Raw genomic sequence first — 49,198 nt, forward strand, 5'->3', positions numbered from 1 at the left:
AGGCGCAGCGCGACGACGCCGCCGACAAGGGCCAACTCGGCCGGCAGAAGATCTTCGACGGACTGCTCACCCGACTCGACCAGTCTGCCTCCTGACACGAAACCTTGACAGGATCACCCGCATAATGCTCACCGGTGTGGGAAGCGAAGTACTCCTCCAGGGCGTGCCGGTGCTCGTCTGCTTCGGCGGTGTCGGCTTCGACGAGTTCGCGGTCGACGAGCTGCTGGGCTTCGACGTGGACGCCGAGATGGCGGAACGACCAGTCCCGGGCCATGACCGCGACCGGACGACGCTCGGTTTCGTAGCTGTCGAGAAGATCGTTGCCGCCGTATCCCTGGATGACTGCGGCGAGCTTCCATCCGAGGTTGACGGCATCGGCGATGCCGGTGTTCAGTCCGTATCCGCCGGTCGGGATGACCTCGTGGGCGGCGTCGCCTGCGACGAACAGCCGACCGAGGCGGTACCGGTCGGCGACGAGTACGTTCGCGTGCCACACACTGCTCTGCAGGACCTCGTCGACGTCGAGGTGCCGGCCGCAGACCGCGTCCAGCAGTTCCTGCTTGTCGATGTCTTCGGTCCGCACACCGTCGGTGATGGCGCTGGTCTGCAGCGTCCACGTGTCGCGTTCGTCCTGGGCGATGATCGCGCCGACGCCGCCGCCGACGAAGAAGGTGTGCCAGAACTGGCCGTGCGCGTGCAGGGTCTCGAGATCCCGGGACTTGAAATGCACCTGGCAGAACGTGATGACGCCGCGCTCGCCCTCCATGGTCAGATCCATGGCGCGGCGCACGACCGAGGCGGCGCCGTCACATCCGACGACGTAGTCCGCCGCGAGTGTGTGGACGGTGCCGTCGACCGGGGAGGTGATCTCGACCCGGGCACCGCTGTCGTCCTGGGTGACGGCGGTGACGCGCCAGGGTCGGAGAACCTCGATGTTCTCGTCTGCGAGACAGCGACGCATGAGCAGCTTTTCGACCTCGATCTGGGTGACCCGCTGCCAGGCGTGCGCCGGTGTGGTGCCGTCGTTCCTGGACGCGATCCACTCGGACATCTCGTCGACGCTGGGGTACTTCCAGCGGCCTACCTGCCGGCCTGCCATCGAGGTGCAGAAGACGACATCGTGCGAGTGCTCCGGGGCGACGCCGACCGACCGGATGTCGTCGACGAGACCGAGCCGGTCGAGAAGCTCCATGCTGCGCGCATTCGTCAGGTCCATCTTCGGAAAGCGGGTCGTCTGCGGAGCCTGTTCGACGAGGGTGCTGCGGATCCCGTGCAGGCTGAGTTCGAGCGCGAGAATCATCCCTACCGGGCCCGCGCCGGAAATCACCACCGGTCGCCGCGACGACACATCGATCGCCGTGGCGGCGTTCGTCGACGACGGCCCGGGGCCGACCGAGTCCTGTTCCGGCTCCCGACTGGTGGGATGGTTCATGGTGGTTCCTTTCGAGGTGTTCCACCCCGTACGCGATCGTGGAGTACGACTGGGCGTGGGGGATGCGCAGGGTGGGGCGATGTGGCGTCACCGAGTCGGGTGGCTGCCACCGGTAGGTCTGCGGCAGCAGCCGCCTCTCGGTGTCAGCGCGCGGCGACGACCGGGCTGGGATCCATGAAGATCAGATACTCGGTCACTTTCCCGTCCTCGATGCGGGTGCGGGTGACCGCGGGAAGGGTGAACGTGGTGCCGTCGTTCATCGTGTACGTGACGTTCACATGCAAGGCGGTGACGTTCCCGTCGAACCATTCTTCGAGGATGACGTGCCGCATTCCGGCGACCGATCCCAGGTAGGACGCCACCCACTCCTGGATCGCCTCGCTTCCTTCGACCGGGTCGTTGTTCCCCATGCGGAAGATGCAGTCCGTGGAGAAGTACCCGAAGAATCGGGCGATATCGGTGTCCGCAGCATGAAGAAGGTTGCGGGTGATCTCGAGGGCGGTGAGATCGTGGGAGGTCGTATCCGATGTCATGGCGTTCACTTCCGTTGCGGTGAAGGTGCTCGTACGTCGCGCACCTGGAGGCGTGTGGGTGGACCGATTCGGGGTGTGTCAGAGCAGCGGGTCGGCGACGGGGAGGTCGAGGGTGAAGCGACCCATCGTTTCCGATGCGGTGTCGATGTCGAGGAAGGCGTGTACCGCCAGGACATTGAGGTCGCGATGGAAGCGCTGGATCGGCGAGGCGGTGCGGAATCCGTCGCCGCCGATGCCGCGCACCATGTCGTTGAGTGCATTGCGGCACAGGTCGGTCATGTACGCCGCCTTCAGTTTCATTTCGGCCCGGTCCTGCGGATCCGACTGCTCGGGACGCTGTGCGGTGAGGCGTTCGAAGAAGGCGTGCAGGAGAGTCTCTGCGGCGTCCGCCGCGGCAAGGGCACGGCCGAGCCGCATCTGGGCGGCCTGCTTGCCGGCGGCCTTCTCCTGGCTCAAGGTTCCCTGCCGTTGACGGGTGCGGTCGACGAAGGCGTTCGTCGCCCCCCGCATGGCGCCGACGACGACGGGGGTCACCTCCGCCATCGCGAAGGGCAGGAACGGCAGGTGGTACATCGGGTTCTCGTGGATCAGCATGCCGGGGGCCGTGCCGGCGAGGGCGAGGTCGAACGGGCCGGTCCGGTAGTCGGGGACGAACACGTCCTCGACGGAGACGTCGTTGCTGGCGGTCCCGGCCATGCCGGAGATGTACCAGGTGTCGTGGATCTTGACCTCACTGCGAGGAACGAGGAACCACAAAGGCGCCGGCGGGCGCCCCTCCTCGATGGAAACTCCTGCGAAGGTGAACCATTCGGCGTGGGCGGAACCGGAGTTCCAGGCGGTCTGGCCGGTGATCCGGTAGCCGCCCTCGACCTTCTGCACTCCGCGCAGCGGGGCGGCAGTGCCGGCGGTGAGGGTGTAGGGCTTGTCCGCGAACATCTCCCGCTGTGCCTGCTCGGGGAAGATGTTCACGCGCCATGCCGCGCCGATGTAGAAGGAGGTGACCCACCCCGTCGACGGGCACACAGCGCTGATGGCACGAACGATGTCCGCTGCGACATCGAGACCGAGTTCGAGCCCGCCGTACGCTTTCGGTGTCAGCGTCGCCAGGATCCCCGAGTCGATCAGGTCGGTGATCGTCTCGTCGAGCGGCGCTCGGTTCTCCTCGGTTTTCTGGGCGCGTTCGGCCAAGACCGGCACCAGGTCGTTGACGCGGCTCATCAGTTGATCGGCGGTGATGTCCATGGTTTCCTCGCTTCGGGATGGGGGGGTCGAACTGATCGCAGAGAGCTGACCCACGCCGGCACCGCACACCTCGGGTGCGCGACATCGGCTGGATCGGAAGAGATTCGGAAAAGGGTGGCGGTCAGCGGGAGCGTTCGTGATGCTCGTCGGGTGCTACGAGGGTGAGGTCGTAGCTGTCGGCCAGTGCCTCGGCGTCGTGGGGGCCGGCGGTGTTCACCGGGTCGCTGATGCCGTCGAGTTCGGCGAAGACCGCACCGGAGTATTCCGGCCGTGCCAGATCGGTCAGCGCGAGCGCGCAGGCGGCGACTGTCTGTCGTTCGCACAGGACTCGCGGATCGACCCGCACGGGGACGAGGTGCCCGGGCCTGCTGAGGTCGTCGACGCTCGAGCGGGGATCCGCGAGCACCCGGGCGGTGAGAGCCCGATCTGCCCCGGAGATACCGGTGGTGACTCCGGCCGAAGCGTCGACGGCAACACATTGGCCGTATGCGCATACCGACGGTGCGCGCGAACTCGGAGTGGCTTCGGGCAGACCGAGCCGGTCGCAGTCCCGCTCGTGGAGGGCCACTTGGACGAATCCCGTGCTGTGTCGAATGACGAAGGCCATCTGCTCGGTGGTCACGGTGCCTGCACATCCGACGAGCACGAGACGAGCACCGTGCCGCAGGATGATCAGTTCGCCTCGTGCCAGGGCGCGCATGCCCTCGGCTGCAGTCGACCACGGTGTCCGCGGGAGAGCGGCATATGCAACGGAGGTGGTCATGACTTTCCTCTCTTCGAGGGTGTTCGGCGCTGGGGAACAGGGGCAGAAGCGACAGACGCTGCCGACCGGCACTGTCCGGTTACACCATTTCCAGCGCGCAGTGGGTGCCGAAGGTGCGGCGGTGATAGGTGAGGGGGTCACTGTCGCGCTGCTCGGCGGCGACGACAGTGCCCAGCACGATCATGTGGTCGCCGCCTTCGAGGATCCGTTCGACGGTGCACGCTACCCATCCGGCCGCACCGGTGATCCGGGGCAGGTCGTGGTCGATGTCCCAGCGGACCCCGTGGAACTTGCCGAGGCCGTTCTTGGTGGCGAATTTCAGGGCGGCGCTGTGTTGGTCACTGGACAGGATGTTCAGGCCGAACTTGCGCGACTCGGTGACGAGTTCGAGGGTTTCGGACCCCCGGTCGAGGGAGACGAGGACCATCGGAGGGTTCATCGACAGCGAGAGGAAGGCGCTGACGGTGGTGCCGACAGGCAGCCCGCCGTCCATGGAGGTTGCGACGGCGACGGGGGTGGCTACGTGCGCCATCACGTTCTTGAATGTTTCCTGGAGCGAGGTCAACGGACGTGTCCTTCGATCGACCGCGGGACATGCCGCGGGTCTGGAGGATGGGGCGCCGGGACCCGCTTCGACTGCTCTCACCGCGGTGGCCGGCTGTGTTCTAGGACACAAGTAGACCGCACGGGTTGCGCCTTGCGCATTGGTGCGCAGCCTAAGGTTGCGCACCAACCTTGGTTTCCAGACCAACCTGCGGACGCAGGATGCCGGTACCGCCGAGCGCTATTCTCGGGCGAGCGGATCTCCTCGAAGCCACTCGTGAATGCGGAGCGCGGCACGCAGGTCGGTGGTCGTCTCCCCCGAATGACCACACAGATTCAACGCCTTGTGCACGCGATAGGTCACCGTGTTCTTCGAGATATGCTCTGCCGCAGCCACCTTGGACAGACTGTGATCCATGTCGAGATAGCGGCGCAGCGTCGACCGAAGCTCTGCCATGCGAGGTTCGCGCTGCGCGAGTGGGCCCAGCAGCCGCGATGCGAACTGTTCTGCCGCGTCCGGATCCGACAGGAGCAACACCTCGAGTGCGACGTGTTCGTGGGCCACGGTGCAGGGACCCTGACCCGGGCGAAGGCGGATCAGCCGTTCGACCGCCTTGGCTTCGGCATGGCTTCGACGGAAGCCCTCCACCCCGACGCCCGTCTCCCCTACCACGACGAACGCGTCGTCGAACGTGGGTAGCGCATACCGGTGCGGCGAACTCCCGGAGGTCATGGTTCCCCATGCCCATACCGTCTGGAGCCCGACCGGTAGTACCAACGAGGCCGACGGGACGCCTCGCTGCCGCAGGACGGTGTCGACGACGGCACGCAGATCCCGGGTGGAGTGCGGTCCGCTCCACGCGACGAGTGCAATGTGGGGGCCGGCGAGCGCATAGCCGAGAACCTTCTCGGCGTGGACCCGATCGACGTCCTCGGCGCCCAGGATCTGGTTCACCAGATCGAATCGGGCTGCAGACACCCCCGCGGCCCAGACACTCTGCTCCTCGATGAAAGCCGAGGCAGCCACGGCCGTGAAGTCGTCGTGCACTTCGAAGAGCAACACCGAGATCCGCCGAAGTTCGGCACTGCTCTCCGTGGGCGGGAGCACAAGGCGCGCCGCGTCGAGCAGGGCCGCGGCCAGCACGGCGTACCCCACGCGAATGGCACGCAGCAGATCGTCGAGGGCCATACCTCGACGAGCGAAGTCCCGGGCGATCTCGCCCACCTCGGCACTGGCCAGCGTGGTGTCGGGCTCGCCGAGACCGGCCACCAACATCAGTGCGCGCAGCGTGGTGGAGGTGGTGGCACGACGCACTGCCTCCCTGGCAGCCGCCTCGTCCGCCAGGGCCGGTATCTTCTGGGCAATCCTGGCGGCGATGTCCTGACCGACCTCGACCGCCCAGGTCACCGCCCCGCCCCCGAGAGCCTCCCTGACGCGCTCGGCATCCGGGCTCAGCCACTCGTCCTCGGCCTGGGGTGCACGTGCTCCCGAGAGCTCATATGTCCAATGCGGCACTGCGGTGTCCTTCCGATTCGCCCCCGGGCACGGTGAGTAGACGACTCTATTGGGCTCCAGACCAACTCTGTCCGGATTTCTTGGCTTCCAGCCCGTAGCCGCACAAGGCGACATCGGATGGAATTGTGCAACAGATCACGTGACAGAGACCACATCAAGAATCCGTCCCGGCAGCGCCGTCGCTTCCACAGACAGCAGCGTTCCCGTCCTGAGCACGCTGTTGCCCGAGCGGCCCACGTGGAGGTCCGCCCGGATTCGCTCGAGGTCTCGCACCGACGACCACGTTCAGCTCCGAAGGAGACACCGATGACCTCCACCCCCAAGTTCGCTCACGTTGTGCTGCAGACCAGTCGTTTCGACGAGATGCGGGACTGGTACTGCACCGTCCTCGACGCTCACGTGGTCTACGAGGGCCACGGCCTGTGCTTCATCACCTTCGACGAGGAGCATCACCGCGTTGCTCTGCTCGGCGCCCCCGTCGAACTGGCGCCGCGCAACCCCGGAGCCGCCGGCATGCACCACACCGCCTACACCTTCGACACCCTGCAGGATCTGCTCGACCGGTACGACATGCTCAAGGCCAAGGGCATCGAACCGAAGGTGCCGATCCAGCACGGGGTGACCACGTCGCTGTACTACCAGGACCCGGACGGGAACTTCGTCGAACTGCAGATCGACAACTTCGCCACCCCGGAGGAGGCGACCGAGTACATGCACGGGCCGGAATACGGCAACAACCCCGTCGGTGTGTCGTTCGTCCCCGAGTTGATGCGCGAGGCGCTCACGATGGGCACCCCGGTCTCGGAGATCACCACCCATGCCTGGGCTCTCGAGACCAGCCCCCATCTGCCCGATCCGATGGTCGCGCTCACCAGCTGACCCGACGGCCTCTACCGATACCGACACTCGATCGTCTCTCGAAGGACTCGTTCTCATGCGTGTGGCAAATCAATCCGGCCGGCTCACCCTCGTCGCGGACGGACGCGGCGTCGACGTCGAAACCGCCAGCGCCGGGCGTTTCTCTGCGGATCCCCAGCAGATTTTCGAGCGCTGGGACGAGTTCGTCTCGTGGGCCCGGACAGTGGACTTCTCCAATGCTGCTTCGGTGATCGAATCGGAGCTGCACGCTCCGGTTCCCCGGCCGGGCCAGATCTTCGCCGTCGGCGTGAACTACGCCGATCACGTCGAAGAATCCGGCCTCGAACTCCCGGATGCGCCCTTCGTGTTCACGAAGTTCCCCGCCGCGATTGCCGGACCGTACGACACCATCGAACACCCCGGCGGCTCGGTGGACTTCGAGGTCGAACTCGTCGCGGTCATCGGCAAACACGCCCGCCACGTTCCCGTCTCGCAAGGCTGGGACCACGTCGCCGGCCTCACCCTCGGTCAGGACCTCTCCGAACGCGAGTTGCAGCTGTCCGGACCACCGCCGCAGCAGTTCGCCCTGGGCAAGTCCTTCACCGGCTTCGCGCCGATCGGACCCGTGCTGGTCACCCCCGACGAGTTCGCCGATCGTGACGACCTCGAGGTGAGCACCGTGCTCTCGGGTGAACTCATGCAGAACTCCCGCACCCGGCATCTGATCTTCCCCATTCCCGTCCTGGTGTCCTACCTGTCGTCGATCGTGCCGCTGCGTCCCGGCGATCTGATCTTCACCGGCACCCCCGCGGGCATCGGCTTCACCCGCGAGCCCAAACGCCTCATCGGCACCGACGACGAACTCGTGAGCCGGGCCGAGGGCATCGGCGAGATGCGCCACCGCTTCGTCGCCACCGGCCGCCCCCACCCCCTCACCACCGTTTCCAGGAGCACGCACCATGTCTGACATCACCGTTCCCGTACTCGTCGTCGGCGGCGGCGGCTGCGGCCTGACCACCTCGATCCTGCTCTCCGAGCACGGCATCGACCACCATCTCGTCGAGCGGCACACCGGCACCTCGCCGCTGCCGAAGGCCCACTACCTCAACCAGCGCACCATGGAGGTGCTCCGGCAGTACGGCGTCGCGGACTCGATCTACGAGGTCGGCACGCCGCCGAAGAACATGGGCAAGACCCGCTGGGTGACCTCCCTGGGCGGCGACGGCGAACTCGACGGCCGCACCCTGTTCACCCTCGACTCCTTCGGAGGCGGCGGCCTCGAGAACAAGTACGCCGACGACAGCCCGTGCCTGTCGAGCAACTACCCGCAGGTGCGGCTCGAGCCGCTGCTGCGCGCGCACGCCGAGCAGCGCGCACCGGGCTCGATCCACTTCCACCGGGAACTGGTCTCGTTCACCCAGGACGACGACGGCGTCGATGCGGTCATCCTCGACCGGGACACGCAGCAGACCTACACCGTCCACGCCCAGTACCTGGTCGCCGCGGACGGCGGCAAGACCGTGGGCCCCGAACTGGGGGTGACGCTGGAGGGCCCGACCGGGATCCTGGACATGGTCAGCACCCATTTCACCGCGGATCTGTCGCAGTACTGGGAAGACGACGTGCTGATCACCTGGCTGGTCAACCCGGAAGGGGCCGGCTCGTGGCACAGCGGCGCCATGGCCGCGATGGGACCGACCTGGGGCAAGCATTCGGAAGAGTTCGTCATCCACTTCACCTTCCGCCCGGACGACCCCAACCGCTTCGACGAAGAGGCCATCGTTCCCCGGCTGCGGGAACTGCTCAAGCTGCCCGACCTCGAACCGAAGGTGCACAAGGTCAGCCACTGGATCCTCGAAGGGGTGCTCGCCGACAAGTACCAGGTCGGGCGGATCTTCCTCGCCGGGGACGCCGCCCACCGGCACCCCCCGACCACCGGTCTCGGGCTCAACACCGCGATCCAGGACGCCCACAACCTGGTGTGGAAACTCGCCGCGGTCCTGCGGGGGGACGCCTCGCCCGCGCTGCTCGACACCTACGAGCCGGAACGGCGCCTGGTGGGCATGCGCAACGTCGACTGGGCCATGTTCACCTTCCTCAACCACATGGTCATCGACGCCGGCCTCGGCCTGAGCCCCGATCAGCCCCTCGAGCTCCGCACCCAGGTGTTCCGCGACTTCTTCTCCGACACCCCCATGGGCGAAACCCGCCGGTCGCGGGCGTTCGAGGTCGCCAACACCCAGCGCACCGAGTTCCAGGCGCACGACCTCGAGATCGGCTTCGCCTACCAGAACGGCGCCCTGGTACCCGACGGCAGCGACGCTCCGCCGCGGGACCCGATGGGCAGCGTGTACTTCCCCACCACCCGCCCCGGACACCGCCTTCCCCACGCCTGGATCGAACACCACGGCCGGCGGATCTCCACCCACGATCTCACCGGAACCGATACCGCCTTCGTGCTCGTCACCGGCGCCGAGAGCGAGGCCTGGGTGAGCGCGGCCGACACGGTCGAGAAGAAGTTCGGGATCCGCATCAAGGTCGTCACGATCGCCGACGGCGCCGACTACACCGATCCCACCGGCCGCTGGAACGAACTGCGCGAGATCGCAGAAGACGGGGCGATCCTGGTCCGCCCCGACAACCACGTCGCCTGGCGCAGCGCCGAACGCGCCGCCGCTCCGGCCGACGAGCTCGCCCGCACCGTCGGCACCCTCCTGTCCCGCTGAGCCGACGCCGCACACGCCGTCCCGGCGACCGACTCCCCGCGCACTCACCAGCGCATACCTCGGTCGGTCGCCGGGGTGGCATACCAGTCGAAAGGAAACACCCACCGATGTCCGGTCCCGAGCCCGAACTGTTGTGGTCTCCCGCTGCCGAGCGGGTCGCCTCCTGCCGGATGTCGCAGTACCAGCGCTGGCTCGCCACCGAAAAGAACGTGAGCACCACCGATTACCGGTCGCTGTGGCAATGGTCGGTGACCGATCCGGAGGGATTCTGGTCCTCGATCTGGGAGTACTTCGACGTCCTCGCCTCGGTTCCCGCTTCCACCGCGCTGGCCGCAGACAAGATGCCCGGGGCGCAGTGGTTCCCCGGGGCGCGGCTGAACTGGGCGGAGAACCTGCTACGGCACATCGACGCCGACGGCCCGGCAATCATTTCGCTCGACGAGGACGGCCACCGATCCGAGATCGGGCGGGCGCAGCTGGTGTCCCAGGTCGCCACTCTCGCCGCACAGTTCCGCGCCATGGGGGTGCGCCCCGGCGACCGGATCGCGGCGGTGCTGCCGAACATCGCGCCGACCGTGGTCGCGGTGCTTGCCGCGGCCAGCGTCGGCGCGGTGTGGTCCTGCTGCGCACCGGACTTCGGTCTCAAGGGACTGCTGGACCGGTTCACCCAGATCGAACCGACCGTGCTCATCGGCGTCGACGGCTACCGGTTCAACCACAAGACCGTCGACCGCCGCGCCCTGCTCGCCGAGCTGCAGGCCCACCTGCCCACCGTCGAAAACACCATCATGGTCCGCCACCTCGACAGCACGGCACCGCTTCCCGTCGGTGTCCTCGATTTCGCCGAGCTGATCACCGGTGACGCCGAACCTCGGTACGAGCAGGTGCCGTTCGACCATCCCCTGTGGATCCTCTACAGCTCCGGCACCACCGGACTGCCCAAGGGCATCGTGCACTCCCACGGCGGCATCCTGCTCGAATCCCTCAAGGCCAACGCCCTGCACTACGACCTCGGCCCCACCGATCGGGTGTTCATCGCCGCCAGCACCGCATGGGTGGTGTGGAACATGCTCGTCGACGCCATGGTCACCGGCGCGACCATCGTCACCTACGACGGCAGCCCCACCGCCGACGGCCCCGACACCCTGTTCCGTATCTGCGGTAAGAAACGCGTCACCCGTTTCGGCACCGGAGCCGCCTACCTGACCCTGTGCGAAAAGGCCGGCGCCACACCGGGTGAGGACTTCGACCTCGGCTCCCTGCGGTCGATCATGAGCACCGGCTCGCCGCTGCCCGACTCCACCTGGGCCTGGGTCTACCGAGAGATCGCACCGGATGTGCATCTCGGATCCGACAGCGGCGGCACCGATGTGGCCACCGCATTCGTCGGCGCCAATCCCCTCCAGCCGGTGTACACGGGCGAGCTGCAGGGACCGTGCCTCGGCGTCGCCGTCGAGGCCTGGGATGCCGAGGGACACCCGCTGATCGACGAGGTCGGGGAGATGGTGATCACCGCGCCGATGCCGTCGATGCCGATCTACTTCTGGAACGACCCCGACGGTCACCGCTACCACGACGCGTACTTCGACACCTTTCCCGGAGTGTGGCGGCACGGCGACTGGATCACCGTCACCGACCGCGGCAGCTGCCTGATCCACGGCCGCTCCGATTCGACCATCAACCGCGGCGGTGTGCGGATGGGCTCGGCCGACATCTACCAGGCCGTCGAAGCCCTCCCCGAGATCGCCGACGCCCTGGTCATCGGCGCCGAACTCCCCGACGGCGGCTACCACATGCCCCTGTTCGTGGTACTCCACCCCGGATACGACCTCGACGACGCTCTCGTCGACAAGATCCGCACCACCATCCGCACCGAGGTCTCCCCCCGCCACGTGCCCGACGAGATCGTCGACGTCCCGGCCGTACCCACCACCCGCACCGGCAAGCGCCTCGAGGTGCCGATCAAGAAGCTCATCCAAGGGGCCCCGCCGGAGACTGCACTGAACCGGTCCACCGTCGCCGATACCGACGCTCTGGACTGGTACATCGACTATGCCAACGCCTTTCACCGCTCTCGCCAGACACAGGATCAGTGAGGACTGCCGTGACCGACACCGTCGAGAACCCTGCACCCCACCGGCTCGAGCCTGTCGAAGACCGGGCGCTCGAGGCGTTGTTCACCGCGGCGCGGACCGCGAACACCTTCGCACCCATCCCGGTGTCCGACGAACACCTCACCGAGATCTGGGAGCTGGCACGCTGGGCACCGACCGGGGCCAATACTCAGCCGCTGCGAGTGGTGTTCGTACGCACCGAGTCCGGGCGTCATCGTCTGGTCGCCCACATGAACGACGGCAACAAGGCCAAGACCGCTTCGGCTCCGGCCGCGGCGATCCTGGCCGTCGACACCCGGTTCCACGACCATATGGGCACGCTGCTGCCGTTCAAGCCCGAACTCGGGCCGCTCTACGAATCGAACGAGGCAGTCCGGTCGGCCACCGCCCAGCTGAACGCGGCGCTGCAGGCCGGCTACTTCATCCTCGCCGTCCGGGCCCGCGGTCTGGCGGCCGGGCCGATGAGCGGCTTCGACGCCGCCGCACTCGATGCCGACTTCTTCCCCGACGGGCAGTGGCGGTCGCTGCTGGTCGTCAACATCGGCTACCCGGGGCAGAATCCGTGGTTCGAGCGGCTTCCGCGCCTCGAGCACACCGAGTGCCTCCGCTGGGAGTGATCGTGGGTTACTTACTCCGCGAGCGTGTCGAGCAGTGGTCGGACCCGGTAGTCCACCATTTCGCGCATCACCAAGGCCGTCGTGGTGCGTTTGACGCCCTTGATGTTCAGGATGTCCCCGGCGACGCGATACAGATCGTCCGCGTCCCGGGCTGCGACGTGGACGAGCAGATCGGCGACGCCGCTGAGGCCGTGCACTTCCAGAACTTCGGGTATCGCGTCGAGTGCGGCCCCGACCCGGTCGAGTTTGCGCTGGGTGACGTTGGTGAGCACATACGCCTGCAGCGGATACCCGAGGATTGCCGGGTCGATGCGGCGTTCGAACGAGCGCAGCGCCCCCGCCTCGTCGAGCTTGCTCAAACGTGCTTGAACAGTGTTGCGGGACAGACCTGTTCGCTCGGCCACCGCCAGGACGGTGGCGCGGGGGTCGTCGGACAGGGCGGTCAGGATTCGCGCGTCGATCCGGTCGGCTCGGTGTGTGCTTGGCACAGTGCCCACCTCCCTTTCGTCCACACCCGCCAGCGGGGTGCATAATGCTCAATTTTCGGTTCCAGTATTGCGCAAACAGACACCCGCTGGTGGACTGTTGTAACACCCCGCAGGTCGGGCAGCCTCCCAGACACAATCCGGTGGGCATCCCCATTCCTTCGCCGCTCGGCCGCGTCTCATCCGTCGCCGGCCGAGCCGGCTCCCCTCGGCACCTGATGCAGTAGTCCTGCCCGGTTCCGCGTTGTTGTCTTCAAGGAGAATTCCGATGTCCCTGCCCGTGTCCCTCGACTCCGTGACCCCGCACCCCACCGACCACACCGGTGCGTCCGAGGACCTTGCCGCCCTCGAGGCGATCCGGCAGCGGGTGTTGTGGCTGTCGACCTCGATGATCCACCACGCGAACCGGGTCCGCCCCAACCCCACCGGCCTGAAAGTCGGTGGCCATCAAGCGTCCTGCGCGTCGATGGTCTCGATCATGACCACCCTGTGGTTCGAGCACCTGCAGCCCGGGGACCGGGTCTCGGTCAAACCCCACGCCTCCCCGGTGCTGCACAGCATCAACTATCTGCTCGGCGAACTGGACGAGAAGTACCTGACCACCCTGCGCGAGTTCGGGGGCCTGCAGTCGTATCCGAGCCGGTCGAAGGACCCGGACACGGTCGACTACTCCACCGGGTCGGTCGGGATCGGCGCCACCGCCCCGATCTGGGGTGCGATGGCCCGCCGCTACGTCGACACCCACCTCGGCGACACCGGCCGGGGCCGGCAGTACTCACTGGTCGGCGACGCCGAACTCGACGAGGGCGCGGTCTGGGAGGCCATCCTCGATCCCGGTATCACCGACCTCGGTGAGGTGGTGTGGATCGTCGATCTGAACCGCCAGTCCCTGGACCGGGTGGTGCCCCACATCGCCGCCCGCCGCCTGGAGAAGATGTTCGACGCCGCCGGCTGGCAGGTCGTCACCGTCAAATTCGGCACGCTGCTCGAAGAACTGTTCGCCCGACCCGGCGGGGATGCGCTGCGCACCCGCATCCTGGACATGCCGAATCCGGAATACCAGCGGCTGCTGCGCTGCACCCCGGCCGAGGTCCGCGACCGGCTGCCCGGCGACGGCCCCGGCAGCACGCAGATCGCCGAGCTGATCGCCACCCTCGACGATGCGACACTCACCGCCGCGGTCCGCAACCTCGGCGGACACGATCTTCGAGCCCTCTCGGAGGCGTACCGGCAGATCGACGACACCCGCCCCACGGTGATCATCGCCTACACCATCAAGGGCTACGGCCTGCCCACCGAAGGCCACCCGCAGAACCACTCCGCGCTGCTGACCGTCGACGAATACACGCAACTGGCCTCGGCCTTGGGAATGGACCCGCAGCACCCGTGGGGCCGGTTCGCGGCCGACACCTCAGCAGGACAGCTGTGCCAGAGCACCGCCGATCGGCTGCGGCGCGACGCGACCCCGGCGCTGCCGAACCTGACGATTCCCACCGATATCGGCCGCACCCCCAAGGGCACCGCCACCACCCAAGCCGCCCTCGGCCGGGTACTGCTGGACCTGACCCGCGAAGCCCCCGAGGCCGCCGGGCGGGTGGTCACCGTCAGCCCCGACGTCAGCTCCACCACCAACCTCGGCGGCTGGGTGAACAAGGTCGGCGTGTGGTCGGCGGCCGAGCGGCACAACTGGTTCGCCGACGACGCCGAAACGATCATGCACTGGAACGAACGCCCCACCGGCCAGCACATGGAACTCGGCATCGCCGAAACCAACCTGGTCGGACTGATCGGCGAACTCGGCGCCACCTGGAGCCGCTGGGGCCAGCCGCTGCTGCCCATCGGGGTGCTCTACGACCCGTTCGTCGAACGCGCCCTCGAGCCCTGGTCGTACGGCATCTACGCCGGCGGACAGTCCATCCTCGTCGGCACCCCCTCCGGGGTCACCCTCGCCGCCGAAGGCGGTGCGCACCAGTCGATCAAGACCCCCTCGATCGGTCTCGAACAACCCGGCTGCATCAGCTACGAACCGGCCTTCGCGATCGACGTCGAATGGACCCTGCTCGCCTCCCTCGCCCGGCTCGGCCGCCCCGACGGCACCTCCGCGTACCTGCGGCTGTCCACCCGCCCGGTCGATCAGACCCTTGCCGCCGTGCCCACCGACCCGGCCGCGCGCGAACGCCGCCGCCGCCAGGTCGTCGCCGGTGGCTACCCGATCCGGCGCCGCGACGACGCGCAGGCCACGATCGTGGCGATGGGCGCGATGATCACGGAAGCGCTCGCCGCCGCCGACCGGCTCGAGGCCTCCGGTGCGCCGGCCGACGTGCTGTGCATCACCAGCCCCGGACTGCTGTTCGAGGCCTGGCAGGCCCGCCAGGGCCGAGCCTCGGGTCAGAGCTGGATCCTCGATCAGCTCTTCCCCGCCGACCGCGCCACCCCGATGGTCACCGTCCTCGACGGCCACCCCCACACCCTCGCCTTCCTCGCCGGCATCAACCGGGTGCGCAGCACCTGCCTCGGTGTCAGCAAGTTCGGGCAGGTCGGCGGGCTCGACGACGTCTACCGCTACCACGGCATCGACACCGACAGCATCGTCGCCGCCGCCCTCGACCTCCTCCCCTGACCTGGCACCGTTCACACATCACCGGAAACAGAAGAGACCCCATGACCACCGGACAACTCACCGGCACCACCGTGCGCATGCCGGCCCTCGGCGAGAGCGTCGACGAGGGCACCGTCACCCGCTGGCTCAAACGACCCGGCGACCACGTCACCGCCGAAGAACCGTTGCTCGAGGTCGCCACCGACAAGGTCGACACCGAGATCCCCTCCCCCGTCACCGGTGTCCTGCAACGCATCCTCGCCGAGGAGAACGACGTCGTCGCCGTCGGCGCCGACCTGGCCGTCATCGCCGAACCGGACACCGGATCGGTGGATACACCCTCTGAGCCACCCATCCCGGCGCCTGCTGCGAATCCGGCACCCCCGGCCGCGGCGGCGCCGGTGGCGCCGGTGGCGGCGGCGCCGGTGGCGCCGGTGGCGGCGGCTCCTCCCCTGCGGCCGTCGCCCCCGGCACCGCCCCCCACACCGAAAGACGCTGCCCCACAACCGAAGGACCCCGAGACCGGCGACACCACAGTGGAAAAGCTGCCCCGCATCCGCCGCACCATCGCCCGGCGAATGGTCGAGTCGCTACAAACCGCCGCCCAGCTGACTACGGTGTTCGAGGTGGACGTCACCGCCATCGCCCGGTTGCGCACCACCTACAAGGACGAGTTCTACGACCGCACCGGCATCAAGCTCTCGTTCCTGCCGTTCTTCGCCAAGGCCGCCGTCGACGCGCTCGCGCAGCACCGGATTCTGAACGCTTCGCTGAACAGCGAGGTCACCGAGGTGACCTATTTCGACCATTGCCACCTGGGCATCGCCGTCGACAGCGACAAAGGGCTGATGGTGCCGGTCATCCGCGATGCCCAGAATCTCGGGATCGAAGGGCTCGCCCGGGCCATCGCCGACAAGGCCGAACGCGTCCGCACCGGCACCATCTCCCCGGACGAACTGACCGGCGGCACCTTCACCCTCACCAACACAGGAAGCCGCGGCGCCCTGTTCGACACCCCGATCCTCAACCAGCCCCAGACCGGCATCCTCGGCGTCGGTGCCGTGGTCGAACGACTGATCCCCATCCGAGCCGACGGTGAACTCCGCATCGACGTGCGCTCGATGGCCTACCTGTCGATCACCTACGACCACCGCATCGTCGACGGCGCCGACGCCGCCCGCTTCCTCACCACAGTCAAGAACACCCTCGAATGCGGCTTCACCACAACCGACCTGACCTGACCGCCCACCACACCCGGAAGGAGCAAGCGTGAGCCCGGACGATCGCACCCTGCTGGCATTCGCCGTCAAATGGTCCCCCTTCGGCGGAGGAGACGAGTACATCCTTCCCGAATTCGGCCTCACCCCCGCGGTGTTCTACCAACGCCTTCTGGCGATGGTGACCACCACTCCGATCGATGAAGTGGATTTCGCGACCCGTACGTTCCTACGACAGTTCTGCGTCTCGAAGCTGTCCCGAACGTCCTGCTCACCGACCCGGCCGAGATCCCCCGAGCCCTCGCCGACGCCTTCCACATCGCCTCCAGCGGCCGACCCGGCATGGTGCTCGTCGACATTCCCAAGGACGTCCTGCAAGCCCGCACCACCTTCACCTGGCCCGCGGAACGACAGCTACCGGGGCACCACGTCATCACGCAACCCCACGACAAGCAGCTCCGGGCCGCAGCCGACCTGATCGCCACAGCCGAACGCCCGGTGCTCTACGTCCGCGGCGGAGTGATCAAAGCCGACGCCTCGAACGAACTGCGTGAACTCGCCGAGCAGACCGGCATCCCCGTCGGTGACCACCCACATGGCCCGCGGCGCGTTCCCGACAGTCACCGACTGCACTACGGCATGCCCTGCATGCACGGCACCGTCGCCGCCGTCGCCGCCCTGCAACGCAGTGACCTGCTGATCGCACTCGGCGCACGGTTCGACGACCGGGTCACCGGCGACCCCGCCTCGTTCGCCCCGCACGCCCGGGTCATCCACGTCGATATCGACCCCGGCCGAGATCGGCAAGCACCGCTTCGCCGACGTACCGATCGTCGGCGACTGCAAGACAACGATCAGCTCCCTGATACGCCACATCCGCGACCGCCCAGCCTGCCCTCCCGCACCCGATCCGACCGGCTGGTACGCCGATCTGGACCGACTACGCGACACCTTCCCCCTCGGCTACACCCGCCCGCCCACCGGCGCTCTGGCGCCCGAACGCGTCATCGATGCGATCGGACGCACGGCGGGCCCGGACGCGATCTACGTCTCCGGAGTCGGACAGCACCAGATGTGGGCCGCACACTTCATCACCTACGACAAGCCCCGCACCTGGCTCAACTCCGGCGGCCTCGGCACCATGGGCTACGCCGTTCCCGCCGCACTCGGCGCCAGACTCGGCACCCCGGATCGGGAGGTCTGGGCGATCGACGGTGACGGATGTTTCCAGATGACCAACCAGGAACTGGCCACCGCCGCCGTCGAAGGCATCCCATCAAGGTCGCGATCATCAACAACGGCAACCTCGGCATGGTCCGGCAACTCCAGCAAATCCACTACCAGTGCCGCTATTCGAGCGTCGACCTCGCCACCCATTCGCGGCGCATCCCGGACTTGGCCCTCCTCGCCGAAGCGCTCGGCTGCGTTGCGAACACGAGGCGGATCTCGAGGACACCATCGCGCACGCGCCATCGAAGACCGTCCCGTCGTCGTCGACTTCATCGTCGACGACACCGCCCTGGCCTAGCCGATGATCGCAGCGGGCGCCAGCAACGACCACCTCATGCTCGCTCAGGGGAACCGGCCGTCGTTCGACGAATCCGATCATCCGGTCTCGTCAGAGGACACACACGCGTCCTGATCGTCTCTGCCGGCGAAATCGGCACGAGGAACGCCGCGCCCATGCGTCGACGCCCCACCGAGAACGACGAGGGGGAGGTTGCCGGCGACGTGTCGCGGCAACCTCCCCCTCGGGGGCGAAGAACCTACACCAGCAGCTCGGCGATCTGAATGGTGTTGAGGGCGGCGCCCTTCCGCAGGTTGTCCCCCGAGACGAACAGCGCCAGACCACGCCCGTCCGGCACACCCGGATCCTGACGGACCCGGCCCACCAGCGACGGATCCTGGCCCGCGGCCTGCAGCGGCGTCGGAACGTCCACGAGCCGCACGCCGGGGGCGTTCGCGAGCAGTTCCTTCGCGCGCTCCACCGACAGCGGGCGTTCGAACTCGGCGTTGATCGACAGGGAGTGGCCGGTGATCACCGGCACGCGCACGCAGGTACCCGACACCAGCAGGTCCGGCAGTCCGAGGATCTTGCGGGACTCGTTGCGCAGCTTCTGGTCCTCGTCGGTCTCGCCGCTGCCGTCGTCGACGAGGGAGCCGGCCAGCGGCAGCACGTTGAACGCGATGGGCGCGACGTACTTGTCCGGGGCCGGGAAGTCGACGGCGCTGCCGTCGTGCACCAGCTTCTCGGCGTCGCCGATGACGGCGCGCGCCTGGCCGAGCAGTTCGTCGACGCCGGCGATGCCGCTGCCGGAGACGGCCTGGTAGCTCGAGACGATCAGCCGCTGCAGTCCGGCCTCGTCGTGCAGGACCTTGAGCACCGGCATCGCGGCCATGGTGGTGCAGTTCGGGTTGGCGATGATGCCCTTGGGCGGGTTCTTCGCCTCCTGCGGGTTCACCTCGCTCACGACGAGGGGAACCTCGGGATCCTTGCGCCAGGCCGAGGAGTTGTCGACGACGGTCGCGCCGGCGGCGGCGAACCGCGGCGCCTGCGCGCGCGAGAGGGTCGCTCCGGCCGAGAACAGGGCGATGTCGATGCCCTTCAGATCCTCGTCGGAGGTCGCGGCTGCGTCCTCCACGACGATCTCCTCGCCGCGGAACGGCAGCTTCTTGCCGGCCGAGCGGGCCGAGGCGAAGAACCGCACCCGGTCGGCGGGGAAGTTGCGCTCTTCGAGCAGGGTGCGCATGACGATGCCGACCTGTCCGGTGGCACCGACGACAGCGAGAGTGGTCACAGCGATTACCGTCCCGTTCCGGCGTGGACGACGGCTTCTTCCTCGCCGCCGAGTTCGAACGCGGCGTGCAGGGCGCGCACCGCGTCGTCGAGTTCCGTGTCGTCGACGAGGACCGAGATACGGATCTCCGACGTGGAGATGAGGTCGATGTTGATGCCCGCACCCGCGAGGGCCTCGCAGAACTTCGCCGTGACGCCCGGGTGGCTCTTCATGCCGGCGCCGACGAGCGAGACCTTGCCGATGTGGTCGTCGAACAGCACCTGGGTGAAGCCGATCTCCTCCTGCTGCTTGCTCAGCAGCTCCACGGCGCGCGGGCCGTCGCCCTTGGGCAGGGTGAAGGTGATGTCGGTCTTGCCCGTCTCCACCTTGGAGATGTTCTGCAACACCATGTCGATGTTGATCTCGGCGTCGGCGACGGCGCGGAACACCTTCGCGGCGTAACCGGGGGTATCGGGCAGGCCGACGACGGTGACCTTGGCCTCGCCGCGATCGTGCGCGACGCCGGTGATCAGAGCCTCTTCCACGGGGATGTCCTCCATCGATCCGGACACGATGGTGCCGGGCTTGGTGGTGTACGACGAACGAACGTGCACGGGCACGTTGTAGCGGCGGGCGTACTCGACGCAGCGCAGCATGAGCACCTTCGCGCCGCACGCCGCGAGCTCGAGCATCTCCTCGAAGGAGACCTTCTCGAGCCGCTGCGCGTCCTTGACGATGCGCGGGTCGGCGGTGAAGACGCCGTCGACGTCGGTGTAGATCTCGCAGACATCGGCGTTCAGCGCCGCGGCCAGGGCGACGGCGGTCGTGTCGGAGCCGCCGCGGCCGAGGGTGGTGATGTCCTTGCTGTCCTGGCTCACGCCCTGGAAGCCGGCGACGAGGACGATGCTGCCCTCGTCCAGCGCGGCCCGGACGCGGCCGGGGGTGACGTCGATGATCTTCGCGTTGCCGTGGCTGCTCGTGGTGATCACGCCGGCCTGCGAGCCGGTGAACGACCGCGCCTCGGCGCCGAGCGAGTGGATCGCCATCGCGACCAGGGCGTTGGAGATCCGCTCACCGGAGGTGAGGAGCATGTCCATCTCCCGCGCCGGCGGCGCCGGGCACACCTGCTGGGCGAGGTCGAGCAGCTCGTCGGTGGTGTCGCCCATCGCCGAGACCACGACGACGACGTCGTTGCCCGCCTTCTTGGTCTCGACGATCCGTTCAGCGACGCGCCGGATCCGCTCGGCCGTCGCGACCGAGGATCCTCCGTACTTCTGGACGACGAGTGCCACGCTGGCGAACCTCCGGGGTCTTGGGTGCAAGTCCAGGGGATCAGCTTACCGATGCGGCCTGGAGGGACGGGGCTCGACCTGCCCCGGCACCCGGCAGCCGTCCGCTCCCGGCCCGCGGCGAGGGCCGGAACCGTCGGGCGTGACAGCGGTCTCGGGTGGTGACAGCATCTCCGGCGTGAGCATCGGCAGACGCCTGCAGGTCCGAGCGTTGGACGAACGTTCCTCCGCCTCCCCCATCGAGTTGTTCTTCGATCTCGTGTTCGTCTTCGCCCTGACCCGGGTCACCGACCTCATGGCGGTGGACACCAGCGGCGTCGACGTGCTGCGCGCCGCCCTCGTCATGGCGGTGCTGTGGTGGGTGTGGGTCGGCTACTCGTGGCTGGGCAATCTCGCCCGCGCCGACGAGGGCCTCATGCGAGTGGTGATGTTCGCCGCGATGGGGGCCGTGTTCGTCGTCGCCCTGACGATTCCCGAGGCGTTCGACGACATGCCGGGTGGCCTCGACGGACCGGTGATCTTCGCGGTCGGCTACTTCACCGTGCGCCTGATCCACCTGTCGACGTTCCTCGTCCTGAGCCGGGACGATCCGCAGCTGCGGCGGCAGGTGCTCCGATTCCTTCCGAGCATGCTGGCGGGAACGGCGTTCCTGCTGATCGCCTCGCAGCTGTCCGGACCCGCGCAGACGGTGCTGTGGATCCTCGCCCTGGCGGGCGACTACCTCGGCACCCTGGCCGGGGGCACCGGGTGGCGGCTCCGCTCGGTGAGCCACTTCGCGGAGCGGCACGGACTCATGGTGATCGTCGCCCTCGGTGAGTCGATCGTCTCGATCGGGATCGGCGTCGCGGCGCTGCCGATCTCCTGGGCGATCATCGTCGCGTCACTGCTGGGTCTGTCCGTCTCGGCGCTGCTGTGGTGGGCGTATTTCGACGTCACGTCCCTGGCCGTCGAGAAGGTCTTCGACGCGGCGACCGGGACCCGGCTGATCCGGATCGCCCAGCGTTGCTACAGCTACGCCCACCTGCCGATGGTGATCGGAATCGTCATGCTCTCGCTGGGCCTGAAGAAGATCCTCGCCTACGTCGGGGACGGGAACCATCATCGGCTCACCGATCCCCTCCAGGGCTGGCCGCTGGCCGGCCTGTACGGCGGGGCCGCGCTCTATCTCCTCGCCCTGGTGTTCTTCCGGGCCTACGCGACCGGTCGCGTCGAGGTTCCCCGGGCGACGACGGCGGTCGTCCTGCTCGCACTCCTTCCCGTGGTGGGGCACGTCCCGGCGCTGGCGACCCTCGGCATCCTGGTGGCGGTGCTGCTCGTCCTCATCGGGTACGAGACCGTCCGTTACGCCGAGCCGCGCGAGACGATCCGTCACGGGGGCTGAGACCGGACGGGCGGCTCATCCCGCGACGGTCGTGCGCAGCAGCATGACGTTGTAGTCGCTCCAGCGGGACGCGACGAAATACAGGTCGTTGCCGCTGGACCACGGATGGATGTACGGCGCGTACAGGCCGCCGATCTGGGCGCCGGTGACGACCGCCCGCGGCGCGCTCCACGGGCCTTCCGGGCGCGCGCTCGTGCGCATCTCGATCTGCCCGCGTTCCTCGTTGCCGTAGAGGAGGACGAAGGTGCTGCCGGTCCAGTGCACCGACATCTCGCCGACCGGGGCGTCGACGACGGGGACCGCCGCATCGATCCCGCCGAGGATCCAGTGGGTGCCGGTCCAGAACTCGTAGGCGGTGAGGTCGCGGATCTGTGCCTCGGGCACGCGCGAGACGTGGGCCGGACCGAAGCGCCCGTCGGGCGTGCCGAAGTCGTAGACGTAGCCCTCGTGCTTCACGTACGCGTGCTGTTGGAAGTTGCTGTTGCCCGTCGCCAGTTGCTGGACGCCGGGGACCTCGACGGGGGTGTTCATCCGCGCGGTGGCCGGGTCGACGGTCCATGTCTCACCGTTGTCGGTCGAGTACGCGACGGCCGAGGCGTTGGTCCACCATTCGCCCGGTTCGCCCCAGGCGCGCACCGACATGAAGTTGATGTACTGCGTGCCGCCGACCGAGATGCCGGCGGTGGGCACGACGGTGGTCTCGACCCCGTCGATGCCGACGCTGCCGAGGACCTCGCGGGCAAAGTTCGGGTCGGAGGAGAGCACCGGCGCCCCGGAGTAGCGATCCCCGGGTCGGGGGTCGGGCACGGCGATGCCGTCCGACAGCTCGGTGTCGCCGCTGCGCATGAGGATGTTGCGGCGCCATTCGTCGCCCTCGACCGAGCAGTCGCCGAAGGTGTCTCCGAAGGCCGCGAGCACCTGCCGGCCGGGGCCGGTCCCGCCGTTGTCCCACATGATTCCCAGGTCGGTGCCCGAGACGGAGAAGCGGGTGTCGGTCCGGTTCGGGCTGCGCGGTCCCGTGACCCAGGCGACGGTGCGGGTGGGGCCCGGAGGTGATCGTCGGGAGCGGTCCCTGCGGCGTCCCGGCACCGGGGTTGCTGCTGCCGAAGCCGCTGCTTCCGGACCCGGAGCCCCCGCACGGTTCCGCTTGAGCGGTGGCGGCAAACGGCACCGCGCAGCCGAGCGCGAGCAGCAGCGCCGAGGAGAACGTCGTCGCCGACCGGACCGCCCTCATGAGCTCTCCTCCCGGCCGGGTGACCGAAACGCGTCTTCCCTGATACTCCTGTGACCGATGGTGCTTGTGTGACGAATGAGGTCAACGTATTGGATCGGCGGGGCTCGCGACAGCGCCCTCCGTATCGATCGGGTCACGTTCGTACGGCCTGCTCCGCTCGGCCCCGGCAGCGAAATCCCCGCATCCCGGGTGGGCTCCGGCGGGGGCGAGCGAGTACACTGCCTGGCATGCAGCGCGCGCTTCTCCTCGGCCGCCGCGGCGGGATCTGACCAGACCGGCTTCCCGTCGCGGGGTGTGGTCGCGCCGGTCGTATCCTCATCCGGACTCACCGGTCCCCTTTTTTTGGAGTTACGTCATGTCACCCGCCGACGCATTCACCTCCGGCTCGCGCACTATCACGCCGCCGAGCAAGCCCGCCCCCGCCGATCAGCCGGCGTGGAACACGCAGAAGAACTCCTCGATGCCGACCTACCGGTACCGGCCGTTCGCCGAGGAGGTCGAGCCGGTCACGCTGCCGGACCGCACCTGGCCGGACAAGGTCATCGACCGGGCCCCCGCCTGGTGCGCCGTGGACCTGCGTGACGGCAACCAGGCGCTCATCGACCCCATGAGCCCCGCCCGCAAGCGGCGCATGTTCGACCTGCTGGTACGTATGGGCTACAAGGAGATCGAGGTCGGCTTCCCGTCGGCGAGCCAGACCGATTTCGACTTCGTCCGAGAGATCATCGAGGACAACGCGATTCCCGACGACGTCACCATCCAGGTGCTGACGCAGGCCCGCCCCGAGCTGATCAAGCGCACCTTCGAGGCGTGCGCCGGGGCCCACACGGCCATCGTCCACTTCTACAACTCGACGTCGATCCTGCAGCGCCGCGTGGTGTTCAAGGCGGACAAGGACACGGTCAAGAAGATCGCCACCGACGCGGCCGAACTGGTACTCGAGGAGGCGAAGAACCACCCCGACACGAACTGGCGGTGGGAGTACTCCCCCGAGTCGTACACCGGCACGGAACTGTCGTACGCCAAGGAGGTGTGCGACGCGGTCGTCGACACCCTGGGCGCGACCCCCGAGAACCCCGTGATCATCAACCTGCCGGCGACGGTCGAGATGGCCACGCCGAACGTGTACGCCGACTCGATCGAGTGGATGCACCGCAACCTGGCCAAGCGCGACTCGATCATCCTGTCGCTGCACCCGCACAACGACCGCGGCACCGGCGTCGCGGCGGCCGAACTGGGCTACCAGGCCGGCGCCGACCGCATCGAGGGCTGCCTGTTCGGCAACGGCGAGCGCACCGGCAACGTGTGCCTGGTCACCCTCGGCCTGAACATGTTCAGCCGCGGCGTGGACCCGCAGATCGACTTCTCCAACATCGACGAGATCCGCCGCACCGTCGAGTACTGCAACCAGCTGCCCGTGCCCGAGCGGCACCCCTACGGCGGCGACCTGGTGTACACGGCCTTCTCGGGCAGCCACCAGGACGCCATCAACAAGGGCATGGACATGATGAAGGCCGACGCCGACGCGGCGGGCACCGATGTCGACGACCTGAACTGGGCGGTTCCGTACCTGCCGATCGACCCGAAGGACGTCGGCCGCAGCTACGAGGCCGTGATCCGGGTGAACTCGCAGTCCGGCAAGGGCGGCGTGGCGTACATCATGAAGCACGACCACGGCCTGAACCTGCCGCGGCGGCTGCAGATCGAGTTCTCGCAGGCGGTGCAGCGCGTCACCGACGGTGAGGGCGGCGAGGTCAGCCCCAAGGAGATGTGGGACATCTTCCACGAGGAGTACCTGACCCCGATCACCCCGCTCGAGCGGATCCGGCAGAAGGTCGCCGCGGCCGAGACCGACGACGGCACCGACACCGTCACCGCGGTCGTGAAGTATCACGGCAAGGAACAGGAGATCACCGGGTCCGGCAACGGCCCGCTCGCCGCCTTCGTCGACGCCCTGGAGACCCTGGGCTACCAGGTGGCGGTCCGCGGCTACGCCGAGCACGCCATGTCGGCCGGTGACGACGCCCTCGCGGCCGCGTACGTCGAGGCGGACGTGACCCGGCCCGACGGGGTTTCGGCCCTGGTCTGGGGTGTCGGAATCGCGCCGTCCATCACGACGGCGTCGCTGCGCGCGGTGGTCTCGGCGGTGAACCGGGCCCACTGAGCCCTCCGGTCCCGCGAACACCGCGGCAAACGGCGCGAATTCGGACGAACGCGGCGGTACTCTTTCGCAGGAGTGCCGCCGCGTGTCCGTTTGTCGGCCGGGCGAATCTCGGTTCGGATCCGTCTCCGCACGTGCCCCACGAAAGGGAGCGTCACATGGATTTCTGGGACATCATCTGGTTCATCATCGTCAGCTTCGCGTTCATCGCGTACCTGATGGTGCTCTTCTCCATCATCGGAGACCTGTTCCGCAACCACCAGCAGTCCGGCTGGATCAAGGCGATCTGGATCGTCTTCCTGATCTTCCTGCCGTTCCTGACCGCCCTGATCTATCTGATCGTCAACGGCAAGGGCATGGCCGAGCGCTCCGCGCGGGAGTACGCCCAGGTCAAGCAGGCCCAGGACAGTTACATCCGCGAGGTCGCCGGCAAGTCCCCCGCCGAGCACATCGCCGACGCCAAGGCCCTGCTCGACGCGGGCACCATCACCGAGGCCGAATACCAGGCCCTCAAGGCCAAGGCGCTGGCCTGACGCCGCCCCCGGGGGGATCACGACGATGACGTCCGATCCGGTTCGGGTCCGCCGCGACGGGCCCGTCACCACCATCGGGATCAACCGTCCCGAGGTCCGCAACGCGGTCGACCGGGAGACGGCGCAGGCGCTCGCCGACGCCTTCCGCGCCTTCGACGCCGACGACGAGGCGGCGGTCGCCGTCCTGCACGGCGAGGGAGGCACCTTCTGCTCCGGCGCCGACCTGAAGGCGATCAGTGAGGGACGCGCAAACCGGGTCGCCCCGGACGGTGACGGGCCGATGGGCGTGTCGCGGATGCGGCTGTCCAAGCCCGTCATCGCCGCGATTTCGGGCCACGCCGTCGCGGGCGGGCTCGAGCTGGCGCTGTGGGCCGATCTGCGCGTCGCCGAGGAGGGGGCGGTGCTGGGCGTGTTCTGCCGCCGCTGGGGCGTGCCGCTGATCGACGGCGGCACGGTGCGGTTGCCGCGGCTCATCGGCGAGAGCCGCGCGATGGATCTCGTCCTGACCGGCCGTCCCGTCGAAGCCGACGAGGCGCTGCGCATCGGGCTGGTCAACCGGCTCGTGCCCGCCGGGCAGGCGCTCGCCGCGGCCCGCACGCTCGCCGCCGAGATCGCCGCCTTCCCCCAGACCTGCCTGCGCCGGGATCGTCTCTCCCTGCTCGAACAGCACGGTCTCGACGAGGACCAGGCGTTGCTCAACGAGTTCCGGCACGGCACGGTCTCCCTCGCCCACGACACGCTCGACGGCGCCTCCCGGTTCGCCGCCGGCGCCGGGCGGCACGGCAGCTTCGGCGAATCCGGCAGCTAGCCGGAGCCGTCCCACACCACATGGCCGTCGGCCCGCACAGTAAGGAAACTCGTGACCGCGGCGACGGACACGCGCCGCGGCATCAGCGAACATGTCGGGGTGAACGAAGCATCCGGAGCAGAGAACGAACCGATGCCGTCCGAGGCCAAGGACTTCGGCCCCCTCTTCCATGACACGAAGGCTGACCTGCAGCCGGGGGACTTGCTGAAACCGCCCCTCGCGCACTCCAGGCTGTTCGCAGCCGGTTGACGTTCTGTGTCCCGGTTCCCGGACCGAAAGGACCGTATAGGCAGGGGGAATCGAAGATGTACGTCCTACCGCGAACCCAGCTGGGGAAGCGCGCGTTGTGGCTGCTGCTACCCGTGCTGCTCTACCCCCTGTACTGGTCCGTACTTCGCCTGATCCCCGACTCGTGGCGGGCTCTCAGCATTGCGGCAGGCATCGCCATCATCGGGCTCGCTGGCGTCTCGCTGGTCACGGCAGGCCTGGCCATCTTCCGGAAGGGGGAGCGGTCGATTCTCCTTGTCGTGATCGCCTCCCTCACGCTTCTACTCGTCGTCGCCTTCGCTGTTGGCGAGGCCTTCGGCGGTCGCTGACGTCGGGACGGTGCTCTCCGGCATACCACCGACGGCTACCGCAGGCTCGTCCCCACGCCTGCAGCCGACGTGTGCCGGCATCCACCCGGCGACGCGATCGGCAGCTCCTCGAACCGGCCGTCCGGGAAGCGCAGGTGTACGTGCACCGCACCGGCGACCACCCCAGCGGCTCGCGACCCAGCAGGCGCGCGAGCACGTACGTCGCGCTCAGGCTGGTCACGTCGCGGATCACGCCCAGCGGCAGCAGCGAGCCCGTCTCGGCGAGCACCTCGCGCTCGCCCGCGCGCAACACCAGCCGCAGGCCCGGCGCGACGCCCTGGACGGCGAGCGAGACCGCGACGTTGTCCCGGTCGTCGGAGCCGACCGCGGCGAGCGCCGCCGCGCGATGCACCCCGACGCGTTCGAGCAGCCGCCGGTCGCCGCCGTCGCCGACCACAGCGGGGATGTTCAGGTCGCGCACGAGCCGCAGGTTGCGGGCATTGGTGTCCCGCTCGACGCCCACCACCGGGATGCCGAGGTCCCGCAGCTCCCGGCACAGCCGCAGGCCCACCTGCCCGAGGCCCACCACGATCACGTGCCCGGAGCGGGGCAGCGACCGGGGGCCGAGCAGCGCGGTCAGGCGGGGGCCCAGCAGCCGGTCCACCACCCCGGCGGTGAACATGGCGGTGAACACGATCGTCGCCAGCATCGCGGTCGACGCGATCGCGGCGTACGCCTCGTTGCCGTGCGGATCGGCCGCCGGGCCCACCGTCGTGACCACGCGGACCGCCTCGTGGAACGCGTCGATCGCCCCCTTGCCCTCCCCGAAGGTCAGCCAGGCCCAGTCGCCGAACAGCACCGCCGCCAGGCCGAGCAGCCCGGCCAGCAGGATGCGGGTGCCGGTCTCGTGGGTGCGCAGCACCGCGGTGAGCTGCCCGGCCCACCGCTGCCACACCATCCGTCGCGGTACCGCGACGGGCACCTCGTCGAGCACGTCGCCGGCCACGCGGATGCCGCGCGGTTCGCGGGTGGAGGTCACGGCCAGCAGGCCGGGTGCCACGCACGGCCCGGCCAGGGAGGCCACGGCGAGATCCGCCGGCGACGTCACGTCGCACTGCGGCAGGAACCGTGCGAGCTGATCGCCGATCGTGCGGTCGAAGATCGTCGCGACCATCGGTGCGTCCGGCTGCAGGTGCGCCGCGGCGAGCGCATACCGCAGCGCGACCACGTCGTCCTGCAGGAGCACCGCGATCCCGGCGACCGGCGGCCGGTCCAGGAGGGCCCGCAGCTCCTCGTCGTCGGGCCGGGGCGCGTGCCGCACCGCGCAGCCGAGGTCGACGAGCGAGGCGCAGACCCGGCGCGCGACGGTGGTGTCGCCCACCACGACGTACGTCCCGGTGTTCCCGCCGGTTGTATCCGCCTCCGCCACGGCGACCACCTCCCCGCCTCAGGGGACCACGCAACCTGCGGCGGCGCATCCGGCGGCGCGGTCGCTGTGAGCGATTCCCGCAGCGTAGCGGCGTGTGACCGTGCGGACACGGCCGCGCCGCGGCGGTGGACACGGCCGCGCCGCGGCGGTGGAGGCGCCGCTGTGGAAAACTCGCGACGTGGGTACAAGCACTCGAATCACCGGGCGCGGGCGGCTGGCGCTGCGCGCGGCGAAGGCCGCCTCGTGGGCGTCGCAGAAGGCGGGGCGCGGCAAGGGGTCGATGATCGGCGGCCTCGTCGCGCTGAAGATCGATCCGCGCCTGATGGAACAGCTCGGCCGCGGCCGTCGCACCGTCCTGGTCACCGGCACCAACGGCAAGTCCACCACCACCCGGATGACGGCGGCGGCCCTGGAGACGATGGACGCCGTCGCCACGCAGGCCGACGGGGCGAACATGGACGCCGGCATCGTCGCCGCGCTGGTCGCCCACCAGGAGGCGCCGCTCGCCGCGATCGAGGTCGACGAGCTGCACACCCCGCACGTCGCGGACGCCCTCGACCCCGAAGCGATCGTGCTGCTCAACCTCAGCCGCGATCAGCTCGACCGCGTGGGCGAGATCAACATGATCGAACGCAAGCTGCGTGCGGGCCTCGAACGCCACCCGGACGCGGTGGTCGTCGCCAACTGCGACGACGTGCTCGTCACCTCCGTCGCCTACGACCACCCGAACGTGGTCTGGGTGGCGGCCGGTGCCGGCTGGTCGGGCGACTCGGTCAGCTGCCCTCGCACCGGTGAGCCGATCCTCTGGGAAGACGGGCGCTGGCACAGTACGGGCTCGGATTTCGCACGGCCCGAACCGGATTGGTGGGTCGACGACGAGAATCTCTACGGGCCGGACGGTCTGGTGCTGCCGATGACGCTGACCCTGCCCGGGCGCGCCAACCGCGGTAACGCCGCTCAGGCGGTGGCCGCGGCGGTCGCCCTCGGCGCCGATCCGGCCGCGGCCGTCGCGGCCGCGGGTGTCGTCGAGGAGGTCGCCGGCCGGTACAAGACCGTGCAGGTGGGTCCGCATTCGGTGCACATGCTGCTCGCGAAGAACCCGGCCGGGTGGCAGGAGGCCCTGTCGATGATCGACCCGACGGTCGACGGTCTCGTCATCGCGGTCAACGGGCAGGTGCCCGACGGGGAGGACCTGTCGTGGCTGTGGGACGTGCGGTTCGAGCACTTCGAGGGCGTGCACGTCGTGGCGTCCGGCGAGCGCGGCACCGACCTGGCCGTACGGCTGACCTACGCCGGGGTCGAGCACACGCTGGTGGCGGATCCGATCCGGGCCATCGCGTCGTGCCCGCCGGGACGGGTCGAGGTCCTGGCCAACTACACCGCGTTCCGGGATCTGAACACCGCTCTGGCGAAGGGAGCCGCGCATGTCTGAGTCCACCGTGCGGATCGGGCTCGTGCTGCCCGACGTGATGGGCACCTACGGCGACGGCGGCAACGCGCTGGTCCTGCGGCAGCGCCTGCGGATGCGCGGGCAGGACGCCGAGGTCGTGTCGATCAACCTGACGGACCCAGTGCCCGAGTCCCTGGACCTGTACACCCTCGGCGGGGCCGAGGACTCGGCGCAGCGCCTCGCCACTCGGCACCTGCAGCGCCATCCGGGCCTGCAACGGGCGGTCGAACGCGGGGCGCCGGTGCTGGCGATCTGCGCGGCGATCCAGGTGCTCGGCAACTGGTACCAGACGTCGGCGGGCGAGCGCGTCGACGGCGTCGGCCTGCTCGACGTGACCACCACTCCGCAGCAGACCCGGGCCATCGGCGAGGTGGTCACCACTCCCCTCGTCGAGGGCCTGCGCCTGCCGCTGACCGGATTCGAGAACCACCGCGGCGGAACGACTCTCGGCCCCGCCGCCCGTGCACTGGGCCGGGTCACCCGGGGCGTCGGCAACGGCGTGGGAGACGGCGTCGAAGGGGTCGTCCAGGGCTCGGTGGTCGGCACGTACATGCACGGCCCGGTGCTGGCCCGCAATCCCGAGCTGGCGGACCTGCTGCTGACGCGCGCGCTCGGTGTGGACTCGCTGCCGCCGCTGGACCTGCCGGAGGTCGAGCAGCTGCGCCGCGAGCGGCTCGCCTGACCCGCCGCTCGGACGAGACCGCCCCCGGACAGGGGTTCGGCCCGGGAATCGCTTTCGCAACCTCCGGGCCGGATCTCTGCTTCACGAGCCTCTGTCGTCCTCGGACGTCTGCTCGATTCGCACTACTGATGTTACCTGCATCACACCCCGATGGCAAGGGGTGGGATCCGAGGTTCAGCTACTCCCCTTGATCTCACGGCGATGCTGGTCCACGACGGTGCGGGCCAGCTCCGCAACCTTGACGTTGACCTGCTGCGACGTCCGGCGAAGGAGATCGAAAGCCTCGTCGTCGGAGATCTTGTTCAGCGCCATGAGGAGCCCGATCGCCTTGCCGATCTCCCGATTGCTCTCGATGCCGTTGCGGAGCGAGGCGACATCCTCGCCGCGGGAGACGGCGGCGACGCAGACGGCCGCGAAGGCGGCCAGGACGGTGCCGTTCGCGGCGGCCGCGAGGTCGAAGGCCCCCGGCGTGTCGGAGAACAGGTTCAGCGACCCGACCTTGCGGTCGTCGACCCGCAACCGGAATCCCATCGCCCCCCGCACGGGCGTCTGCTTCACGACGCCGGGAGCCAGGTGCGGCCACTGCTCGGAGACGCTCAGGTCCGGCTCGATCTGGGCGGCCTCCTCCTCGATCGCATCCAGGCACGGCCCCTCGCCGGTGGCGCGCTCGAGGTCGTCGACGTGCCGCGCGACGGCGTCGGAGGCGCCGACGGTGACGTACGCCCTGCCTTCCCGCAGCATGAGGCTCGCATGGTCGCAGCCGGGAACCAGCATCGTGGCGGCCACGCAGATCGCCGCGTACGCCTCCGAGGGCTCGGCGCCGCGATAGACGATCTCGGCCAGTGCGGCGAACACCGTCGCCGGATCAGCCGCGGACTGTCCGTTCTGCATGAGCGCTCCTCGACCTCTTAGCCGCGCCCTTCCGTGCGGGGCGTCGGATCGCCATTCAACCAGAGACGCCGGAACACCCCCCGATTCACCCGGACGGCAAATTCGCTTCCTACATGCGAATTCGGGGCGGTCCGGCGGTGCCGCGGCACGAGTTGGACATCCGTTCGAGTAGCGCCGGTCGCTGTGATGCGGTACAACACATCGGCATTGGTTTTGTGAACCAAGTCACGATTTGTTTGCAGGGGGATAAACCGAATATGACAGGCACGGCAACGCGCCGCCACACAGCACACGACGAGGACGCCCGGAGCACCCCGTTGGTGCTCACGTCCACCACCGGCGCATCGACGTCGGGGTGGCGCTCCGCCCTCGGGCACGCACTCGGCACCGCCGTCTCCGTCAGCGCCGCGGCCCTCATGGTCACCGGCCTGACGGCGATCGGCGCCACCACCACCGTCACGGGTCTCGTGTCCTTCCTCCGGACGAACTGATCGTCCCGGTCGACCGAGCCCCGTCCATTCCGACACCACAGACAGGAACAACACCACAGATGCACACCTCCGCTGTCGCCGCGGCCCGTCGCTCCATGAGCACCGAGGAGATCAAGGCCCGCATCGAGGCCATGTTCGCGGAACACGACCAGCAGGAGCACCCGACGGCCGACTGACCCTCGGCAACTCGGGCCACACGTCGAGAGGAGAACCGAAATGAACGCGAACGTGGTCCAGCTACTGCTACTGCTCGGTGCCGCACTGGGCGGCACCGCGGCCTTCAAGGCCTACCTGGTGCGATCGGATTCCGAGCATCCGCACCTGTCCGACGACCTGGGCCCCCGGCCCCGGTACTGACGAGACGGCACCCGCCCGGGAGACTCCTCTCCCGGGCGGGTCTTCTCAGCCCGGGCCCGGACGGCCCAGCCCTCGGAGCACCGTGCGGGCCAGTCCCGACACGTCACGCCACGGTCCGTGCAGGACCGGCAGTATCTCCGCCGGCAACCGGGTCAGCTGCCGGCGGGTCGCCGTCACCGGGGTGAGCAGCCAATCGGCGGTGTCCACGATCCGTTCGATCTTCCGGAGAGTGAGGTCCACCCGGTCGATCGACGCGCCGAGCCGGTCCACCGCCACGGCGAAGTCCCCGAGCTGCTCGTCGAACCGCCCCAGCACCCGGTCGAAGTTCGCGAGCGAGACGCCGATCCCGTCGGCCACGCCCTCGATCCGGGCGATCGTCACGTCCGCGTTGAGCGCGGCCTGTGTCAGCCTCCTGATCCGTCCCGACGTACCGTCGCCGGGTCCGGTCAGGTCCGCCATGTCACCGCGCCGCGCCATGTCACCGCCCCGCGGCATGTCACCGCCCCGCGGCATGTCACCGCCCCGCGGCATGTCACCGCCCCGCGGCATGTCACCGCCCCGCACGCCGTCATTTCGCATCCGCTCCCTGCAGCAGCCACCGGTCGTCCACCCGAGCGAGGGTGATCAGGAACCGCGTCGCGTCGACCCGCCCGTCCGGCACCGCGACGTTCTTCACGTCCTGGTCGAGGAACACGAGCACCGTCGCGCGATCCGCGTCCAGTGTCTCGACCGCGGCGTGCGACACGGTCGCGACGGACACGCCCTGCCCGTTCTCGACGAGCCCGCGCAGGTCCCCCGCCACCGAGCGGTACTTCTCGGCGAACTCCCCGGTGGAGACGTCGGTGACCGCGGCCAGCGCATCGTCGAAATGCTGGTAGTCGTAGGTGCCGAGGGCGATCGCGTACTCCCGCGCCCGGTCCAGCGCGTCGGCGCGCAGGCCCTCGGCCTGCTCGGCCTGCCACCACCGGAATCCGCAGAAGCCGGCGGCCGCGGCGAGCAGCACGATCAGTGCGGGCGTCAGCCATCGCCGCACCCGGGAGCGCGGGGCCGGCGGATCCGGCGGCGCGGTCGCGGGGGTGTCGTCGACAGTATGGTCCGTGGTCGGCATCAGTTACCCAGTCCTTCCAACAGCTTCTGCCAGTACTGCAGCACCTCGACTCCGGTCGGGACGAGCAGCGGGTCCTGCGCCATGTCCGGCCCGGTCACCCTTCCCGGGGTGCTCTGGTGTTGCAGTCCGAGGTCGTCGGGCCGCGGCGCGACGCGGGCGCCGCGCTGGGCGAGGTCTTCGCCCGGCGGGCAGTAGAGCGACAGGTTCGGCGTGCGGGGGCTTTCGTCGCCGACCGTGCGGCGCTGTGTGTCGTAGTAGCAGACCGGACCCTGCGTGGCGACGAGCGAGAAGTCGCCGCGGTCGCCCTTGACCACCGAGGTCAGATCGCCGAGTGCCGCAGGGATCGAGTCGAGGCCGGCCGCCAGCGCCGGGGTCCGCGGGGCGAGCACGTCGCCCACGGTCACCAGGTTCGTCAGCAGCAGCCCGTAGTCGTCGCGGGTCTCGGCGAACAGCTCCTCCGTCTTCGCCAGCGCGTCCGGCGACCGGTCCAGCAGGTACACGAGCGCGTCCCGGCTGCCCACGAGCTGGTCGGAGACGTCCCGGGCGGCGCGCATCGCACCCGGGAAGGTGCCGGCGTCCTCGGCGAGCGTGTTCACCAGATCGACACCCTGTTCGAGGAGTGCCGCCAGGGCCGGCGCCCGTTCGGATGCCATCGTGGAGAGGGCGTCGGCGTTCTCGATCATCGACTGCAGGTCCGCTCCGGTCCCGGCGAGGGCGGTGCCCCACGTCTCGCCGAGCGTGGCGACGGACTGCGGATCGATGCTCTCGACCAGTGCGCTCATCCGCACGAGCAGCTGATCGAGGCGCAGTCCCTGCTCGTCCGCCGGGACCTCGACGGTGTCGCCGTCCGTCAGGTAGGGGCCGTCGGCGGTCTGCGGTTCGATGTCGAGGGTGAGGATGCCGATCGCGGTCGCGGTGGCGATCCGTCCGGTGCTGCCCACCGGGATGCGGGTGTCCGGATCCAGCACGAGCACCGCCGTCGAGCCGCGACCGCCGTCGTCGATCGTCACCGATTCGATCTCCCCTACCGCGACCCCGCGGTAGGTCACCGTCGTTCCGGGGCCGATACCGCGGGCGTCGACCAGGTGCGCTCGCACCTCGATGCCGCCACCGAAGCTCTGCGGGCCGAGGACGTAACGGACGCCGAAGGCGGTGGCCAGCAGGCCTACCACAACGAACAGTGAAACCTGCACCAGCACCGGGCGTTTCATCGAACACCACCCCGAAGCAGGTCCGGCAGCCCCGCCGGGACGGTGACCGGCGGCGACTCGCCGAGCATCGTCACCGGAACGCCGCCGGTGAGCAGCATGTCGATCGCTCCCGGCACGTCCAGGGCGCCGTCGAACAACAGGTAGTCGCCGTGCACGGACCGCGCGAAGCCGTCCATGAAGGCGTTCATGTTGGTCAGCGCCGACCCCACGGTGTTGTTGAAGTCCCTTATCCCGGACAGTATTTCGTCCAGGTCGTCGACCGCTCCGCCGATCCGGCCGGAGTCCGCCAGCACCGTGTCCAGCGAGGTGAGCACCGACGAGGTGCTCGAGACCAACGACCGGAGGTCCTGCTCCTGAGCGGCGAGCAGGTCCACGACCTCCGCGCTGCTCGCCAGACCGTCGTCGATCAGCTGTTGCTGCTGCGCCAGCCGCGCGGCCACCGCGTCGGTGGCCCGCAGCGCCCGCGAGATGTCGTCGCCGTTCTCGGCGGCCAGCGCCATCGTCCGGTCCGTCCGCTCGAGCAGTTCCCGAACGGTCTGCCCCCGGCCGCCGAAGGCGGTGTTCAGCTCGGTGGTGATCGTGCGCAGCTGGTCCAGACCGCTGCCGTTGATCACCTGTCCGAGCATCGCGAACGTGGCCTCGAGTTCCGGCCCCATCTCCGTCCGGTCGATGACGTCGCCGTCGGCGAGCAACTCCGGCGACGGCTGCTCCGGCAGATCGATCTGGACGAACGGGTTGCCCAGCGCGGACGGGAGCCGCACGGAGGCACCGACGTTCGACGGAAGCGCGGCCCATTCACTCATGCTCAGTTCGAGGAAGGCCCGGTGCCCGTCCGTCGAGATCCCGTGGACCCGGCCGACCACAGCCTGACCTGCCCGCACCTCGGTGCCGGGATCGATCCGATCGGCTCCGTCGAACACGGCGATCACGCGGTAGGTCTCGCCGGCGCCGCTGCGTCCCGTCGGCAACTGATGCAGACCCAGTCCGCAGCCGGTCACCGAGACGGCCACCGCGGTCAGCGCAGCGACGAATCCCGTTCTTCCCCAACGGCTCACCGGACGCCTCCCTCGTTCAGCGCCCGGTCGAGCGACTCCGGCACGAGGTCCTGGAACGGATCGGACAGGTCGAAGGGAACGGTGATCGGGTTGGTGAAGCCGGCGCCCGTGCACAGGGGAAGGCGCTCGCGCTCGCAGAGTTCCCTCGCGCGGGGAAACTGGCCGACCTGGGTGGAGACGTTCAGGCGGATACGCGCGGTGGTGTCGGCGCCGATCGTGTTGTCGATGTTCTGCATCGCCAGCGGCAGCACGTCCATGAACTCGGCGAAGTCGACCTCGTGCTGTGCGAACTGCCCGGTGAGGACCTGGGCGTTCGAGACGACGGCGGCGATGTCCTCGCCGCGGGAGCCGAGCAGGACGTCGAGCCGATCGAGGATGGTCGTCAGCTGACCGATCGGCCCGGCGACGTCGAGGTTCTGTCGTTGCATCTCGGCGCCGAGTTCGGACAGCCCCCCGGCGAGCTCGGACAGGGAGCCCTGCCGGGCGTCGACGGCGGCAACCGCGACGCCGAGGTCGTCGACGAGGGCACCGATGTCCTCGGACCGGGCACCGAGCACCGAGCCGGCCGCCCCGAGCGCGCGCAACGCCCAGTTGATCTCCGGCCCGAGACCTGCGGTGGCGCCGGCGGCGAGGTCGAGGGTGGATCCGAGCGACCCGGATTCCGGTCCCAGCGCCGCGGCGATCGTATCGACGCTCTCGAGCAGTTCGTCCCAGTTGATCGGCGCGTGACTGCGTTCGGGCGGAATGACATCGTCGCCCTCGAACCGCGGTCCGGCGGTGTACACCGGGCTCAGTTCCACGAACCGGTCGCTGATGATCGACGGGTTCATCACGAACGCCGACACGTCGGCCGGCAGCGTGATGTCGTCGGGGATCCGCATCGTCACCTCGACCACCGTTCCGGCCGGTTCCACGGCTTCGACGGTGCCGACGGGCAGGCCGAGGACCGCGACCTTGCTCCCCGGGTAGATGCCTCCGACGGACGCGAACTCGGCGGTCACGGTGCGGGTGCGGTCGGTCCCGACGAACACGTACCAGGCAGCGGCAGCACACAGCGCCGCGACGACGACGATCCCGATGCCGCGCAGCAGCCGGGTCTTCCGCGTGGTTCCGACGGTGGTCACCGGCAACCCTCCATCACTCCGAGGGCACACAGCAGGTTGTCCGGGATCGGCCCGGCCGGGGCGTGGACGTCGACCCAGTTGCCGTTGCCCGAGGCGTCGGCCGCGGCGCGCAGGGCGGGCGGAAGCCGGGTCATCAGCACGTCGATCTGCTCGGCGTTGCGGTTCAGCGTGTCGGTCACCGACCGCATGTTCCCCAGCAACGCGTCCATTTCGCCGGAGTTGTCGGTCAGGAACGTCGCGGTGTGCTCGGTGAGCAGCCGCAGATCCTCGACGAGTTGCACGAGGGATTCCTTACGGGCTTCGAGGATCGACACCACGGTCGTGGCGTTCTGCACGAGCAGCTCGACGTCCCGGCTCTGGCCCGCCACGATGGACGTGAGCGACTTCGACGCCTGCAGCAGGGAGTGGATGCGGGCGTCGTTGCGGGACAGCATCTCCGCCGCGGCGGTGGCTCCGGCGAGCGCATCGGCGATCCGGCCCGGGTCGGACGGCACGGCCTCGGCCAGGGTGTGCATCATCGCCTCGAGGGCGGGCACGTCGAGTTCCCGGGCCACGTGCTGCGCCTCGGACGCGAGGTCGTCGAGGCTGTACGGAACGGAGGTCCGCGCCAGGGGGATACGCCCGCCGGGCAGTTCTCCGGCACCGGCGGGCGTCACCGCCAGGTAGATCTTCCCGAGGATGGTCCTGAGCCGCACCTCGGCGGTCGTCCGGTCGCCGAGCGGCTGGCCGCCGTCGACGCGGAACGTCACGATCACCCGGTCCGCCGCGAGCTCGAGGCTCTCCACCCGTCCGGCGGGCACACCCGCCACGTACACCGGATCGTTGGGTTGCAGACCGGCGGCGTTGGCGAATTCCGCGGTGTAGCCGTTCGTCCGGAGCAGGTACGTGGCCCGGGGCGCGGCCAGGGCGACGGTCATCACCAGGGCGACGAGGACGATGCCTACGGCCCCGACGACGAGCGGGTTGCCGGCGCGGCCGCGGCGGCCCGCGAACACGGCCCGCAGCGCGTCGCGAATCTGCTGCGCGCGCCTCATCGGCACACCTCCGAGTACGTCGAACCGAAGATGTTGGTTTCGAAATCGCCTGCCTTGATGGTGAAGTTGCACATGTAGAGGTTCAGCCAGCCGCCGTAGTCGCTGATGCGGTTGAGGCTGTCGGCCAGTTCCGGCAGCCGGCGCACCGCCTGCTCGAAGTTCTCCGTCTGCGGGATCCAGGCGTCGGTCATCACCCGCAGATCGGTGACGGACCGGTCGAGGGGCGCCATCGCGCCGGCCATGAGCACCGCCGTCGAACGCACCGAGGTGCTGCCACGGTCGACGAGCGTGGCGAGTTGCTCACCGTCCCCGGCGAGTGCGTCACCGACGACGGCCAGCCCGGAGAGCAGCCGGCTGATGTCCTCGCTGCGCCGGTCCGCCACGGCGACGAGCGTCTCGAGATTGCCGACCAGACTGTCGAAGACCTGCTCGTGGTCGGCGATGTCGCTGCTGACCGCGGCGATGTGCAGCAGCAGGGAATCGAGGGTGCCGCCCTGCCCCTGGAACGCCTCGATCACCGCGGTGGCGAGCGCATTGATCTGCGCCGGATCGATCGACTCGAACAGCGGCTCGAATCCGTTGACGAGCGCGGTGAGATCCAGGGCGGGTGCGGTCTGCTCGATCGGGATCGTCGCGCCCTCCGGCAGTACCGTGCCGGTGCTGCGCTCCGGCAGTGTCAGCGCGACGTACCGGACGCCGATCATGTCGCCGTAGTTGATGTCGGCGGTGACATCGGTGGTGAGCTCGAATTCCGAGTCGATCTCGAAATCCACCACTGCCCGCGAGGTCCCGTCGTCCCGGGGGGCGAACCTCACGTCCGAGACGCGCCCGACGCGCACGCCGGCGAGCGTGACGTCGCTGCCGGGGCTCAGCCCCTCGACGTCGGTGAACTCGGCGGCGTAGTCGCGGGTGGGCCCGGTGACGGTCCTGTCGAGGGTGTTGCCGACGACGACCGCGGCGAGGACCCCCACCGTGCAGAACGCCGCCAGGCGCAGCGCCGGCCGGAGCAGCGTGTTCACGAGACCGCCACCTCCGTGCCGCGGACCAGGGGTGCCAGCAGAACCGAGGCCGCGGTGGACGGGTCCACCTCCGTCGCCTTCGGGTCGGACGGATCCACACCGCCCGCGATCTGCTCCAGGTAGCCGAGGGTGTCGCGTTCGGTTGCGGCCGAGAGGACCGGCCGGCCGTCGACCGGGTCACCGCAGTTCGCGCCGTCGAGGCCGGGATAGCGCGGGCAGTCCGCCGCGGTATACGGCATCGGATCGGAGAAATCCACGACCGCGGTGATGTCGAACCGACCGGTGGCGAAGACCCGCGCGCCGGCGTCGCCGAAGGTCGTGAGGTAGCGCAGGGTGTCGTCGAGGCCGGTGGTGTCCGCGGCGAACGTACCGAGCACCGGGCCGCCGTTGCGGACGACCGAGATGATCCGGTCGGTGTTCTCCGACATCAGCGCGGAGCCCTCGGCGGCCAGGCCGGCGCCGCCGCGCAGCAGCCGCGCGATGCCGTCCCGGCGCTCGAGGACGATCTCGGAGAGCGTGGCCGCGTTCTGCATCGTGCCGATCATGTCGTCCGTCGCTGCGGCCAGGGCCTCGGTCACCGCCGCCAGCTGCGGCGACGCCGCCAGGCCTGCGTCGATCCGGGGACCGAGCTGCTCGGTGAGCGCGGCGGTGCGGTCGAGGGTCCGGCCGAGGGTCTCACCGCGGCCGGCGAGCGCCTGGATCATCGCGTCGAGCGCGACCGCGAGCCGGTCCGGGCGCAGTTCCTGCAGCAGCTCCGTGGTGGTGTAGTACAGGCCGGCCAGTTGCACGGCCTCGGCCGAGGTGTCCGCGGTGACCTGCGCACCGTCGCGCAGGCGCGGCCCGGCGGCGGGGTCGTGGGGCGGCACCAGTTCGAGGAAGACGTCACCGAACAGGGTGCGCGGCACGATCCGCACCCGCACGGCTGCCGGGATGTTCCGGATCGCGTCCGGGTCGAGCTGCATCGTGATACGCGAGCCGGTGACGCCCGCGTCCAGGTGGGCGAGCCGGCCGACGTGCACGCCCTGGTACTGCACACCCGCGGCGCCGAAGATCACCCCGGCGCCGGCCGGGACGACGGCGGTGATCTCCGGATCCCTGGACAGCCCACCGGATCCGGAGACGACGAGCAGTCCGCCGGTGACGGTGAGCACCGCGACGGCGAGCGCACCGACGACGGCCAGCGTGCCGGTGCGCAGTCCGAGCCGGCGACTGCGGCGGGGCGCCGCGGACCGGGTCCGGCCGTTCGGCGGGATGCCCGTGCCGGACGGAGTCGTCCGGTCGCGTTGGGTCGTCACGCCAGCCCCACCCCCGGCACGGTGGGCACGAGACCCCACAACGCGAAGGTCAGGACCACGTCGGTGATGCCGATGGCCAGGATGCTGGTGCGCAGTGCGCGCCCGGCGGCCCGGCCGACGCCCTCCGGGCCGCCCGTGGCGTGGTAGCCGTACGAGCAGTGCACGATGCCGACGATCACCGCGAACACGACGGCCTTGGTCAGCGAGTACCACAGGTCGGCCGGGGAGAGCGCGAGGTGGAAGTAGTAGTCGTAGGTGCCGGCCGAGTTGCCCTGGAAGGTGACGACCACGAGGCGCGTCGCGACGAACGCGGACAGCAGGCCCACCATGTAGATCGGGACCACGCACACGGCCGTGGCGATGAGCCGGGTGCTGGCCAGGAAGGGCACCGACTTCACGGCCATGGCGTCGAGGGCGTCGATCTCGTCGGAGATCCGCATGGCGCCGAGCTGCGCGGTGAAGCCGGTACCCACCTTCGCGGCCAGGGCTATGGACGCGACCACCGGCGCCAGTTCGCGGGTGTTGGCCAGAGCGGAGAGCATGCCCGACAGCGAGGTCATCCCGATCAGTTCGAGACCCCGCTGGGTTTCGACTCCGACCATCATCGCGGCGACGGCGGACATCGCGAACACGATGCCGATGGTGCCGCCCCCGGCGAGCAGGGAGGCGTAGCCGAAGCTGACCTCCCCCACGTGGTACATCACGTGCTTGAAGTAGCGGCGCAGCGCCGTGGGGACACCGGCGATCGCCTCGACCGCGAACACCACGTGCCGGCCCACCGTGGCGAACGCGCCCACGACCCCGGTCAGCGACCGATGGACGGCCCGGGCCTGTGTCACCGCCGAACAGGAGAGCATCAGTACGTCCCCACGGCCGGCACCATCACGGTGTACATCTGGGACAGAACGGTGTTGACGACGAACACCATGACGAATGCCAGCACGACCGCCTCGTTGACGGCGTCGGCCACGCCGCTGGGACCGCCCTTGGCGTGCAGGCCCTTGAACGCGGCGATGAGGGCGGAGGTGATCCCGAAGAACGCCGACTTGACCATCGCCGTCGCGAAATCCGACAACCGGCCGTATTCGCCCAGGGTGCGGAGGAATCCGCCGCCGGAGGCATCGTTGAGGTAGATCTCGTACAGATAGCAGGCGCCCACCCCGACGAGCGTGACGAGCGCGCAGAGCATCACCGACACCAGGACCGCGGCGAGCAGCCGCGGCACGACGAGGCGCTCGATGACGTTCAGCCCCATCACCTCCATCGCCTCGATCTCCTCGCGGATGGTGCGTGCGCCGAGATCGGCGCAGATCGCGGAGCCGCCCACGCCGGCCAGCATGAGGGCGCACACGAGTGCGGCCGCCTGTCCGACCACGACGAAGGCGACGATCGCGCCGGAGTAGGCGCCGGCTCCGAGCTGGCCCGCCAGGGATCCGACGGAGACCGCGATGAGCACCCCCACGGGCAGCATCAGCAGCAGGGCCGGACCGCTGCACACCTTGGCGATGAACAGCGACTGCGTGATCGTCTCGCGGAGCGAGAGGCGACGGCCGACGACGACGCGCACGGTCGTGGCGAGGGTCTCCACCGAGAACCCCACCAGCGCACCCACCTGGATCGCCAGGTCGTGCACCGGCCCCCTCGCCTTGGGCAGCTCGAACGTCACTCCCACACTCCCGTACGCGTCATCGCGGCGTCCCCCGTCCCCCGATGGAACCCCTTCGGCCCCTGCGGTCTTCAGCCCTGCACGACCGCCGACAGGCCGCCGCGCAGCTGGTGCTTGACGACCTTGCCGCTGGCGTTGCGCGGCAGGGCCTCGACGATCACGACCTCCTTCGGATGCTTGTAGCGCGCGAGCTGCGCGTCGAAGAACGGCTGCAACTCGTCGAGCGTGAGATCGTCGTGGCCGGGCCGCAACGCGATCACCGCGACCGGCACCTCGCCCCACTTCGCGTCCGGACGCCCGATCACGGCCGCCTCGAGGATCTTCGGATGCGAGAACAGCACGTTCTCGACCTCGGCGCAGTAGATGTTCTCACCCCCGGAGATGATCATGTCCTTCTTGCGGTCGACGACGTAGACGAATCCCTCCGCGTCGACGCGCACGAGGTCGCCGGAGTGGAACCAGCCGCCGTGGAACGCATCCGCCGTCGCAGCCGGGTTGTTCCAGTACTCGCTCATCATGGTGGGCCCGCGGTAGACGATCTCGCCGACCTGACCGGGCGCCACGTCGTTCATCTCGTCGTCGACGACGCGCGCCTGGATCGTCGGGATGACGCGGCCGACGGAACCGAGCTTGCGCAGCGCGTCCGCGCCGTCCAGCACGCAGGTGATGGGCGACATCTCGGTCTGGCCGAACACCGCGACGTTCGACGCGTCGGGGAACGTCTCGGCCATGGCGCGCAGGATGGTGTCGGACGACGGCGCCGCGCCCCAGGAAATGTTGGTCAGGGCCAGCTTCCGCGGATTCGCCTGCTGGGCGGCGCACACCGCCTGCCACTGCACCGGCACGAGGAACAGGTTGGTGACCTGCTCGGCCTCGAGGACGTCGAGCAGGTCGTTCGGGTCGAACGCCCCGACCGGATGGATCACGGTGGTAACGCCCAGCATCAGGTTGGGCGCCATCGCGCCGAGCGCGGCGATGTGGAACATCGGGGAGGCGCAGAACCCGACGCCGGACTCGTCGAACAGGTGGAACGCGCGGATGCACGTGAGCGCCTGCGCGGACATGTTGCTGTGGGAGAGCACCGCGCCCTTGGGCCGGCCCGTGGTGCCGGAGGTATACATGATCAGGGCCGGGGTGTCGTCCGGGACGTCGACCGCCGGGTGGGGGTCGCCCGCCTCGGCGATCAGATCCTCGTAGGCGAGGCCGTCGCCCTCGGGGATGCCGCCGACGGTGACGGACAGTTCCAGGCCTTCGCTCTCCGCACGGGCCGCGGCGGCCAGCGGAGCGAGCGGCGCTTCCACGACGATCGCCTTGGATCCGCTGTCCCGCAGCAGGAATGCCACCTCGGGTGCGGTGAGGCGGAAGTTGACCGGGACGGCGATCGCACCGAGGGCGTTGGCGGCGAGCACGGTCTCGAGATACTCGGGGCGGTTGAGCATGAGGACGACGACCCGGTCGCCGAAACCGACGCCGCGCCGCGCGAGGGCGTCGGCGAGCCGCTCGACCCGCTCGTGCAACTCCGCCCACGTGATCGACCGGCCCTGGAACCGCAGCGCAGTGCGGTCCGGGATCATCAGAGCGTGCCGAGCGACGTGGTTGTTCCAGTTGTTGCGGCGCAGGCGCTGGGTCTCGGCGAGGGCTGACGGGGTGACCATGAGGGTTCCTCTCGGGGCGTGACGGGGGTGCCGACGGGACGCGATCCCGGTTCTCGATGTGAGGCACATTACAGGCATCGGCCACATTCGACCACCACTTTGTTAATCGAAATTCTCATTCGATCTGACCGTCGATGCAGGGGCGGGTGCACGCAGCACGGGACCGCTCTCCGGCATGAATGTTACTGCTGCCCAGGGGTATAACAGAGATCATCGGTGCAGACCCGCCCCTCGGCGGCCCGGGCAGCCGGGCCTGGAAGTATGCGAGCGATCGTCAGGAGAATCGGGGTGGGCGCTTCTCGAGCATGGCCATGGCCGCCTCGGCGAAGTCCGCCGAGGCGAGCAGCTCCGTCTGGCCGCTCTTCTCCCGTGCCAGCGCGTCGTCGAGCCGGCCGAGCGTCGCGGCGGCGAGGGCCCGCTTGGTCAGCGCGACGGCGCGCCGCGGCGTGGTCGCCGTCCGGGCCGCCACGGCGTCGACGTGCGCGGCGAACTCCGCGTCGGGCAGCGTGCGCGCGACGAGGCCGAACCGGTCGGCGTCCGCGGCCGAGACCCGCTCGCCGAGCAACGCCATCTCCGCGGCCCGCGCACGTCCGACCGCGGCAGGAACGAGCAGGCTCGCGCCGCCGTCGGGCATCAGCCCCATGTTCACGAACGACAGCAGGAAGTAGGCGCTCTCCGTGGCGTAGGTGAGGTCCGCCGCGACAGCCATCGACACACCCACCCCCGCGGCCGGGCCGTTGACGGCGGCGATCACCGGCACCGGAACCGTCGCGATGGATCGGATCACCGCGTTCGCGGCGTCCATGACCTCGGACGGGTCGGCCGGGTTCGTCGCCGCCGCAGCGATATCGGCTCCGGTACAGAACGCGCTCCCCTCGCCGGTGAGGACGACGGTGCGAACCCGGGGATCGGCGCCGGCCTCGTCCAGCGCGGCGCCGAGCGCCCGCATGGTCGGCAGGTCCACGGCGTTCATCCGCTTCGGCCGGTCGATGGTCAGACGCAGGATGCCGTCGGCGAGTTCCGACCGCAGCCCCTCGACGGTCGGCGTACTCATGCCCGGACCCCCTGTCCGACGAATCCGCGGAGCCGGTCCTCGATGATCGACTCCGCCTCGGTCACCATGCGGTCGACGAGTTCGGCCACGGTCGGGATGTCGTCGATCAGGCCCTGGCTCTGCCCGGCCGTCCAGATGCCCGCCTCGAGATCGCCGTCCTCGAACACCTTTCGGCCACGCGCCCCGGCGACGAGGTGCGCAATGTCGCCGAACTCGGCTCCGCGCGATTCGATCTCGACGACCTCCGCGCTGATCGAGTTCGCCGCCACGCGGGCGGTGTTGTGGAGGGTGCGGAAGATGAGCCTGGTGTCGCGTTCGGTGTTGGCGACGATCTGTTCCTTGACCGCGTGTGCGACGGGCGACTCGACGGTGCACATGAACCGGGTCCCCATGTTGATCCCGTCCGCGCCCAGGGCGAGCGCCGCGACGAGACCGCGCGCGTCGGCGATGCCGCCCGAGGCGATCACCGGGATCTGCAGTTGCCGGGTGGCCGCGGGGATCAGGACGAGGCCGGGCACGTCGTCCTCGCCGGGATGACCGGCGCACTCGAACCCGTCGATGCTGACGGCGTCGACGCCGACCCGCTCCGCCTTGAGCGCGTGCCGCACGCTCGTGCACTTGTGGACGACCTTGACGCCGGCGTCCTTCAGGTGGGGCAGATGGTCGACCGGGTTGGAGCCGGCGGTCTCGACGATCTTGATGCCCGACTCGATGATGGCCTGCCGGTACTCGGCGTACGGCGGCGGGGTGATCGACGGCAGGATCGTCAGATTGACGCCGAAGGGCTTGTCGGTGAGCTCGCGGGTCCGGGCGATCTCCTTCACGAGGTCCTCGGGCGTCGGCTGGGTGAGCGCGGTCAGGAATCCCAGGGCGCCGGATTCGGCCACGGCGGCGACGAGCTCGGCGCGACCGACCCACATCATCCCGCCCTGGACGATGGGGTGCTCGACCCCGAATGCCTCGGTGAATCGGGTTCTCACTGGACCTCCTCGGATCCTGGACCTGCGCCGCGAGCGCAGGGGACGGACACGTCCGGCGCAGCGCCGGTACCGCGATGACTTCAAGAATTCCCGTTAACTTTCGCGGTGTGCGGCCTTGTTTGTCAAGGGCTCTCCGCAGGCCTTTCCACGGAGCGGCCCGAGGGAATTCACCGCCGCAGATATGGTGCTGGGCGCTAACGTTTGCGATAGGCTGCCGGGACCACGCCCGGCATGGATGGAGGTACGGTGGCGGAGCAGACCCGGACCGGTTCGCGGGGGACGCGGACACGGTCGACCGCCGGCACGTCGACCGAGGCGGCACCGGCTCCGCGACGGCGGCCGAAGAACCGCAAGGCACAGATCGCCGCGGTCGCGGCGGAAGCGTTCAGCGAACGCGGTTACCACGGCGTCGGGATCGACGAGATCGCCGCCGCGGTCGGCATTTCCGGCCCCGCCCTCTATCGGCACTTCCCCAACAAGTACGCGCTGTTCCGGGACGCCGCGCTGAGCCTGGGCACGACGCTCGGCACGGCCGTCGCCGAGGCGGACGAGGACGCGGTGGACGACCCCGCCGAGTGGCTCGACCGGCTGCTGCTCGCCGCGATCCGCACCACCGTCGAGTGCCGTCGCACCGCCGGGCTCTACCGGTGGGAGAACCGCTACCTGACGGCCGAGGACCGCAGCGAGGTCCGCAGCGTGATCTGGGGCGTCAACCGCCGTGTCGGCGCCGCCCTGGCCGCCCTGCGCCCGGACCTGCCGGAGCCGGACAACGTGTTGCTCAGCGCCGCCATGCTCAGCGTCGTCGGCAGCATCACCGCCCATCGGGCGCCGCTGTCCAACCGCCGGATCGAGCGGTTGCTGCTGGACGCGTGCCGGTCGGTGGCCGCGGTCCGGCTCGAGGCGGCCGGCCCGTCGCGCGCCGCGGCCGTCCGGACCCCCGGCCTCGCCGTCGCCAACAAACGCGAGGTGCTGCTGCACGAGGCGATCCTGCTGTTCCACGCCCGCGGGTACCACGACGTGAGCATCGAGGAGATCGGCGCCGCGGCCGGCATCAACGCCTCCGGGGTCTACCGGCACTTCGCGAGCAAGTCCGACCTGCTCGCCGCGGCCTTCCACCGCGCCGCGGACCGGCTCTCCGTCGCCGTGAACACCGCGCTGGCCGACTCCACGTCTCCGGCCGAGGCGCTGCGCGCCCTCACCGACGTGTACGTCCGGTTGTCCTTCGCCCAGAGCGAGCTGATGTCGGTGTACTTCACGGAGATCGGCAGCCTGCCCGCCGCCCACCGCACCGACCTGCGCAACATCCAGCGGCTCAACGTCGAGGAATGGGCCCGTCTGCTCGCCGACGTCCGGCCGGGCCTGTCCGCGGTCGAGTGTCGATTCCTGGTCCATGCCGCGCTGAACCTCGTGCTCGACATAGGCCGGCTGATGCACTTCGAACCCACCCCGTCCAACGAGAGCCGGGTGCAGCAACTGATGCTGGTCACCCTCCTCGGCAACAGCGCCCCGCGGGAGACGAACTCGTGATGCACACGGCCACCGCGGCGGTACTGCGCGACTACGGGACGACGCCGCGGGCGGAGCCGATCGAGTTGCCGCCGCTGCGGCCCGACGAGGTCCTCGTCCGGATCGGTGGCGTCGGCATCTGCCACACCGATCTCACCGCCGCCGCCGGCGGGGTCCCGATCCCGCTGCCGGCCGTCCTCGGACACGAGGGTGCGGGCACCGTCGTCGAGATCGGCCCCGACGTCACCGATCTCGACGTCGGCGACCCGGTGGTGCTCGGATTCGACTCGTGCCGCACGTGCCGCAACTGCGCGCGCGGCCGGCCGGCCTACTGCACCCGCTTCGCCCCGCTCAACTACGGCGGCCGTCGCGCGGACGGCTCGACCACCCTGCGCGACGCGTCGGGGGCGCCCCTGCACGGGAACTGGTTCGGACAGTCGTCGTTCGCATCCCTCGCGATTGCCACCGAACGCAACGCCGTGCGCCTGCCGGACGACGTTCCGCTCGTCCCGGCCGGACCGCTGGGCTGCGGGTTGCAGACCGGCGCCGGAGCGGTGCTGCGGGTCCTGCGGCCCGAACCCGGCTCGTCGATCGCCGTGTTCGGTCTCGGCGCGGTCGGCATGGCCGCCGTCATGGCCGCCCGGATCGCCGGGTGCGGCACCGTCGTCGGCGTCGACCCGAACCCGCGGCGGCACGCGCTCGCCCGCGAACTCGGTGCGACGGAGACACTGAACCCCGACGAGCACACCGACCCCGGCCGGCGGATCCGCGAGATCACCGGTGGGGGCGTCGATCACGCCGTCGAAGCCGTCGGTACCGAAGCGGTGATCCGGCAGGCACTGGCCTCGCTCACGATCCCCGGCACCTGTGCCACGCTGGGACTGCGCGCCGGCCGGAATCCGGTCACCGTCGACCAGACGCATCTGCTCAACGGGCGCACCCTCACCGGGGTGATCGAGGGGGACGCCGACCCGCATGTGTTCCTCCCCGAACTCGTCCGCCTGTGGCAGCAGGGCTCGTTCCCGGTGGAGAAACTGATCCGCACCTTCCCGTTCGAACGATTCGACGAGGCGCTCGCCGCCGTCCGGGCCGGCGACGTCGTCAAGGCAGTACTCACCTTCGACCCTCAGGAGTGACCATGACCGTGGCCGACGAGCTGGCCGCACTGCGCAGCCGGACCGACGCGATCTCCCCGCGCGAACTCGACGCCCTGTGGACGCGTCTGGAGCCCGCCCGCCTCGGCGATCTCATCGGATATCGCTGGCGCGGATTCAGTTTCGACACCGGCCACCGGACCCACACCCTCCTCGGCCGGGCCCGGTGGTACGGCAAGCAGTTCGCCGCTGCCGACGACGTGCAGCCGCTGCTGTGCTACGACGCGAACGGGGAACTCTTCTCCGACGTCGACACCGGGCGCGGCGAGGCGAGCCTGTGGGAGATCCGGTTCCGCGGCGAGGTCACCGCCACGATGGTCTACGACGGCATGCCCGTGTTCGACCACTTCAAGAAGGCCGACGACGACACGCTCGTCGGGGTCATGAACGGCAAGGGCAACCTCGTCTTCGACGCGGGCGAACACTACTGGTTCGGCCTCGAACGCGACGTCGCGCTGTAGCGCCCGATCCCGTTGGCAGTGGCCGAATGTCACATCACTTCGGTCTGGGCTGACTCAGGTGGTCCATGCGACACGCTCCCTGACCAGGGGAGATGTCAGTGGGTCGAGCAGCACGAGAGGCGAAGAAGGCTAGGTTCTTCGCCATGCGCATGACGAAGGTGTCGATCGCCAAG

The 49,198-nt window shown here is 69.4% G+C and carries 47 protein-coding genes and 1 pseudogene; 23 read left to right on the plus strand and 25 right to left on the minus strand.

Features of this window, described 5'->3' with window-relative positions; all coding sequences use genetic code 11:
* The 6 genes from G6039_RS17555 to G6039_RS17580 all read right to left on the minus strand — a co-directional run.
* Positions 1-1,432: FAD-dependent monooxygenase (locus G6039_RS17555; protein ID WP_241258817.1), on the minus strand; the 1,432-nt coding region annotated here is incomplete at its 3' end.
* A 143-nt stretch (positions 1,433-1,575) separates the two neighbouring features.
* The gene (locus G6039_RS17560; protein WP_029547162.1) at positions 1,576-1,965 is read right to left on the minus strand and encodes a nuclear transport factor 2 family protein; all 390 of its coding nucleotides are present in this window, start codon (positions 1,963-1,965) and stop codon (positions 1,576-1,578) included.
* A gap of 78 nt (positions 1,966-2,043) precedes the next feature.
* Entirely contained in the window at positions 2,044-3,207 is a 1,164-nt protein-coding gene (locus G6039_RS17565; RefSeq protein WP_043801663.1) for an acyl-CoA dehydrogenase family protein, read from the minus strand.
* Positions 3,208-3,328: 121 nt separating this feature from the next.
* The gene (locus tag G6039_RS17570; RefSeq protein ID WP_006932643.1) at positions 3,329-3,970 is read right to left on the minus strand and encodes a 3,4-dihydroxy-2-butanone-4-phosphate synthase; all 642 of its coding nucleotides are present in this window, start codon (positions 3,968-3,970) and stop codon (positions 3,329-3,331) included.
* Between the two features lie 79 nt (positions 3,971-4,049).
* Positions 4,050-4,502, minus strand: a complete 453-nt coding sequence (locus G6039_RS17575; RefSeq protein WP_044475691.1) for a flavin reductase family protein — start codon at positions 4,500-4,502, stop codon at positions 4,050-4,052.
* A 252-nt stretch (positions 4,503-4,754) separates the two neighbouring features.
* Entirely contained in the window at positions 4,755-6,029 is a 1,275-nt protein-coding gene (locus G6039_RS17580; protein WP_006932637.1) for a PucR family transcriptional regulator, read from the minus strand.
* 306 nt (positions 6,030-6,335) lie between these two features.
* Here G6039_RS17580 and G6039_RS17585 point away from each other — a divergent pair, with 306 nt between their 5' ends.
* From G6039_RS17585 to G6039_RS17605, 5 genes are all read left to right on the plus strand, one after another.
* Complete coding sequence (locus G6039_RS17585; protein WP_043801665.1) at positions 6,336-6,908, plus strand: VOC family protein; 573 nt, start codon at positions 6,336-6,338, stop codon at positions 6,906-6,908.
* A 55-nt stretch (positions 6,909-6,963) separates the two neighbouring features.
* Positions 6,964-7,854: a fumarylacetoacetate hydrolase family protein gene (locus tag G6039_RS17590; protein WP_043801667.1), complete on the plus strand. Its 891-nt coding sequence runs from the start codon at positions 6,964-6,966 to the stop codon at positions 7,852-7,854.
* A complete protein-coding gene (locus tag G6039_RS17595) occupies positions 7,847-9,613 on the plus strand; it encodes an FAD-dependent oxidoreductase (protein ID WP_029547157.1) in 1,767 nt (588 codons plus the stop codon). The genes G6039_RS17590 and G6039_RS17595 overlap by 8 nt, the downstream gene beginning before the upstream one ends.
* A 107-nt stretch (positions 9,614-9,720) precedes the next feature.
* Positions 9,721-11,709 (plus strand): acetoacetate--CoA ligase, encoded by a 1,989-nt coding sequence (locus tag G6039_RS17600; RefSeq protein WP_029547156.1) that lies wholly within the window; start codon positions 9,721-9,723, stop codon positions 11,707-11,709.
* 8 nt (positions 11,710-11,717) lie between these two features.
* Complete coding sequence (locus G6039_RS17605) at positions 11,718-12,344, plus strand: malonic semialdehyde reductase (protein ID WP_006932624.1); 627 nt, start codon at positions 11,718-11,720, stop codon at positions 12,342-12,344.
* 11 nt (positions 12,345-12,355) lie between these two features.
* On the opposite strand, the gene G6039_RS17610 is transcribed toward G6039_RS17605, so the two are convergent.
* A complete protein-coding gene (locus tag G6039_RS17610; RefSeq protein ID WP_006932622.1) occupies positions 12,356-12,832 on the minus strand; it encodes an Lrp/AsnC family transcriptional regulator in 477 nt (158 codons plus the stop codon).
* 265 nt (positions 12,833-13,097) lie between these two features.
* Here G6039_RS17610 and G6039_RS17615 point away from each other — a divergent pair, with 265 nt between their 5' ends.
* From G6039_RS17615 to G6039_RS31440, 4 genes and pseudogenes are all read left to right on the plus strand, one after another.
* Positions 13,098-15,449, plus strand: a complete 2,352-nt coding sequence (locus G6039_RS17615; RefSeq protein WP_029547155.1) for a transketolase-like TK C-terminal-containing protein — start codon at positions 13,098-13,100, stop codon at positions 15,447-15,449.
* A gap of 41 nt (positions 15,450-15,490) precedes the next feature.
* The gene (locus tag G6039_RS17620) at positions 15,491-16,669 is read left to right on the plus strand and encodes a 2-oxo acid dehydrogenase subunit E2 (protein ID WP_043801671.1); all 1,179 of its coding nucleotides are present in this window, start codon (positions 15,491-15,493) and stop codon (positions 16,667-16,669) included.
* A 318-nt stretch (positions 16,670-16,987) separates the two neighbouring features.
* The gene (locus tag G6039_RS31435; RefSeq protein ID WP_373867454.1) at positions 16,988-17,863 is read left to right on the plus strand and encodes an acetolactate synthase large subunit family protein; all 876 of its coding nucleotides are present in this window, start codon (positions 16,988-16,990) and stop codon (positions 17,861-17,863) included.
* A pseudogene (locus tag G6039_RS31440) lies at positions 17,760-18,436 on the plus strand (thiamine pyrophosphate-dependent enzyme); the annotation flags it as partial. The gene G6039_RS31435 and the pseudogene G6039_RS31440, both read left to right, overlap by 104 nt.
* Here the strand turns inward: G6039_RS31440 and G6039_RS17630 are convergent.
* Together G6039_RS17630 and G6039_RS17635 are read right to left on the minus strand one after the other, a co-directional pair.
* Positions 18,412-19,443 carry an aspartate-semialdehyde dehydrogenase gene (locus G6039_RS17630; RefSeq protein WP_006932608.1) on the minus strand — a complete coding sequence of 344 codons (1,032 nt, stop codon included), beginning with the start codon at positions 19,441-19,443 and terminating at the stop codon, positions 18,412-18,414. The pseudogene G6039_RS31440 and the gene G6039_RS17630 sit on opposite strands and share 25 nt — an antisense overlap.
* A 5-nt stretch (positions 19,444-19,448) precedes the next feature.
* Positions 19,449-20,714, minus strand: coding sequence for an aspartate kinase (locus G6039_RS17635; protein ID WP_006932606.1), 1,266 nt, complete (start codon positions 20,712-20,714; stop codon positions 19,449-19,451).
* A 175-nt stretch (positions 20,715-20,889) separates the two neighbouring features.
* On the opposite strand from G6039_RS17635, the gene G6039_RS17640 reads away from it, so the two are divergent.
* A complete protein-coding gene (locus G6039_RS17640; RefSeq protein ID WP_029547152.1) occupies positions 20,890-22,092 on the plus strand; it encodes a low temperature requirement protein A in 1,203 nt (400 codons plus the stop codon).
* 15 nt (positions 22,093-22,107) lie between these two features.
* Here G6039_RS17640 and G6039_RS17645 read toward each other — a convergent pair whose 3' ends face one another.
* The gene (locus tag G6039_RS17645; protein ID WP_235194103.1) at positions 22,108-23,181 is read right to left on the minus strand and encodes a DUF4185 domain-containing protein; all 1,074 of its coding nucleotides are present in this window, start codon (positions 23,179-23,181) and stop codon (positions 22,108-22,110) included.
* Positions 23,182-23,246: 65 nt separating this feature from the next.
* Between G6039_RS17645 and G6039_RS31115 the strand changes: the two genes are divergently transcribed.
* The 6 genes from G6039_RS31115 (at position 23,247) to G6039_RS17670 (ending at position 27,424) form a co-directional block, all read left to right on the plus strand.
* On the plus strand, positions 23,247-23,369 hold the full coding sequence (locus G6039_RS31115; protein ID WP_006932602.1) for a hypothetical protein: 123 nt from the start codon (positions 23,247-23,249) through the stop codon (positions 23,367-23,369).
* Between the two features lie 312 nt (positions 23,370-23,681).
* A complete protein-coding gene (gene leuA, locus G6039_RS17650) occupies positions 23,682-25,490 on the plus strand; it encodes a 2-isopropylmalate synthase (RefSeq protein ID WP_006932601.1) in 1,809 nt (602 codons plus the stop codon).
* Between the two features lie 155 nt (positions 25,491-25,645).
* A complete protein-coding gene (locus G6039_RS17655; protein WP_006932600.1) occupies positions 25,646-26,020 on the plus strand; it encodes an SHOCT domain-containing protein in 375 nt (124 codons plus the stop codon).
* Positions 26,021-26,045: 25 nt separating this feature from the next.
* The gene (locus G6039_RS17660; RefSeq protein WP_006932599.1) at positions 26,046-26,828 is read left to right on the plus strand and encodes a crotonase/enoyl-CoA hydratase family protein; all 783 of its coding nucleotides are present in this window, start codon (positions 26,046-26,048) and stop codon (positions 26,826-26,828) included.
* A gap of 51 nt (positions 26,829-26,879) precedes the next feature.
* Complete coding sequence (locus G6039_RS17665; RefSeq protein ID WP_029547151.1) at positions 26,880-27,077, plus strand: hypothetical protein; 198 nt, start codon at positions 26,880-26,882, stop codon at positions 27,075-27,077.
* A 56-nt stretch (positions 27,078-27,133) separates the two neighbouring features.
* Positions 27,134-27,424: a hypothetical protein gene (locus G6039_RS17670; RefSeq protein ID WP_029547150.1), complete on the plus strand. Its 291-nt coding sequence runs from the start codon at positions 27,134-27,136 to the stop codon at positions 27,422-27,424.
* Here the strand turns inward: G6039_RS17670 and G6039_RS31285 are convergent.
* Positions 27,369-28,832, minus strand: a complete 1,464-nt coding sequence (locus G6039_RS31285; RefSeq protein ID WP_235194104.1) for a potassium channel family protein — start codon at positions 28,830-28,832, stop codon at positions 27,369-27,371. The two genes, G6039_RS17670 and G6039_RS31285, sit on opposite strands and share 56 nt — an antisense overlap.
* Before the next feature lie 178 nt (positions 28,833-29,010).
* Here G6039_RS31285 and G6039_RS17680 point away from each other — a divergent pair, with 178 nt between their 5' ends.
* Together G6039_RS17680 and G6039_RS17685 are read left to right on the plus strand one after the other, a co-directional pair.
* Positions 29,011-30,264, plus strand: coding sequence for a Mur ligase family protein (locus tag G6039_RS17680; RefSeq protein ID WP_006934534.1), 1,254 nt, complete (start codon positions 29,011-29,013; stop codon positions 30,262-30,264).
* Positions 30,257-30,964: a type 1 glutamine amidotransferase gene (locus tag G6039_RS17685; protein WP_043801677.1), complete on the plus strand. Its 708-nt coding sequence runs from the start codon at positions 30,257-30,259 to the stop codon at positions 30,962-30,964. Before G6039_RS17680 ends, G6039_RS17685 begins: the two co-directional genes overlap by 8 nt.
* A 174-nt stretch (positions 30,965-31,138) precedes the next feature.
* Here G6039_RS17685 and G6039_RS17690 read toward each other — a convergent pair whose 3' ends face one another.
* A complete protein-coding gene (locus G6039_RS17690; protein ID WP_006934532.1) occupies positions 31,139-31,855 on the minus strand; it encodes a GAF and ANTAR domain-containing protein in 717 nt (238 codons plus the stop codon).
* A 257-nt stretch (positions 31,856-32,112) separates the two neighbouring features.
* On the opposite strand from G6039_RS17690, the gene G6039_RS17695 reads away from it, so the two are divergent.
* On the plus strand, positions 32,113-32,346 hold the full coding sequence (locus G6039_RS17695) for a hypothetical protein (protein ID WP_043801681.1): 234 nt from the start codon (positions 32,113-32,115) through the stop codon (positions 32,344-32,346).
* 216 nt (positions 32,347-32,562) lie between these two features.
* Positions 32,563-32,703, plus strand: coding sequence for a hypothetical protein (locus G6039_RS17700; protein WP_006934528.1), 141 nt, complete (start codon positions 32,563-32,565; stop codon positions 32,701-32,703).
* Between the two features lie 45 nt (positions 32,704-32,748).
* Here the strand turns inward: G6039_RS17700 and G6039_RS30705 are convergent, their stop codons facing one another.
* The 13 genes from G6039_RS30705 to G6039_RS17765 all read right to left on the minus strand — a co-directional run bounded on the left by G6039_RS30705 (position 32,749) and on the right by G6039_RS17765 (position 45,904).
* The gene (locus tag G6039_RS30705; RefSeq protein ID WP_235194105.1) at positions 32,749-33,282 is read right to left on the minus strand and encodes a hypothetical protein; all 534 of its coding nucleotides are present in this window, start codon (positions 33,280-33,282) and stop codon (positions 32,749-32,751) included.
* Positions 33,272-33,811, minus strand: a complete 540-nt coding sequence (locus tag G6039_RS17710) for a hypothetical protein (protein WP_006947497.1) — start codon at positions 33,809-33,811, stop codon at positions 33,272-33,274. Before G6039_RS17710 ends, G6039_RS30705 begins: the two co-directional genes overlap by 11 nt.
* Positions 33,811-35,022, minus strand: a complete 1,212-nt coding sequence (locus G6039_RS17715) for an MlaD family protein (RefSeq protein ID WP_043801685.1) — start codon at positions 35,020-35,022, stop codon at positions 33,811-33,813. Before G6039_RS17715 ends, G6039_RS17710 begins: the two co-directional genes overlap by 1 nt.
* Positions 35,019-36,077 (minus strand): MCE family protein, encoded by a 1,059-nt coding sequence (locus tag G6039_RS17720; protein WP_043801689.1) that lies wholly within the window; start codon positions 36,075-36,077, stop codon positions 35,019-35,021. Before G6039_RS17720 ends, G6039_RS17715 begins: the two co-directional genes overlap by 4 nt.
* Positions 36,074-37,201: an MCE family protein gene (locus G6039_RS17725; protein ID WP_043801693.1), complete on the minus strand. Its 1,128-nt coding sequence runs from the start codon at positions 37,199-37,201 to the stop codon at positions 36,074-36,076. The genes G6039_RS17720 and G6039_RS17725 overlap by 4 nt, the downstream gene beginning before the upstream one ends.
* Complete coding sequence (locus tag G6039_RS17730) at positions 37,198-38,235, minus strand: MCE family protein (RefSeq protein WP_006947493.1); 1,038 nt, start codon at positions 38,233-38,235, stop codon at positions 37,198-37,200. Before G6039_RS17730 ends, G6039_RS17725 begins: the two co-directional genes overlap by 4 nt.
* Complete coding sequence (locus G6039_RS17735) at positions 38,232-39,254, minus strand: MCE family protein (protein WP_043801697.1); 1,023 nt, start codon at positions 39,252-39,254, stop codon at positions 38,232-38,234. The genes G6039_RS17730 and G6039_RS17735 overlap by 4 nt, the downstream gene beginning before the upstream one ends.
* On the minus strand, positions 39,251-40,549 hold the full coding sequence (locus G6039_RS17740) for an MCE family protein (RefSeq protein ID WP_174824740.1): 1,299 nt from the start codon (positions 40,547-40,549) through the stop codon (positions 39,251-39,253). Before G6039_RS17740 ends, G6039_RS17735 begins: the two co-directional genes overlap by 4 nt.
* Complete coding sequence (locus G6039_RS17745) at positions 40,546-41,406, minus strand: MlaE family ABC transporter permease (RefSeq protein WP_006947487.1); 861 nt, start codon at positions 41,404-41,406, stop codon at positions 40,546-40,548. The genes G6039_RS17740 and G6039_RS17745 overlap by 4 nt, the downstream gene beginning before the upstream one ends.
* The gene (locus tag G6039_RS17750; protein WP_029547144.1) at positions 41,406-42,215 is read right to left on the minus strand and encodes an MlaE family ABC transporter permease; all 810 of its coding nucleotides are present in this window, start codon (positions 42,213-42,215) and stop codon (positions 41,406-41,408) included. Before G6039_RS17750 ends, G6039_RS17745 begins: the two co-directional genes overlap by 1 nt.
* A 71-nt stretch (positions 42,216-42,286) precedes the next feature.
* On the minus strand, positions 42,287-43,870 hold the full coding sequence (fadD5, locus tag G6039_RS17755) for a fatty-acid--CoA ligase FadD5 (protein WP_006947483.1): 1,584 nt from the start codon (positions 43,868-43,870) through the stop codon (positions 42,287-42,289).
* Between the two features lie 274 nt (positions 43,871-44,144).
* Positions 44,145-44,924 (minus strand): enoyl-CoA hydratase, encoded by a 780-nt coding sequence (locus tag G6039_RS17760; protein WP_006947482.1) that lies wholly within the window; start codon positions 44,922-44,924, stop codon positions 44,145-44,147.
* The gene (locus G6039_RS17765) at positions 44,921-45,904 is read right to left on the minus strand and encodes an NAD(P)H-dependent flavin oxidoreductase (RefSeq protein WP_006947481.1); all 984 of its coding nucleotides are present in this window, start codon (positions 45,902-45,904) and stop codon (positions 44,921-44,923) included. Before G6039_RS17765 ends, G6039_RS17760 begins: the two co-directional genes overlap by 4 nt.
* Positions 45,905-46,150: 246 nt before the next feature.
* Between G6039_RS17765 and G6039_RS17770 the strand changes: the two genes are divergently transcribed.
* From G6039_RS17770 to G6039_RS17780, 3 genes are read left to right on the plus strand one after another with little or no spacing between them, the layout of a single operon-like run.
* Positions 46,151-47,431, plus strand: a complete 1,281-nt coding sequence (locus tag G6039_RS17770) for a TetR/AcrR family transcriptional regulator (protein ID WP_029547143.1) — start codon at positions 46,151-46,153, stop codon at positions 47,429-47,431.
* Positions 47,431-48,546: an NAD(P)-dependent alcohol dehydrogenase gene (locus G6039_RS17775; RefSeq protein WP_043801702.1), complete on the plus strand. Its 1,116-nt coding sequence runs from the start codon at positions 47,431-47,433 to the stop codon at positions 48,544-48,546. Before G6039_RS17770 ends, G6039_RS17775 begins: the two co-directional genes overlap by 1 nt.
* Positions 48,547-48,548: 2 nt before the next feature.
* Positions 48,549-49,025, plus strand: a complete 477-nt coding sequence (locus G6039_RS17780; protein ID WP_043801705.1) for a DUF4334 domain-containing protein — start codon at positions 48,549-48,551, stop codon at positions 49,023-49,025.
* Positions 49,026-49,198 lie beyond the last annotated feature (173 nt).

The sequence above is a fragment of the Rhodococcus aetherivorans genome (genome assembly GCF_011058165.1).
Lineage (GTDB): Bacteria > Actinomycetota > Actinomycetes > Mycobacteriales > Mycobacteriaceae > Rhodococcus > Rhodococcus aetherivorans.

What these genes read in the sequence shown, in the direction of transcription:
- G6039_RS17560 (WP_029547162.1), bottom strand. Translation starts at nt 1,965, where the DNA reads ATGACATCGGATACGACCTCCCACGATCTCACCGCCCTCGAGATCACC.
- G6039_RS17565 (WP_043801663.1), bottom strand. Translation starts at nt 3,207, where the DNA reads ATGGACATCACCGCCGATCAACTGATGAGCCGCGTCAACGACCTGGTG.
- G6039_RS17570 (WP_006932643.1), bottom strand. Translation starts at nt 3,970, where the DNA reads ATGACCACCTCCGTTGCATATGCCGCTCTCCCGCGGACACCGTGGTCG.
- G6039_RS17575 (WP_044475691.1), bottom strand. Translation starts at nt 4,502, where the DNA reads ATGGCGCACGTAGCCACCCCCGTCGCCGTCGCAACCTCCATGGACGGC.
- G6039_RS17585 (WP_043801665.1), top strand. Translation starts at nt 6,336, where the DNA reads ATGACCTCCACCCCCAAGTTCGCTCACGTTGTGCTGCAGACCAGTCGT.
- G6039_RS17590 (WP_043801667.1), top strand. Translation starts at nt 6,964, where the DNA reads ATGCGTGTGGCAAATCAATCCGGCCGGCTCACCCTCGTCGCGGACGGA.
- G6039_RS17595 (WP_029547157.1), top strand. Translation starts at nt 7,847, where the DNA reads ATGTCTGACATCACCGTTCCCGTACTCGTCGTCGGCGGCGGCGGCTGC.
- G6039_RS17600 (WP_029547156.1), top strand. Translation starts at nt 9,721, where the DNA reads ATGTCCGGTCCCGAGCCCGAACTGTTGTGGTCTCCCGCTGCCGAGCGG.
- G6039_RS17615 (WP_029547155.1), top strand. Translation starts at nt 13,098, where the DNA reads ATGTCCCTGCCCGTGTCCCTCGACTCCGTGACCCCGCACCCCACCGAC.
- G6039_RS17620 (WP_043801671.1), top strand. Translation starts at nt 15,491, where the DNA reads ATGACCACCGGACAACTCACCGGCACCACCGTGCGCATGCCGGCCCTC.
- G6039_RS31435 (WP_373867454.1), top strand. Translation starts at nt 16,988, where the DNA reads ATGGTGCTCGTCGACATTCCCAAGGACGTCCTGCAAGCCCGCACCACC.
- leuA (WP_006932601.1), top strand. Translation starts at nt 23,682, where the DNA reads ATGTCACCCGCCGACGCATTCACCTCCGGCTCGCGCACTATCACGCCG.
- G6039_RS17655 (WP_006932600.1), top strand. Translation starts at nt 25,646, where the DNA reads ATGGATTTCTGGGACATCATCTGGTTCATCATCGTCAGCTTCGCGTTC.
- G6039_RS17660 (WP_006932599.1), top strand. Translation starts at nt 26,046, where the DNA reads ATGACGTCCGATCCGGTTCGGGTCCGCCGCGACGGGCCCGTCACCACC.
- G6039_RS17670 (WP_029547150.1), top strand. Translation starts at nt 27,134, where the DNA reads ATGTACGTCCTACCGCGAACCCAGCTGGGGAAGCGCGCGTTGTGGCTG.
- G6039_RS17685 (WP_043801677.1), top strand. Translation starts at nt 30,257, where the DNA reads ATGTCTGAGTCCACCGTGCGGATCGGGCTCGTGCTGCCCGACGTGATG.
- G6039_RS17690 (WP_006934532.1), bottom strand. Translation starts at nt 31,855, where the DNA reads ATGCAGAACGGACAGTCCGCGGCTGATCCGGCGACGGTGTTCGCCGCA.
- G6039_RS17695 (WP_043801681.1), top strand. Translation starts at nt 32,113, where the DNA reads ATGACAGGCACGGCAACGCGCCGCCACACAGCACACGACGAGGACGCC.
- G6039_RS17700 (WP_006934528.1), top strand. Translation starts at nt 32,563, where the DNA reads ATGAACGCGAACGTGGTCCAGCTACTGCTACTGCTCGGTGCCGCACTG.
- G6039_RS30705 (WP_235194105.1), bottom strand. Translation starts at nt 33,282, where the DNA reads ATGCGAAATGACGGCGTGCGGGGCGGTGACATGCCGCGGGGCGGTGAC.
- G6039_RS17710 (WP_006947497.1), bottom strand. Translation starts at nt 33,811, where the DNA reads ATGCCGACCACGGACCATACTGTCGACGACACCCCCGCGACCGCGCCG.
- G6039_RS17715 (WP_043801685.1), bottom strand. Translation starts at nt 35,022, where the DNA reads ATGAAACGCCCGGTGCTGGTGCAGGTTTCACTGTTCGTTGTGGTAGGC.
- G6039_RS17730 (WP_006947493.1), bottom strand. Translation starts at nt 38,235, where the DNA reads ATGAGGCGCGCGCAGCAGATTCGCGACGCGCTGCGGGCCGTGTTCGCG.
- G6039_RS17745 (WP_006947487.1), bottom strand. Translation starts at nt 41,406, where the DNA reads ATGCTCTCCTGTTCGGCGGTGACACAGGCCCGGGCCGTCCATCGGTCG.
- fadD5 (WP_006947483.1), bottom strand. Translation starts at nt 43,870, where the DNA reads ATGGTCACCCCGTCAGCCCTCGCCGAGACCCAGCGCCTGCGCCGCAAC.
- G6039_RS17760 (WP_006947482.1), bottom strand. Translation starts at nt 44,924, where the DNA reads ATGAGTACGCCGACCGTCGAGGGGCTGCGGTCGGAACTCGCCGACGGC.
- G6039_RS17775 (WP_043801702.1), top strand. Translation starts at nt 47,431, where the DNA reads ATGCACACGGCCACCGCGGCGGTACTGCGCGACTACGGGACGACGCCG.
- G6039_RS17780 (WP_043801705.1), top strand. Translation starts at nt 48,549, where the DNA reads ATGACCGTGGCCGACGAGCTGGCCGCACTGCGCAGCCGGACCGACGCG.